The sequence below is a fragment of the Winogradskyella haliclonae genome, from assembly GCF_014635865.1.
Classification (GTDB): Bacteria; Bacteroidota; Bacteroidia; order Flavobacteriales; family Flavobacteriaceae; genus Winogradskyella; species Winogradskyella haliclonae.
The window spans coordinates 57672-115342 of the sequence record NZ_BMDQ01000001.1 but is presented as its reverse complement, the minus strand read 5'-3'; the positions used below and the strand labels follow the sequence as shown (position 1 = coordinate 115342).

Here is a 57671-nt window from a genome sequence, read left to right as displayed (position 1 = left end):
CAAATAGAAGTCGAAGGTAATGTGGTGCAAAAAGTCACCGTTAATGGAAAAGACTTTTTTGATGGCGACTCTAAATTAGCTACAGAAAATATACCTTCTAACGCAGTAGATAAAATAGAGGTTTTACGTAATTTCTCTGAAGTTGGACAATTAAGAAGCGTACAAAACAATCAAAATAGTGTAGCTATAAATATTAAGCTTAAAGAAGGCAAAGAAAACTTCTGGTTTGGAGATATCACTGCAGGTGTAGGTTCTGCACCTTCACCAAACGATGAGTTGTATTTGGTCCAGCCTAAGTTGTTTTATTACAGCCCAAAATATAGTGTTAATGTTATTGGTGACATTAATAATATTGGTGAGCCAGCATTGTCTAACAGAGATGTTAGAAACTTTGGTGGTGGTTTTAGAGCACCAAGTCGAGATAGTGGCACAAACCTTAATTTGGGCAATAATGGTTTGGGCGGATTAACGACTGCAGCACGAGCCCAGGAAGTGGAGTCAAAATTATTGGCAACCAACTTCAGTTATTCACCAAATAAAGCTTTAGACTTAAGTGGATTTTTAATTTACAATACCACAAGACTAAGAACAAGACAAGAGAGTTTTATACGTTATACAGATCCAGATTTAGGTATCCCTGACGAAGAGACAATCAATACAGGTAAGGAGGCCTCTGATCAAGGCTTAGTCAAGTTAAGTGCATCCTATAAACCCAATGCTAATAACCAGTTAGATTATGATGTGCTTGCGAGTTTGTCTAAAGATGAAGAACGCCAAACTGAGATTTCATCAGTAATAGGTACTACTAATCAATTAGATGAAGTAACTCCGTTTAGCATTAATCAAAACTTAAACTATTATTATACACTTAATGAGAATAATATTTTTGCTTTTGAGGCTCAACATTTAATTAAAGACGAAGACCCATTTTATGATGCGTTTTTAAATAATGATCCGACAAATAATGATAATGGTTTTGGTAATATTCCACCGGCAGTAGACGAAGATGCTTATGATGAAACAGCAGAACAATTAGGATTAGATAGAAGTTTGAATTTTTATAATCTTGGTCAAAATCAACGTGTAAAATCTAATCAGCTAGACGCAAAATTAGATTATTACAATATTTTAAACCCTAAGAGTAATATCAGTTTTACCTTAGGAACAATAGTAAGTCGTCAAGATTTTAATTCTAATATTTTTCAATTTTTAGATCAAAATGACCCTACTAATATACAAGATGCAAACCCTACAATTGATGACTTAGATGGTAATTCACTAGCCGCAGTAAATGATACTCAATACAATTTTAGTGATGTGTATCTAGCAACGCGTTACAATGTGAGAACAGGTAAATTTACATTTAGACCCGGAGTATCTGTGCATGCTTATGGAAATCAAAACACACAATTTGGAACTAGATTTAAAGATAATTTTTTTAGGGTATTGCCAGAGTTTGAAGCTCGAGTGCAGTTCAAAAAATCAGAAAGTCTTCAATTCAACTATAGAATGAGTAATCAATTTACGGATGTGACTAACCTTGCCGAAGGATTGGTGCTTAATAATTTTGACGCCTTAGCCTATGGTAATTCTGAATTACAAAATGGACTCTCTCATAACTTATCTTTAAATTATAGAAGCTTTAACCTGTTCAATAATACTAATGTGTTTGCTGTAGTTAATTATAATAAGAATATAGATCAAATTAGGTCCATAGCTAATTTTGATAACGTAATTACTACTAGTACATTTTTTAATTCACAGTTTGCAGATGAAACCCTGACGGCTTTTGGTTCTTGGAATAAGAGATTTGGTAAAATAAGAACAGGAATATTTGCTCGATTTAATTATAGTTTACGTAATCAGTTTGTAGGAGGAAGACAATCAGAAAATGAAAGTTTTGTTCAATCGTACAGACCAGAAATACGTACAAATTTCAGAGAAGCACCCAATGTAAGACTTAGGTATCAATATAGCATTAGTAATAATAATCAAGGTTCAAGAAACACGAAAATTATAACTAATGCGCCATCTATTCGTTTTGATGCGTATATATGGGACTCGGTTACTTTTGTTACTGATTATGCATATAATAATCAAAATGTTGAGGGAGAATCGGAATCTTTCACGACTTGGAGTGCTCGATTAGGGTACAGAAAAAATAGAGATGCTAAATGGGAATATGAGATTAGAGCAAACAACATACTAAATATTGATGCTAATATCAATAACAATGTTGGTAATTTTTCTGTATCTAATTCAGCTACATTTTTACAACCACGTTTTATAACGTTTAGAGCTATTTATACTTTATAATATTTGCTCTTGATATAATAAACAAAAGCTCATAATACATTATGCATTGTGAGCTTTTAACTTTTATAGATTTTAGATGTGATACAAATATTGTAATTTGTTGGTCTAACTTTTCAAACCAAAATTATGAAACGATTTTTAGGACTATTCTTATTAGCTTTTCTTTTTAACCTAAGTGTTACTTATGCTCAAGACAAAGATTCAGTTATTAAAGGTATAGTAAAAGAAGCTAATGAAAATTCTCAATTAAAGAGTATCGGACATGAGCTAATGGATGTGGTAGGTCCGCGATTAGTAGGTACACCACAGATGCTCAATGCACATAATTGGGCGATAGAAAAATATAAGTCATGGGGTATCGATGCAAAAAAAGAAAAATGGGGAGAATGGCGTGGTTGGGAACGTGGTATCACGCATATTGATATGCTAGAGCCGCGCGTACAATCTTTAAAAGGTACTCAATTAGCATGGAATCCAAGTACAGGTTCAGAGGGAGTTACCGCAGAAGTTATTACGTTGCCTAAGAATATTAAAGATTCTATTTCATTTCAGAAATGGTTACCTAATGTAAAAGGAAAGCTGGTCTTAATATCAATGAAACAACCAACAGGTCGACCAGATTATAATTGGGAAGAGTTTGCTACAGAAGAATCTTTTCAAAAAATGAAAGATGAAAGAGATACACAAACTAAAGAGTGGCGAGCCAATATTGGACGTTCAGGATATAATACAAGGTCAATTATTGTTGCATTAGAAGATGCTGGTGCTTCTGGAATAGTAGCTAGTAGATGGTCTAGAGGTTTTGGAGTTAATAAAATATTTAGCGCACGTACAAAGAAAATTCCAACAGTAGATTTAGAATTAGAGGATTATACAATGCTTTACCGCCTCGCTGAATCTGGGCATACGCCAAAACTAAAAATTGTTGCCGAATCAAAGGAATTAGGACGTGTGCCAACATTTAATACCATTGCAGAAATCAAAGGCTCTGAAAAACCAGATGAATACATAATATTATCAGCTCATTTCGATTCTTGGGATGGCGGAACAGGAGCTACAGATAACGGTACAGGTACTTTAGTGATGATGGAAGCTATGCGTTTATTAAAAAAACATTATCCAAATCCAAAGCGTACAATTATTGCAGGGCATTGGGGAAGTGAAGAACAAGGACTTAATGGGTCTAGAGCATTTGTAGAAGATCATCCTGATGTTGTCGATGGATTACAAGCATTATTTAATCAAGATAATGGTACTGGTCGTGTAGTTAGAATTTCAGGTGGTGGATTTCTAAACTCATACGATTATTTATCACGTTGGTTATACGCAGTCCCAAAGGATATTACAGAGCACATAGAAACAACGTTTCCTGGTTTACCAGGTGGAGGTGGCTCAGACTATGCGTCGTTTTTAGCTAAAGGTGCACCTGCGTTTAATTTAAGTGCTTTAAATTGGTCTTATTGGAATTATACTTGGCATACTAACAGGGATACTTACGATAAGATTATTTTTGATGATGTAAGAAATAATGCCATATTAACAGCAGTTTTAGCTTATATGGCATCTGAAGATGCTGAGAAAACATCCAGAGATCAGATAGTGTTACCAATAAACCCAAGAACAGGTAAACAACGGACTTGGCCTTCGCCTCGTTCACCAAACCGTGATGGTGGTAGAAATTAAAATAAAAGCCTTCTCAATTGAGAAGGCTTTTTATATATCTATATCAGCAGATTTCAATTACAAATCAAAAGCAGCTTTTACTTTATCGACATAGTCTAATTTTTCCCATGTAAATGTCTCGACAATTTCGGTAACTTCTTGTCCCATTGGGTTTTTAAATGTTAATGTCTTTATCTCTGGTGTACGTCCCATATGTCCGTATGCAGCAGTTTCAGAATAAATTGGCGTTCTTAATTTTAAGCGTTGCTCAATAAAATATGGACGCATATCAAATATAGACTCTACAATTTTACTAATTTCACCATCGGTTTTATCAACCGTTGCTGTACCGTAAGTTTCAACATTAATACTTGTTGGCTTTGCAACACCAATAGCATAACTTACTTGTACTAATACTTCTTTACACAATCCAGCAGCGACTAAGTTTTTAGCAATGTGTCTTGTGGCATATGCACCTGATCGATCAACTTTACTTGGGTCTTTTCCTGAGAAAGCACCACCACCGTGCGCACCTTTTCCGCCATAAGTGTCTACAATAATTTTACGACCAGTTAAGCCTGTATCACCATGTGGACCTCCAATAACAAAAATACCAGTTGGGTTAATGTGGTAGGTAATATCGTCTGTAAATAATTTTTGAATATGTGCAGGTAATTTAGCAACCACTCTAGGAATTAAAATAGTGACTATATCTTTTTTAATTTGAGCCAACATTATATCGTCACTAGCATCAAAATCATCATGTTGTGTTGATAATACAATGGCGTCAATACGCTGCGGTATATTATCATCACTATACTCAATAGTCACCTGAGATTTAGCATCCGGTCGCAAATAGGTAATGTCTTTATTTTCGCGTCTTAATTCAGCCAATTCAGTTAGCAATCTATGAGACAGCTCTAAAGCTAAGGGCATATAGTTTTCGGTTTCGTCAGTGGCATAACCAAACATCATACCTTGGTCACCAGCACCCTGGTCTTCGGGATTAGCTCTTTCAACACCTTGATTAATGTCTGGGGATTGTTCATGGATTGCAGATAAAACACCGCAAGAACTCCCATCAAACATATACTCGCTTTTAGTGTAACCAATTTTATTAATCACATCTCTTGCAATTTGCTGTACATCTAAATAAGTGTCAGATTTTACTTCTCCGGCTAATACAACTTGTCCAGTCGTAACCAAGGTTTCACAAGCGACTTTAGAGTTTTTGTCAAACGCTAAAAAGTTATCAATTAAAGCATCACTAATCTGATCTGCTACTTTGTCTGGGTGTCCTTCAGAAACACTTTCCGAAGTAAATAAATACGCCATATATTTTAATTTTGCTCGATTATCGAGATTCTATTTTATGAAGATTTGACGCAATAGTATGGAAAGCATAACACTGTCTTTAGCAATTTTTTCCAGAGGTTGCAATCAGTCAAATCATTCCTCTTAATTATTTCGGTGCAAAAGTACACATTTATATCAAATTAAGAAGCGTAATCTTCTTAAGTAATTATTAAAATGCAAAATGTTAAAAAATGATAAAGTCAAAAAAAGATTTGGATTTTAAATTTTTATAATTGAATCTTTGTACAGAAAGTTCAATCAACTTTTTGAAATGTTATCAAGAAAGGTGAAGGGAATAGACCCGTTGAAGCCTTAGCAACCCTTAGACTTACTAAGAAGGTGCTAAATTCTACTTTGAAGACGAATCATTTCTCGTTTTCGAGATAGATAACCAAAAAATCAATTGCTCATTAGCAATTGCGTATAATTTCTTTATAACATTTTTCTATTTGCTAGCCTCGAAAGAAGCTATATATCTCGTTTGTTTTCGAGATGATTTTAAGTATTGTTTAAACTCAAAAAAATTAGAAAAATGAGTAACCAAAAATTTGCAACTAAAGCGTTGCACGCAGGACATGATGTCAACTTAAATGGCGGAACAAGAGCAGTTCCAATTTACCAATCAACAGCTTATGTATTTAATGATTCTGACCATGCTGCTAATTTATTTTCCTTAGCAGAAACAGGAAATATTTATACAAGAATTAATAACCCTACTACGGATGTTTTAGAACAACGTTTAGCTGCGCTAGAAGGTGGTATTGCTGCAGTTGCTACAGCTTCTGGAACTTCGGCAGTTTCTACGGCATTACTCACTTTGCTTAAAGCTGGTGATCATGTAGTTGCATCAAGTAGTTTGTATGGAGGTACCTACAATCTTTTGAAGGTGACACTCCCAAGACATGGGATTACAACAACATTTGTAGATCCATCAAATCCTGAGAATTTTAAAAATGCAGCTCAAGAAAATACACGTGTATTTTTTGTAGAATCATTAGGTAATCCAAAACTAGATGTCTTAGATATTGCTGCAATCTCCAACGAAGCTAAAGAATTTAAGGTACCACTTATTGTTGATAACACAGTTGCTACACCATTTTTACTCAATCCTATCGAGTATGGTGCAAATATTGTTGTTCATTCTTTAACAAAGTATATTAATGGAAATGGTACAGCATTAGGAGGAATAATCATTGATGCTGGTACTTTTGATTGGTCTAACGGAAAATTTCCAGAATTTACGGAGCCATCTGAAGGTTATCACGGACTAATTTATTCTGAAGCTTTAGAAGCAGCCGCATTTATAGCTAAAGTGCGTATTGAAGGTTTAAGAGATTATGGAGGTGCTTTAAGTCCTTTTAATGCATTCCAGATTATCCAAGGTTTAGAAACTTTAGAGTTAAGGATTAAAAAACATAGTGAAAATGCATTGAATTTGGCAAAATGGCTACAGCAACAAGAAGAAGTAGCTTGGGTTAATTATCCAGGTTTAGAAACTAGTAAATACAAAACTCTTGCGGATAAATACCTGCCAAATGGTCAAAGTGGAATTGTAACATTTGGTCTCAAAGGAGGTTTTGATGCGGCCAAGCATGTAGCAGATACTTCTAAGCTGTTTTCGCTATTGGCTAATATTGGAGATACAAAATCTTTAATTATTCATCCAGCTAGTACAACGCATCAACAACTTACAGATGCAGAGCAAGAAAGTACTGGTGTAACAAAAGATTTAGTGAGGCTTTCAGTAGGTATTGAGGATGTTGAGGATTTAAAAGCAGATTTAAAGGCAGCTTTTATTTCCGTTGGAACCCCAAAAGCATGTAGTCTTAATTTATAGTTGATTAGTGTTTAGTATATCAGGTTGTGTGTTTCAATGCACACAACTTGATACAATTTTTTCTAAAACTATTTTATGAATTCACTTAAATATATAGAGATAGACCATTTTGAGTTAAACTCAGGACGTAGTATAAGTCTAAAGTTAAGCTATCAGGATTTTGGAAGACCTTTACATAAGGCGCCTATTGTCCTTGTTAATCATGCATTGACAGGAAATTCACAAGTAACTGGAGCAAACGGTTGGTGGAATGCTATCGTCGGAAAAGGGAAAATTATCGATACTTCTCAATATACCATACTATCTTTTAATATTCCAGGTAATGGTTTTGGTAAAACTAAGGAGCATTTTGTGGAATATTATAAAGAATTTACAGCGAAAGATATCGCAAGATTGTTTGCTATAGGCTTACAGAGTTTACAAGTTTCAAAATTATTTGCTGTAATTGGAGGTTCGGTTGGAGGAGGTATTGCATGGGAGTTAGCGTCTTTGCGGCCAAAATTAGCAGAGCATATCATTCCTATTGCTTCAGATTGGAAAGCCACGGATTGGCTTATTGCTAATTGTTTTGTTCAAGAACGTATTTTAGAAAACTCACTTGACCCAATAGCTGATGCTCGTTTGCATGCCATGACTTTTTACCGAACTCCTGAGTCTTTATCAGAAAAGTTTAATAGAACAAAAGCAGATAGATTTCTTCATAATGTTGAGACTTGGCTTAACCATCATGGCGAGAAATTATCGAGACGTTTTCAGATTTCTGCCTATAAAATGATGAATCAAATTTTGAAAACTATTAATGTTGCTGATCACATAAATGAGCTCAAGAATGTAGTTCGGAACATTGAAGGAAGTATACATATTATAACTATCAACACAGATTTATTTTTTAAACCTGAAGAAAACTGGAATACGTTTGTAGAGCTTAAATCAATTAAAAAAAATGTAACTATTGGTGAGATTAAATCTGTTCATGGGCATGATGCCTTTTTAATAGAATATCAACAACTTTCAAAATTATTAGTTCCCATTTTTAAACAAAAACTTAGTATAGATGACAGAAGTCAACTTAATTATATTCGGAATAGGTAATGTCGGGTCTACCTTAATCAATCAATTGATTGATTTTAAACCTGATTTGAGATTAAAACATAATATAGATTTAAGGATTCCATTTGTTTGTAATTCAAAAAAAGGACTGTATGCAAAAAGTTTAGGTCATGATTGGCAATCTCTATTTAATAAGGAATCAAGGAGTTATTCGATTAGTTCTATTCAAGAAATTGTATCACAATTTAGATTGGAGAATGTTATTATTGTAGATGCTACAGCTAGTGAGGCATTTGTAAAAGAATATCCATTTTTTATCGACAAGGGTTTTCATATTGTAGCAGCAAATAAAGCTGCAAATACATTAGATTATGAGTTTTATAAAATCCTGAGACAAAAACTAGCAAGATTAAAAAGCAACTTTCTTTACGAAACTAATGTCGGTGCCGGTTTACCGATTATCGAGACAATTAAAAATTTAAATCAATCAGGTGAAAAAGTTAAGAAAATTAGAGGTGTCTTTTCTGGCTCTTTGAGTTATATATTTAACCGTTTTTCTAATGAAGATATTGAGTTTTCTGAAGTTCTGAAAGATGCTTCACAGAAAGGTTATACAGAACCAGATGCAAGAGATGATTTGTCTGGTAAAGACGTCGCTAGAAAATTATTGATATTAGGAAGAGAACTTGGCTTACAGAGTAATCTCTCTGATGTAAAAATCCAATCATTAGTGCCTAAAACGTTAAATGGAAAAACGACTTTAAAACAATTTAATGACCGTATTACTGAGCTAAATCCAATTTTTCATAAAAGTAAATCAGAGCAAAATGGTGATAAGGTTTTACGTTATATCGGTGAATTAGATGTTGAAAACTATATTTTTAATGTTAAATTAGTTTCTGAATCACGTCAAACATCATTAGGACAATTAAAAGGCACAGACACACTTTTTGAAATATATACCGAATCTTACAATGATAGACCATTGGTGATACAAGGCGCTGGAGCAGGAAAAGAAGTAACAGCAAGAGGGTTGTTTTCAGATATTATTAAGATAGCTAATACCTTATGAGTAGGATAAAAGAAGAAATACAAAAAAGAATTCTAGTTCTAGATGGCGCTATGGGTACTATGTTACAAAGACATAGTTTTACTGAAGAAGATTTTAGAGGAGAACGATTTAAAGATTACCCATCTCCTTTACAAGGTAATAATGACTTATTATCAATAACACAACCCGAAGCTATTGCAGATGTGCATAGACAATATTTTGAAGCGGGTGCAGACATTGTGGAGACCAATACATTTTCTGGTACAACAATCGCAATGGCTGATTATAATATGGAAGATTTGGTTTATGAATTAAATTACGAATCAGCTAAAATTGCAAAAACAGTAGCTGAAGAATTTACAAGTCAAAACCCTAGTAAACCTCGATTTGTGGCTGGAAGCATTGGGCCAACAAATCGTACAGCAAGTTTATCACCAGATGTAAATAAGCCCGAATATCGAGCTGTCACTTTTGAAGAGTTAAGAAAAGCCTACAAGCAACAAGTTGAGGCTTTAATTGATGGTGGTGTAGATGTACTTTTAGTCGAAACCATCTTTGATACACTAAATGCAAAAGCAGCGTTATTTGCTATTGAAGAAGTCAAGGAAGAAAAAAATATTGATATTCCAATTATGGTATCAGGTACCATTACTGATGCTTCAGGTAGAACGCTTTCTGGCCAAACGGTTGAAGCATTTTTAACCTCAATATCGCATATTCCGTTATTAAGTGTTGGTTTTAATTGTGCATTGGGTGCAGAACAATTACTGCCTTATTTACAACGACTCTCTAACGAAACAAACTTCTACACTTCAGCACATCCAAACGCGGGCTTACCAAATGCATTTGGTGAGTATGATGAGACTCCAGAAGAAATGCAAGGTTATATTGAAGCTTATTTAAAAGACGATTTAATAAATATTATTGGTGGCTGTTGCGGCACAAATCCAGAGCATATAAAAGCAATTGCTAATGTGGCATCAAAATACAAACCAAGGCAAATACAAGTTGAAGCATAATGGCAGATAGTGACTGTAAAAAATATTTAACCCTATCAGGTCTAGAACCTCTTGTAGTGACTCCAGAATCTAACTTTATTAATGTTGGTGAGCGTACAAATGTTACAGGTTCTCGTAAATTCCTTAGGCTTATTAAAGAAGAGAAGTTTGAAGAAGCCTTAAGTGTAGCTAGAGACCAAGTGGAAGGCGGCGCACAAATCATTGATGTTAATATGGATGAAGGTATGCTCGATGGTGTGCAGGCGATGACAACCTTTTTAAATCTTATTGCTTCAGAGCCAGATATTGCAAAAGTGCCTATTATGATTGATAGTTCTAAATGGGAAATCATAGAGGCAGGTTTGCAAGTTGTGCAAGGTAAAAGCGTAGTAAATTCTATTAGCCTAAAAGAAGGTGAAACACAATTTAAACATCAAGCCAAGTTAATAAAACGTTATGGTGCTGCAGTAATTGTTATGGCTTTTGATGAAAAAGGACAAGCGGATACTTACGAGAGACGAATTGAAATCTGCAAACGTTCGTATGATATTTTAGTTAATGATGTTGGTTTTCCAGCTCAGGATATCATCTTTGACCCTAACATTTTTCCTGTAGCAACAGGAATGGAAGAACATCGAAAAAATGCATTAGATTTCTTTAACGCTACCAAATGGATTCGAGAAAACTTGCCATATGCTAATGTTTCTGGAGGTGTGAGTAATGTGTCATTTAGTTTCCGCGGAAATAATGCCGTGCGAGAGGCCATGCATTCTTCATTTTTGTATCATGCTATAAAAAATGGAATGAATTTAGGCATTGTAAACCCAACAATGCTTGAAATTTACGATGAGATTGATGCTGAACTTTTAGAACGAGTTGAGGATGTACTATTTGATAGAAGAGATGATGCTACTGAACGTTTATTAGACTTTGCTGAAACTGTAAAAGGCAATAAGAAAGGAGATGTAGAAACCGTTCAAGAATGGCGAAATGATAAATTGCAAGACAAAATAACTCATGCCTTAGTTAAAGGTATAGATACTTATATAATTGAAGATGTAGAAGAAGCTAGACAATCTGTTTCTAGACCAATTGAAGTAATTGAAGGGCATTTAATGACTGGGATGAATGTTGTAGGCGATTTATTTGGAAGTGGAAAAATGTTCTTGCCACAAGTTGTAAAGTCAGCTCGTGTAATGAAAAAAGCTGTGGCTTACTTGCAGCCATTCATTGAAAAAGAGAAAGATGGAAAAGTAGAAAGCGCAGGTAAGATTTTAATGGCAACTGTAAAAGGTGATGTTCATGACATAGGTAAAAATATAGTTAGTGTGGTGTTGGGTTGCAATAATTATGAGATTATCGATTTAGGAGTTATGGTGCCGCCAGAAAAAATTATTGAAACTGCTATAAAAGAACAGGTCGATGTTATTGGCCTAAGTGGATTAATTACACCGTCTTTAGACGAAATGGTATACGTCTCTAAAGAATTAGAAAAGCAAAAGATTAAAATCCCATTAATAATTGGCGGCGCAACAACTAGCAAAGCTCATACGGCTGTAAAAATAGCACCACATTATCAAAATACGGTTATTCATATCAACGATGCATCTCGTGCTGTTACTGTTGTTGGAGATTTATTACAAGAGAATAATATATTGTATAAGAATCAAATAAGAGAAGAGTATCATAAGTTTCGTGAGCAATTTTTAACTCGTGGAAAGCGAAAAGACTATTTGTCAATTGAAGACGCTCGAAAGAATAAATATAAAATTGATTGGGAAGCCAATGAAATAGTAAAGCCAAAGCACATAGGAATTCAAGTTATCGAAGAATTTGATATTCAAAAACTTGAGGCCTATATCGATTGGTCCCCTTTTTTTAGAAGCTGGGATTTACATGGTAAATACCCAAATATTTTAGAAGATGAAATTGTAGGTAAACAGGCCAAAGAACTATTTGCTGATGCTCAAGAATTATTAAGACGCGTCTTTGATGAAAAACTCCTAAAAGCAAAAGCTGTATTTGGATTATTTCCTGCTAATACGGTAAATGATGATGATATAGAAGTCTATAATGAACAAGGAAAACTTCAGAATATTTTTTTAACGCTTAGACAACAACTCAAAAAGCGAGAGGGTATTCCAAATCATGCATTAGCTGATTTTATTGCGCCAAAAGAAATTGGAATACAAGATTATATAGGTGCATTTTGTGTAACAACAGGGTTTGGTACTAAGGCATTAGCAGAGCAGTTTGAGGCTGATAACGATGATTATAATTCCATTATGATTAAGGCTTTGGCTGATCGTTTGGCAGAGGCCTTTGCCGAATATTTGCATAAAGAAGTAAGAACAAAACATTGGGGATATGCCTCAAGTGAAAACTTGTCTAATCAAGAATTAATAGCTGAAGACTATAAAGGTATAAGACCAGCACCTGGTTATCCAGCTTGTCCTGACCATTTAGAAAAAAATACAATTTGGAAGCTATTGGATGTCGAAAAAAGCATTGGTGTAAAGCTCACAGAGAGCTTAGCAATGTGGCCAGCTGCAAGTGTTAGTGGCTATTATTTTGGAAGCAAAGAAGCCAAGTATTTTGGCTTAGGTAAAATTACCCAAGATCAATTAAAAGATTACGCTAATAGAAGAGAAATAAGTATAGAACAGGCTGAAAAGTGGTTAAACCCAAATCTAGTAGATTAATTATGAAAGTAACTCAACATATAAAAAATGCAAATGGAAACACGCAGTTTTCTTTTGAAATATTACCACCATTAAAAGGTCAAGATATTCAGTCTATTTTTAACAATATAGATCCATTGATGGAATTTAATCCTCCATTTATAGACGTCACTTATCATCGAGAGGAGTATACCTTTAAAGATGTCGGAAATGGTTTGCTTAAAAAACAGATTGTAAAAAAACGCCCAGGTACAGTAGGTATTTGCGCTGCGATACAAAATAAATATAGTGTAGATGCAATACCTCATATACTATGTGGAGGTTTTACGAAAGAAGATACTGAGAACTTCTTAATTGATCTTGATTTTTTGGGTATTGATAATGTTGTAGCACTTCGAGGAGATGCGGTAAAAAATGAAACTTATTTTAAACCCGAAAAGGATGGCCATTCTTACGCAAGCGAGTTGGTGAGTCAAATTTCAGATTTAAATAATGGTATTTATTTAGATGATGAATTAGAAAATTGTAGTAAAACCAACTTTTGTATTGGTGTAGGCGGCTATCCAGAAAAACATGCTGAAGCTCCTAGTTTAGATAGTGATATTCATTTTTTAAAGAAAAAAATTAAGAAAGGCGCCGAATATATTGTAACACAAATGTTTTTTGACAATCAGAAGTATTTCGATTTTGTAGAAAAATGTAGAAATGCAGGTATCGAAGTGCCAATAATTCCTGGCTTAAAGCCCATAGCCACAAAGAAGCAATTAAATTTAATCCCACACAGATTTCATGTAGACTTACCTCAAGATTTAATTCTTGAAATTATTAAGTGCAAAGACAATAGCCAGGTGAGGCAAGTAGGTGTCGAATGGTGTATTGAACAATCAAAAGAGTTGCAAAAGGCTGGTATACCTGTTTTACATTATTATTCTATGGGAAAAAGTAGCAATGTAAAAAAAGTAGCAGAAGCTGTTTTTTAATCTTAACGTATGCTTCTGATTAGCTTAACATTTAAGACAACTTATATCTAGACTTTTGTAAAAAATATAAGCAATGAAAACAATTAAGAAATATAAATCTGAGCTTAGATTTGGTGTTCAAATTTTACTTTTAACGATTATCTCTCTAATGGCAGCTTACTTTTTGTTTTAATAGAGAAGGTTATTTAATGTAGTGAATCATTTTTGCTTACATTTGCGACTTTAAAATGTAAAAATGCAAAAAGGGTTAGTAAGTTTGTTTTGTTTGGTGTCGGTACTTTTATCCGCTCAAAATAAAACTTCAGATTCTTTTTTTGATGTCAACTATTTCAAAGGTTACATTACACTCCATAATAACGATATATTAGGGTTGATTTCTGGGCATCCAGAAGGCGTAATTTTAAGTTGGAATAAGAAAACATTCGGTAAAGAAGCATGGGAGCAGCGTTATAACTATCCAGACTATGGAGCTTCTTTTATCTATCAAAATTTAAAGAGTGAAGCTTTAGGTAATAATTTTGGGGTATACGCTCATTATAATTTCTATTTTTTCAATAGAAATCTAATGTTGCGAATTGGTCAAGGTGTTGCGCATACATCAAACCCTTATGATCGCATCGATAACCCAAAAAATATTGCTTTTGGATCTAGAATACTAAGCAGTACATACTTAATGCTTAATTATAAGAAAGAGCGAATTTTTAATCGTTTTGGACTTCAAACAGGGCTATCATTTATACATTATTCTAACGCTAATGTGAAGGCCCCAAATACAAGCATTAATACTGTTGCTCTTAATGTTGGTGTTACTTATAATCTAGATGAAAATGATACAGAGTATATTAATGATTTAACGGATGAGAAATTTACTGAGTCTGTAAAATATAATTTTGTATTTAGAAGTGGTATTAATCAAAGCGATATCGTTGGTAGTGCACAATACCCGTTTTATATCCTATCTGCTTATGCGGATAAGCGATTAACACATACAAATGCAATTCAATTTGGTGTGGATGTGTTTTTCTCTAATTTTTTAAAAGAGTTGATTAGGTTTGAAAGTACTGCCCAATTAAATAATGGTGTTACTGGGGATGAGGATTATAAGCGTGTAGGTGTATTTGCAGGGCATGAACTGTTTGTGAATAAATTTTCGATAGAGACTCAAGTAGGATATTATGTTTATTATCCATTTGATTTTGAGAGTCGCGTGTATTTTAGAGCTGGATTAAAACGCTATTTTGGTGAAAAATGGTTTGGTACCTTGACACTAAAATCTCATGGTGCAAGAGCTGAAGCAGTAGAACTAGGAATTGGTATTAGATTATGAAAAAAAGACTGATATACTTAGTGTGTACATTTCTGATTTTAAGCTGTGATAGCGACAGTGCTTTAGATTGTTTTCAAACAGCTGGAAGCATTGTGCAACAAGAGTTTTTGGTTACTAATTTTGAAAAAATACTTGTAAATCGCGATATAGAATTAATCATAAAGCAAGGTCCTTCGCAAAGTGTGGTAGTTGAGACTGGCGAAAATTTGCTTAACGATATTACGGTAGAAGTTGTGTCAAATCAGTTGGTATTAACGGATAGTAATAATTGTAATTTTGTTCGTGATTTTGGTATAACTAAAGTGTATGTAACCACTCCAAGTTTAATAGAAATAAGATGTTCTACACAATTTGAAATAAAATCTGATGGTATTTTAAATTTTGAGAATCTAGATTTAATATCTGAAGATTTCTCATTGCCAAATAGTTTTCCTATCGGTGATTTTAGGCTACAATTAGATGTAGAAAATCTAAAGATTGTATCTAATAATTTGTCATTTTTCTACCTTTCAGGAGAGGCAGAAAATATGTCCGTAAGTTTTCCTGCTGGTAATGGTCGTTTAGAATCAGAAATGTTGATAGCTCAAAATATTTCTATATTTCATCGTGGTTCTAATGATATGGTGATAAATCCGCAACAATCTATTACGGGTTCAATTTTGTCAACAGGTAATGTGATTTCGGTTAATCAACCACCAATTGTGGATGTCGAAGAAACCTTTAATGGGCGATTGATTTTTAATTAGTCAATTCTCTAAACAGACTTTCTAAACTTGTATTTTTTTGATTAAGCTGGAGTATTTTTAGTTCATTGTCATGAGCAAAATCAAAAACATAAGAACGCATATCATCAGTTGAAGAAAACGTTATTTCATAAATAAATCCATGTGTGTTTTTTACCAACTTTACTTTAGGTAATTTTAATAAAAAAGCTTCTTCAACCCTATAATCAAACTCTACGATAACAGTTTGTTCTTGTCCTTTTCTTAATTCATTTAGGTATTTGTCTGCGACAATCTCACCCTTATTAATAATGATAACTCGATCACACATAGCTTCAACTTCTTGCATAATATGTGTAGATAAAAAAACAGTCTTTTCTTGGCCAATAGTAGTAATTAGATTTCTGACATCTACCAATTGGTTAGGGTCCAAGCCAGTTGTTGGTTCGTCTAAAATTAAGACATCAGGATTGTGCAATAATGCATTAGCCAAACCTACACGCTGACGATATCCTTTTGAGAGTTGTCCTATTTTTTTATGAGCTTCGGGCGTTAATCCAGTAAGTTCTATAACCTCTTCAATGCGCTGTTTACTTACGTTATAGACATCTGCATTAAATTTTAAATATTCTCGAACATAAAGTTCTGAGTAGAGTGGGTTATGCTCAGGCAAATAACCTACAGAGCTTTGCACCTCTTTTTTATTAGTATCAATTTTATGCCCGTTGACTTTTGCCTCGCCTTCAGTAGGGTTGATATAAGTCGTCAATATTTTCATCATGGTAGACTTCCCTGCACCATTAGGGCCTAAGAAGCCTACAATTTCAGCTGGTTTAACAGAAAAAGAAATGTTATTAAGTGCTTTTTGTGTTCCGTAAGTTTTAGTAATAGCGTTTACTTCTATTGACATGTAAAAAAGGTTTTTTCAAAAATAAGTATTAAAACAGAAAACGTAAGTTGTAAAAAAGTATTTCAACAATTTTTATTTTTCAATTTATTGGTTACATTAGCGAACGATATAATTAACAATGCAAATAAATACAACATATTATAACTGGTTCTACTTCTTTTTTAGTAAAAGATGCGAGGCTTAGTATATAGTATTTAAAACATATAAATTAAAAGTCTCGATGAAAATCGAGACTTTTTTTTTGCATACAAATTATCTCTCTTAGGAAATGAATAAAATAAACAACATAGCTATTCAAGGCATAAAAGGATCTTTTCATCACAGTGTTGCAGAGCAATATTTTGAGGATGTGGATTCTTTTAAAGAGTGCATGACTTTTGATGAACTTGTAAATAGTTTATTAGAAGGCAAAACCGATGTTGCCGTCATGGCGATTGAAAATTCTATAGCGGGCTCAATTATTCCAAATTATGCCTTAATTGATACAAACGATTTACAAATTATAGGAGAGTATTATTTAGATATTCAGCATAACTTAATGGTGTTCCCAGGGCAAAGCATTGAAGAAATTACAGAGGTGCATTCGCATCCTATGGCGTTATTACAATGTAAGGAGTTTTTTAAATCATACCCTAATATCAAGTTAATAGAAACAAGAGATACTGCAGATGTTGCCAAAATGATTTCAGAAGATAAAGTATCGAGAATTGCTGCAATTGCTAGTGAAAGGGCTTCTAGATTATATAATTTAGAAATTTTAGAAAGAAGTATTCAGACCATAAAGCATAACGAAACTCGTTTTGTGATTGTCAAAAAAAATAAAAACGAAATAGTTAATACAGAAATCAATAAGGCATCTTTAAAGTTTGAGTTAGACCACAAGCGTGGAAGCCTAGCCGCAATACTTAATGTGCTGAGCGATTGTAAACTCAATCTTACTAAAATTCAATCTTTACCAAAAATTAATACCCCATGGAAATATGCTTTTTTTATAGATGTTACTTTTGATGTATATTCAGATTATAATAAAGCAAAATCTATAGTAAGTATTATGGCAGAAAATTTCAAGATTTTAGGCGAATATAAAAACGGAAAATCATGATAGAAGTAGCAGACCGACTTAAACAGGTAAAAGAGTACTACTTCTCAATAAAACTTAAAGAAGTAGCTTTTTTAAAGTCACAAGGCAAGCCAATAATTAATTTAGGAATTGGTAGTCCAGATTTAGACCCGCCTTTAAAAGCTGTTATGGCTTTAGAAGAGAGTCTAAATCATGCCGGTGCTCATAAATATCAGAGTTATCAGGGTATTCCAGAGTTTAGAGATGCAGTTGCAGATTTCTATAAAGCACATTATAATGTGCATTTAAGTGCTAAGACAGAAATACTACCGTTAATGGGAAGTAAAGAAGGTGTTATGCACATTTCCATGGCATTTTTAAATAAAGGTGATGCGGTTTTAATTCCAAATCCAGGTTATCCAACCTATACTAGTGTTACCAAATTATTAGAAGCAGAACCTGTTTTTTATGATTTAAAAGAGAATAATAATTGGCTGCCAGATTTTATAGCACTTGAGCGCATGGATTTGAGTAAAGTAAAAATCATGTGGATTAACTATCCAAATATGCCAACAGGAACTAATGCACCGCATAAGTTTTATGACGATATAATAGCCTTTGGTAAACGCCATAATATTCTTATTGTTAATGATAATCCTTATAGTTTTATACTCAATAACAAGCCTAAAAGTATACTGCAATATAGGCAAGCTAAAGATGTCTGTTTAGAACTTAACTCTATTAGCAAAACCTTTAATATGGCTGGTTGGCGTGCAGGAATGGTTGTTGGTAATTATGATTATGTTAATGCGGTTTTAAAAGTAAAAAGCAACATGGATTCTGGGATGTTTTATGGCATCCAAAAAGGAGCTATAGAAGCATTGACTAGCTCGAAGATGTGGTTCGAAAGTTTAAATAGTATATACCGAAAGCGTCGTCAGTTGGTATGGGAATTAGCTGAGGCACTAAACTGCACATATAATGAGGATGCAACCGGGTTATTTGTTTGGGCAAAACTACCGCCACATCTTAAGAGTGAAGAGTTTACGGATTTAGTACTCAAAGAACATAGTATTTTCATTGCTCCGGGAACTGTTTTTGGTAGTAAAGGTGAGGGTTATGTACGATTCTCTATATGCGAAGAGGAAGGAGTAATTAAAGAAGCTATAGCAAGAGTAAAATAAGATGAAGAATGTTACTATAATTGGTGTTGGATTAATTGGAGGGAGTTTTGCTTTAGATATTAAGACTAAATACCCAAATACCACAATTTATGGTATAGATAATAATGAAGCTCATCTAGAGGAAGCCATCGCTCTTGGAGTGATTGATAAATCTACGTCTTTAAATGAGTTGTCTAAATCTGATTTGGTTATTGTGGCTATTCCTGTTGATGTAACTTTAGACCTTCTGCCAAAAATCTTAGATAACATTTCAGAAAACACAATTGTTTTTGATGTGGGTTCTACAAAAGAAAATATTTGTCTTAGGGTTAAAAATCACCCTAATCGACGAAATTATCTTGCAGCGCATCCTATTGCAGGTACAGAATTTTCAGGACCAAGAGCGGCTATTAAAGGGCTCTTTCAAAATAAGACAAATATCATTTGTGAGGTTGAAGAAACAGCTTTTAAACTTCAAGAGAAAGCTTTGGCTCTTTTTTCAGATATAGGGATGCGTATTCGATATATGAATCCCAAGGCACATGACAAGCACATTGCTTATGTGTCGCACTTATCACATATTAGCTCATTCATGCTAGGCAAAACTGTGATTGAAAAAGAAAAAAATGAACGTGATATTTTTGATATGGCCGGTAGTGGTTTTGAGAGTACAGTACGCTTGGCAAAAAGTTCTCCAGCTATGTGGACACCAATATTTAAACAAAATAAAACTAATGTTATTGAAACATTAGATAAATACATAAATAACTTAAAACATTTTAAGAGGCTAATGGAGAAGGATGACTTTCAATCAGTCTATCAAGAAATGGAATCAACAAATTATATAAAACAAATTCTTAACGGAATTAAATAGAGAATAAGAAAGTATGGAAAATAAAAAAGAACTAAGAAATTGGTTGGATGCCTTTGGGTTAGAACATCCATTAGTTATTGCTGGACCATGTAGCGCAGAGACTGAAGAACAAGTGTTAAAGATTGCACACCAATTAAAAGATAGTGATGCGACTGTTTTTAGGGCGGGTATTTGGAAACCTAGAACACGACCAGGAAATTTTGAGGGTGTTGGTGCGTTAGGACTCAAGTGGATGCAACGCGCAAAAGAAGAAACAGGCTTATTAACAACAACTGAAGTTGCTAACGCAAATCATGTAGATTTAGCTCTAAAACATGATATAGATATCCTTTGGATTGGTGCCCGTACGACTGTAAGTCCATTTATTGTTCAAGATATTGCAGATGCCTTAAAAGGAACAGATAAAACAGTTTTAATAAAAAATCCAGTAAATCCAGATTTAGCGTTGTGGTTAGGTGCAGTAGAACGTTTTTATACGGCTGATGTAAAGAATTTAGGTGTAATCCATAGAGGATTTTCTACGTACGAAAAAACGAGATATCGTAATAATCCAGAATGGCAGATTGCTGTAGATTTACAGAACCGTTTTCCAGATTTACCATTAATATTAGACCCGTCGCATATTGCTGGGCGACGTGATATTATTTTCGAACTAAGTCAGACAGCATTAGACTTAAATTATGATGGTTTAATGATTGAAACACATCATAATCCGGATAGAGCATGGAGTGATGCTGCTCAACAGATTACGCCAGAAACGTTAATAAAGTACACTGAAGATTTACGCATCCGTAAAGAGGTTGGTGAAGCAGCTGAGTTTAGAAATAATATTAATACCTTAAGAACACAAATCGATGTAGTAGATCATCAATTGATTGAAATGCTTGGTAAACGTATGAATGTTGCTGATGCTATTGGTCAACTTAAAAAAGACCATAACGTAGCGGTATTACAGTCTAAACGTTGGAACGAGATTTTAGGAAAAATGATTCTTCAAGGAGAAGAGAAGAACCTAAGTGAAGAGTTTATACTTCGTGTATTTAAAGCGATTCATCAAGAATCTATAAATCATCAAGAAAAGATTATTAATAATTAAAAAAAGGCTCGCAATTTGCGAGCCTTTTTTATAGATATAAATAAAATTAAAGACTTCTCTTAAATGTATAACGAGTAATAAAAATACCCTTATTGTCTCCTTTTCCACCGACACTCTCAACACCAGTGTTTATAAAAGCTATTTCCCAACCTTCAGCTATCATAGTGTTAATTTTAGAAGTCATAATTGCATCATTTGCAGCAATATTTTGAAAGCGAATTCCTCCTAAATTATAAAAGTTTAATAGTTTGGTTTCTTCATAGTCCTTTATACGTATATCACCTCTTTTAGATTTGTTTTTTTCGTCTTTATCCTTGTCTCCAGATCTGGTCGTGGTGTATTCTTTATAATCTTTTATTTCGTTAGCTGAAATCATTCTTGATCGTCCCAAACCATTTGGAACAATAGATTCTACAACTGTAACAACTTTGTACTCTACTTGTGCTACTGTTTTTTCTTCATTAGAATTCTCCTTATTAATAAAAGAAAATGAAACGAGTCCTACAGCTATAGCTGCAATAAATAAAAAATTTTTTTTCATGTTTGTTGGTTTTTGTTTTATGGTATTAAAGTAAACTCTTTTTAGTTAAAAGTTGTTACTTTGTTACTATTAATTTATTTAATGACAGGAACAGTATACAAATCAACAGGAAGCTGGTACAGCGTAAAAACACCGAATGGGAAGTTTTATGAATGCCGTATTAAGGGTAAATTCCGAATACAAGGTATAAAAAGTACCAACCCAATTGCTGTTGGAGATAGTGTTGAATTTGATGTTGAAACTAAGAATAATACAGAAACAGGTGTTATTAAGCGTATCGAAGAACGAAAAAATTATATCGTTAGAAAATCTGTAAACCTTTCAAAACAAACACACATCATAGCTTCTAATGTAGATCAAGTGTTTTTGTTGATTACCATAAATAATCCGCCAACATTTACCAGTTTTATAGATCGTTTTTTAGTCACTGCTGAAGCTTATAGCATAAAAACTGTTTTACTTTTTAATAAGATTGATGCTTATGATGAAGAGACCATTTTAGAAGTGAAATATTTAGCAAGCATATATAGAAAGATAGGCTACGAATGTATAGGTATATCTGCTGCTGCAGGAAAGAATGTAGATAAAGTAAAAGCACTTATGGAAGGTAAAGTAAGTATGTTTGCCGGACATTCAGGAGTTGGTAAGTCTACTTTGGTTAATACCATTGAGCCTTCTTTAGACCTAAGGACAAAAGAGATATCAAACCAGCATATGCAAGGACAACATACAACTACTTTTGCAGAGATGTTTGATTTAAGTTTCGATGCCAAAATTATTGATACACCTGGTATAAAAGGCTTTGGCGTTGTAGATATGGAAAAAGAAGAAATAGGAGATTATTTTCCAGAGTTTTTTGCTCTTAAGCAAGACTGTAAATTTAATAATTGCCTTCACCTTAAAGAGCCAAAATGTGCAGTTAAAGAAGCTTTAGAAAATGATGAGATTTCATATTCGCGTTATAGAAGTTATCTTCAAATTTTAGAAGGAGAGGATGAGCATTACAGAACAGATAATTGGGAAGAAAATTAAATTATGAAGGTAGTTGTTCAACGTGTTTCGGAAGCCTCAGTGACGATAAATAAAAAAATAGTGGCTTCCATAGGTAATGGTTTGTTGGTGCTTTTGGGTATTGTTGAGGAAGATACACAAGAAGATATTGATTGGTTATGTCGTAAACTTGTTGGACTTCGTGTTTTTCCTGATGAAAATATGGTGATGAATAAGTCTATTCATGACACTAAAGGAGATGTAATAGTAGTGAGTCAATTTACACTGCATGCAAGCACAAGAAAAGGCAATCGCCCTAGTTATATAAAAGCGGCAAAACCTGATATAGCAATTCCGTTATATGAAAATTTCATAGCAACATTGCAAAGCAATCTTGGTAGATCTGTCCAGTCTGGAGAATTTGGTGCAGATATGAAGGTGAAACTGCTTAATGACGGACCTGTTACCATTATAATAGATAGTAAAGAAAAAGTGTAAGAATAAATTTACATTGGGCTATTGATTTATTACTTTTCTATTGGTATATTGTTCTCTAATATTATGTTTTACATGAAGTATATAAAAGCACTTTTAGCTTGTGTCTTTTCTCTTTTGTTTGCAGTTTCCTCCTCCCAGTCAGACATAGATTATAGAGCGAGTACAATACCAATAAACCTAAAAATTAAAGCCAATGCAGTTGTGAGGTTTGATAAGCAGATTGTAGAAATCAATGATTTTGACGATATGTATATTACTACAAAACGTATTGTAACAGTGTTTAATGAATATGGTAATCGCCATCAAAATGCCTTTGAAGGCTATGATAGTAATACTAAGATTAAGAAAATGGAAGCTCGGATTTATAACGAATCTGGTGAAGAGATTAAAAAAATTAAGCTTAGAGATTTTTCAGACCAAAGTGCGGTTAGTGGTGGTACTTTATATTCAGACAGTCGTGTAAAATATTTGAGCTATACACCTGTAAAGTACCCTTATACTATTGAATATTCTTCAGAAGTGCAAATGAAGAGTACAGCTTTTGTTCCGCAATGGCATCCTATAGATGATTATTATGTGTCTGTTGAAAATTCGGAATACAAAATCATTAATAATTCTAATGTAAAAGTCAGGACAAAATCAGAGAATTTTGATACTTACAATATAGAAGTCTTATCTGATACTCATGTAAAAGCCAAAAATCTAAGTGGTATTAAGTACGAAGCATACAACCCTGGGATTTCTAATATTGTGCCTAGTTTAAAATCTGCATTAAGCATTTTTAATATGGAAGGCGTTAAAGGCGAAAACAACAATTGGGGAGACTTTGGGAAATGGATGTATAACAAATTAATTACTGGTACAGATGCAATACCACAATCTGCTATTGATGAGGTGAAAGCTTTGACAGCAAATACAACTGATAATCTAGAAAAAGCGAAGCTAGTATACCAATACATGCAAGACAAAACAAGGTATATTAGTGTACAAGTCGGAATTGGTGGGTGGAAACCCATGGATGCTATGGACGTTGATAAATTAGGATATTCTGATTGTAAAGGATTAACTAATTATACAAAAGCACTTTTAGAAGCGGTTGGAGTACCGTCATATTATACTGTAGTTTGGGGAGATGACGATATAAAAAGTATAGATAGTGAGTTTTCGGTAACTGAAGGAAATCACGTTATTTTATGTGTGCCAAATAATGAAGAAAATATCTTCTTGGAATGCACAAGTCAAACCAATCCTTTTGGTTTTACTGCAGGTTTTACAGATGATAGAGATGTGCTTTTGGTAACACCTGAAGGCGGAAAAATAGCGCACACTAAAGTTTATAACGCTGAGGATAGTCAACAAATAACAACTGCAAATGTAAACATAACCGCAACTGGCGATATATCTGCTCAAGTTGAAGTAAAGACTACTGGGTATCAATATGGTTTGCACGGGCATGTTGTTAATCAATCTATGAGAGATCAAAAATTAAACTACAAAGAGTATTGGGACAATATTAATAACCTAGAAGTATTGTCAATTAATATTAATAATGATAAGAATGCGGTGGTTCTTAAAGAAACAATTGATTTAAAAGCTACAAATTATGCATCAAAAAGTGGTAATCGATTAATCTTAATGCCCAATATGTTTAATAGAATGACAAATATTCCGCCAAGATACGATAAGCGTAATCTTGATTTTAAATTACAACGGGCATACAAAGATGTAGATGAGTTTATTATTAATTTACCAGAAGGTGTTGTCGTTGAAGCTATGAGTGAAGGAGAAAAAACAGAATCTAAATTTGGTTCCTATGAATATAGAATAGAACAAATTGACGGCAATAAATTAAAATATTCAAGAACTTATATAATGAATAAGGGCAATTATAGTAAAGAAGATTACAGCACTTTTAGAGATTTTAAAAAGCGTATTGTAAAACTCGATAAAAATAAAATTGTACTTAAAGTTAATTAAACACCAACCAACTAAACACCAACCAACGCAATCTTTCAAAAATGAAAAAACTACTAACACTAATCACATTAATGGCGTTTGTAACAATAACAAAAGCCCAGGATTATAAATTTGGCAAAGTTTCTAAGGAAGAGTTACAAGAAAAAGTACATCCAATTGATTCATCGGCCAATGCAGCAGTATTATTTAAAGATGAGAAAGTTTCTTTTTTGTTTACTCAAAATCAAGGATTCATGCAGCAACGAGAAGTACACGAGCGAATAAAAATATATAACAAAGAAGGTTATGAATGGGCTACGCATAAGATAAATCTTTACAAAGGTAGTTCAGGGGCTTCTTCAGAAAAACTATTAAATTTAAAAGGCCATACTTTTAATCTTAAAGGCAGTAAGGTTGAAAAAGACAAATTAAAAAATGATGGTATTTTTGAAGAAAAACTCAATGATTTTGTTGAGATAAATACACTAACGATGCCCAATATTCAAGATGGCTGTGTTATTGAATATACTTATAAGATTTCATCTCCATATTTAGAGATAGACGATGTGTATTTTCAAAAAAGAATACCTATAAATGAGTTGAGAGTCAAAGTTTCTACTCCACAATATTTTAATTATAATAAGAAGTCAAATTTAAAGGCGTTTTTTTCTCCAAATTTTAAAGAAAGTAAGGAAGCTAGAAGTGTAAATATGGCAACTAATACTCGTAAACTTCATTTAGGTGTTAATCAAAATGCATTTCAAACCTCAAAGAGTGAGTATTTTGATAATGTTGTAAAAATTTCAGAAAGTAATATTCCTGCTATTAAGTCTGAAGCATTTGCTGGAAGTATGGATAATTACTTATCTAAAATGAGTTTTGAGTTGGCAGCTATATTAGATGACAATGGTATTCCAGAAAAGACTTTTGCGTCTAGTTGGGAAAAAGTATCAAAATCTATTTATGATAGAGATGATTTTGGTAAGCAATTGGAGCTTACAAAATTTTATAGAGATGACATTTCTTCAATACTTCAAGATATAACAGAGCCTTTTGAAAAAGCATTTTTATTACAGAACTATGTGAAGTCTAAAGTAAAGTGGAATGGATATTATGGTTATTCAACTTACAGAGGTGTAAAGAAAGCTTATAATGAAGGTGAAGGCAATGTAGGGGATGTAAATTTATTACTAACCGCAATGCTTAGATCACAGGGTGTTAATGCAAATCCTGTATTAGTGAGTACAAAAAACAATGGAATTCCTCTATACCCTACACGAAAAGGATTTAATTATGTTATTTGTATGGTAGAAAATCAAGGGCAATATGTGTTAATTGATGCTACTGAGCCTTACGGTTTTTTAAATGTACTTCCAGAACGTGCACTTAACTGGCAGGGAAGATTAATTAAGAGAGATGGTTCCTCTAATTGGGTATCTTTAATGCCTAATAAACAGTCTCTAGAATCAACATCTCTAAATATTAAATTAGAAGACGATTTAAGTTTTACTGGTAAAGTAAGGCAGATGATAACCTCAAACTTAGCGCTTCGCTACAAGAAAAGATATGTTGGAATGAGTCAAGATGACCAAACAAAGATGTTGGAAAAAAACAAAGGTGCAATAGAAATTTCTGAAACAAAAATGGATGCAAAGGATAATGGAGCTTTCTCAATTTCATACAATTACCGTCTTAATGATGCAATTGATGATATTGGTGGTAAACTATATTTTAATCCATTGTTATTTATGGCTGAAAAAGAAAATCCTTTTAAGTTGGATGTAAGGCAATATCCCATAGACTTTACAATGCCATTCAAAGATAAATTTAAAGTAAATATTATGTTGCCTAAGGGTTACAAAGTTGAGGCACTACCAAAAAGTGAAGTAATGGAGTTTAAAGAAGGTGCCGTAAAGTATACATTTATTGCAAAGCAAAATGGGAGCTATGTACAATTAAGCACTGAGCTTGACTTAAAGTCTCCAATTATAGATTCTTCAGATTATTCTGTGTTCAAAGAGTTTTATGGAAAAGTAGTAGAGAAGCAAGCTGAACAAATAGTGCTTTCAAAAATATAGATTATGAATATTCAAGATGCTCAAAGAGCAGTAGATAGTTGGATAAAAGAACATGGTGTTCGATATTTTAATGAACTTACTAATATGGCTCAGCTTACCGAGGAAGTTGGCGAGGTAGCACGCATTATAGCAAGACGCTATGGAGAGCAGAGTGAAAAAGAAAGTGATAAAGATAAAGATCTTGGAGAAGAGCTGGCCGATGTGGTTTTTGTTGTACTTTGCTTGGCTAACCAGACCGGTATCGATTTGCAATCTGCTTTTGATAAAAAGATGGATAAAAAAGCTAAACGAGATCATAATAGGCATCACAATAACGAGAAATTAAAATAGAATTCTAAGCAAATAAAAAATTGAGATTATCAATAAATATTGTGGTTTAATTTCTATTATCGAGTAAATTTGTTCCCGCTTCGGCGGGAGTTTATTTTCTATGACATTACATCTGCAAAAATCGTATACAAAAGCATCATCAAAGATTGCAATTACTGGCTCAAAGAGTGAGGCCAATAGATTGCTGATTCTTCAAGCACTTTACCCTAATATTAAGATTGAGAATTCGTCCAATTCTGATGATTCTAGTTTAATGCAAAAAGCCTTAGCGTCAGATGAACAGTTAATAGATATTCATCATGCAGGTACTGCCATGCGTTTTTTAACAGCGTATTTTTCAATTCAAGAAGGAAGAGATACTATTTTAACTGGCTCACCAAGAATGAAAGAGCGACCAATAGGCATTTTGGTTGATGCATTAATTGCTTTAGGAGCGGATATTTCTTATTTAGAGAATGATGGCTTTCCACCATTAAAAATTAGAGGTAGGAAGTTAGCTAAACATAAAGTGAGACTTGAAGCTAATGTAAGTAGTCAGTATATTTCGGCATTGTTGTTAATTGCCTCAAGTCTAGAAAATGGACTAGAACTAACTTTAGATGGGAAAATTACATCGGTTCCATACATAAAAATGACACTAGGTTTATTAGACCAAATTGGTGTAGAAAATTCATTTGAAGGAAATGTCATCACTATAGACCCAAAGCAAGAAGAACTAAAGCCGCAAACCCTAGTCGTAGAATCGGATTGGTCTTCAGCATCATATTTTTATAGCATTGTTGCGTTAAGTGAAGTTGGTACCAAAATAGAATTATCGTCTTATAAAAAAGACTCACTTCAAGGTGATTCTGCTCTGGCTAAAATTTATAAGCAGTTTGGAGTTGAGACGTCTTACTCAGAAAATAATATCACGCTTAGCAAATCATCAATTGTCAGTCAAGACTCCAAAATCAGTCTTGATTTAAGCAACGCTCCAGATATTGCACAAACCATTTCAGTAACAGCTTTTGGTTTAGGCATAAGTTGTCACTTAACAGGATTACATACACTAAAAATTAAAGAAACGGATAGACTAGTCGCGCTTCAAAATGAATTGTCTAAGCTTGGTGCAAATATCTCGGTGACTAACGATGCTTTGGTTTTGGATGTTGCTGATGCCATTAATTCTGAAATCGAAATAGAAACTTACAAGGATCACCGTATGGCAATGGCATTTGCGCCATTGGCTTTAAAGACTTCAATCTTAATTAAAGAGGCTGATGTAGTCTCTAAATCTTATCCTGATTTTTGGAAGGATTTGGTACATGTTGGTTTTCAGATTAAATAATTGCCAGTTTACTTGACAACCCCTATCTCGAGATTGTATATTTGCCAATTCAAAAAAATAATAGTTATACATGAAATTATCACACTTCAACTTTGAGCTTCCTGAAGAATTACTAGCCGAGCATCCTGCAGAACATAGAGATGAGTCACGTTTAATGGTTTTAGACAGAGCAAACCAGACCATCGAGCATAAAATGTTTAAAGATGTTATCGATTATTTTGATGAAGGCGATGTGATGATCTTAAATAATACTAAAGTGTTTCCTGCGCGACTTTATGGCAATAAAGAAAAAACAGGAGCACGAATTGAGGTGTTCTTATTAAGAGAATTAAATCAAGATCAACGTCTTTGGGATGTATTGGTTGATCCGGCACGTAAAATTAGAATTGGAAACAAATTATACTTTGGAGACGATGAAACATTAGTAGCTGAGGTTATTGATAATACAACATCTAGAGGGCGAACATTACGTTTCCTTTATGACGGGTCTTATAGTGATTTTAGAGCAAAATTGACAGAGCTTGGTGAAACACCTTTGCCAAAATATATCAAGAGAGATGTTGAGCCAGAAGATGAAGAGCGTTATCAAACTATTTTTGCTAGTAGAGAAGGTGCAGTTGCTGCACCTACTGCAGGTCTACACTTTTCAAAGCATTTATTAAAGCGTTTAGAGATTAAAGGTGTAGAGCGTGCAGAAGTAACATTACATGTTGGTTTAGGGACATTTAATCCAGTTGAGGTTGAAGATTTATCTAAGCATAAAATGGATAGTGAAGAAATCGAAATCAAACAAGCTGCAGCTGATATTATTAATAATGGTCAAGCAAAGAAGAAACGTATTTGTGCAGTAGGTACGACATCAATGCGAACTATTGAGAGCTCTGTGTCTTCAAGCGGAACATTAAATCCTTATATGGGTTGGACTAATAAGTTTATTTTCCCGCCATATGATTTTAGTATTGCTAACTGTATGATTACAAACTTTCATACACCAAAATCAACCTTACTGATGATGGTTTCTGCATTTGCAGGTCATGATTTTATGAAAGAAGCTTATGCAGAAGCAGTAAAAGAAAAATACAAATTCTATTCTTATGGTGATGCGATGTTAATCATCTAGTAATAATCATATAAATTAGAAAGCCTCTTAAACGTTTAAGTTAATGTTTAAGAGGCTTTTTTTAATGAAAACGCTTATTTGCTTTTCATTACTTTTGCATTTAATGGAAATTAAGAAAAAAGACATACGCGCATTAACCAAAGACCAACTTCGTGAGTTTTTTGTAAATAATGGTGATAAGGCCTTTCGTGGTAATCAAGTGTATGAATGGTTGTGGCAAAAATCTGCGCATAGTTTTGAGGACATGACTAATATCTCTTTGAAAACTAGGCAGATACTCGAAGATAATTTTGTCATTAACCATATCCGTGTAGATCAAATGCAACGAAGTGAAGATGGTACTATTAAAAATGCCGTAAGGCTTCATGACGATTTAGTTGTAGAGTCTGTTCTTATTCCTACAGCTACTCGGACAACAGCTTGTGTATCTTCTCAAGTGGGTTGTAGTTTAGATTGTAAGTTTTGTGCTACAGCCCGCCTAAAACGTATGCGTAACCTTAATCCCGATGAAATCTACGATCAAGTTGTAGCTATTGATAACGAAAGTCGTTTATACCATAATCGTCCGTTGAGTAATATTGTATTTATGGGCATGGGAGAACCTTTGATGAATTATAAAAACGTCATCAAGGCCATAGATAAAATTACTTCTGATGAAGGTTTAGGCATGTCGCCAAAACGAATAGTAGTTTCCACATCTGGAGTGCCAAAGATGATTAAGAAGATGGCAGATGACGAAGTAAAGTTTAAGTTGGCTGTATCCTTACATTCTGCAATTGATGAGGTTCGTACTTCTATTATGCCTTTTAATGCTACGTTTCCTTTAAATGACTTACGAGAAGCTTTAGAATATTGGTATTCAAAAACGAAGAATAGAATAACGTATGAGTATGTAGTGTGGGATGGTATTAACGATCAGCGAAAAGATGTAGATGCCTTAGTGCAATTCTGCAAATTTGCACCAAGTAAAGTCAACCTTATAGAATATAACCCAATAGACGACGGCATGTTTCAACAAGCCAGTTCAAAAGCCATAGATATGTATGTGTCAGTTTTAGAAACTAATAATATCACGGTGACTGTTCGTCGTAGTCGCGGTAAAGATATAGACGCTGCTTGTGGGCAATTGGCAAATAAGACGTAAATACTAGTCCAAAAATAGATTAGGTCGTATCTTTGTATTACAGTGAAAATTACCGAACAAATAAAACAACCCATTGCTTACGAAATGGAGCTTTTCGAACAAAAGTTTCAACTCGCTATGTCAAGCAAGGTGCCGCTTCTTAATAGAATTACCCATTATATTGTAAACCGAAAAGGAAAACAAATGCGACCTATGTTTGTCTTTCTAGTGGCAAAGATGATGAATAATGGTCAGGTCAGTGAACGCACCTATCGTGGGGCATCTGTAATCGAGCTTATTCATACTGCAACACTTGTCCATGATGATGTTGTAGATGATAGTAATCGTCGTCGAGGATTTTTCTCCATAAATGCACTTTGGAAAAATAAAATCGCTGTTCTTATAGGTGATTACTTATTGTCAAAAGGATTACTATTATCAATAGATAATAACGATTTTGACTTACTCAAAATCATCTCTGTAGCTGTTAGAGAAATGAGTGAAGGCGAATTGCTTCAGATAGAAAAAGCTCGTCAACTAGATATTACTGAAGCTATATATTACGAAATCATCCGTCAGAAAACAGCAACGTTAGTTGCTGCTTGTTGTAGCCTTGGAGCAGCTTCAGTAAAACCAAATTCACCAGAGGTTGAAAACATGCGGAAGTTTGGTGAACTCATAGGTATGGCATTTCAGATTAAAGACGATTTATTTGATTATGGCGAAACCAAAATAGGAAAGCCAACAGGTATCGATATTAAAGAACAAAAGATGACTTTGCCTTTAATATATGCACTGAACCATGCTTCAAAAAAGGAAAAGTCTTGGCTGATTAATTCTGTAAAGAATCATAATAAAGACAAGAAGCGTGTTAAAGAGGTTATTGATTTTGTAATCGAAAAAGGCGGATTGGATTATGCCGAAAAGAAAATGATAGCATTTCAAAAAGAAGCCTTAGACTTATTGACGGGCTATCCAGAATCAGAATTTAAGGCTTCATTAATCTTGATGGTCAATTACGTTATAGAACGTAAAAAATAATTTTCAACTATAATGTATTGATTTTATTGGTATTTCACCAATTCAAATAAATAATTTTTAGCTTCAGGCAACCAAAATAAAACGATTTGCGTCTTTATAAATAGAAGTGCAAATCATCACAACTAGAACGCAGAATGAAAGTCATTCAACTTCATAACAACGAAAAGAAACTCATAGCAAAAGCAGCGAAGAACAATCGCGAAGCACAGTATATATTGTATGAGTTGCATGCGCCCAAAATGCTAAGTGTATGCCGTTATTATGTTAAGGATGTGTATCAAGCCGAAGAGGTAATGCTTAATGGTTTTTTTAAAGTTTTTAAGCATTTAAAAAGCTTTAAAAGTGAAGGTAGCTTCGAAGGTTGGATACGCCGCATTATGGTTAGAGAATCGATCTCGTTTTTACGAAGCAAAAAGCAGTTAGAGTTTCCTGTAGAAGAAGTCGATTTTAAGCAAAATTCAACAGATAGTATTAATTCTAACATTGAAGTTGCAGAAATTCAACGTTTGATAGATAGTTTGCCAGAAGGTTACAAAATGGTGTTTGTTATGTACGCCATTGAGGGATATAAACATTATGAAATTGCTGAGATGCTTCAGATTTCTGAAGGTACATCAAAATCGCAATTATACAAAGCAAGACAATTGCTTCAGCAAAAAATAAAAGACTTAAATAAGACCAGTTATGGCACCAATTAAATTTGAAGAACAAATAAAAGACAAGCTAGAGCAGCGCACGGTTACACCGTCTGCAGAAGCATGGTCTAAGCTATCTGAGCAGTTAGATGCTGATCATAAGCGTAGCAAAAAAGCATCCTTTTGGTGGTTTGGTATTGCGGCAAGTATTGCAGCATTGATTTTTGTGTCCATTTCATATTTTGGACAACAAGATGAAACCTCAATAGACAACAGCATAGTTAAAGATGAGATTAAGAACATCATACAACCAAAAGCAGAAGAGAAGGTTATAGATATTAATAAAACTGTGACAGAAGATATTGTTGCTATAGAAAAAGATGACGCGATTAAAGAAGTAGAAACCCAAACTGAAGCACCAAAAACTGTTATTAAGAAGAACGTGAATCAAGTTAAAACGATTAATAAGGTTATTCTTAAATCGGTAACGAATGATGTGGCCAAAGTTGAAAAACAAGTGCCGCAAAGAACAGATAATTTAGAGCTTAAAAAGACACCTCAAGAGTTGATGACACCAAAATTAGAGGTAGAATTAAACTCTGTAGCTAGCGTGATGCAAGAGGTGAAATCAAAAAATAAGAATACAGTCACAGATCAACAAATAGACTCACTTTTAAAGGTTGCAAATAGAGAATTGCTTATTGACAAAGCGGTGAAGAAAAGTTCTAATATCGTTAATGCAGATGCGTTACTTCAAGACGTTGAAGAGGCAATGGGAGAATCTTTTAGAACTCGTATTTATGAAACGTTAAAAGACAATTACAAAAAGGTAAAAACTGCAGTTGCCCAGCGTAATAATTAGAGTATAATCAATCAAAAAAGGAACAAAAAACCTAAATCATTAATTTTAAAAAAACGAACAATGACAACAATTACAAAATATGTTGTAGCACTAGCCCTATGCTTATTTGTATGCAATATTAGTGCTCAAGAAAAGCAAAAAGAAACTAAAAAAGATTCTATTATAAGTACTACGGAAGCTTATAAAATGGCGCAGATAAGTAATTTAAAAGCAGAAAAGAAACGTATTGAAACTCAAGAGCGGGATTTTCTAAAAGCTGACATCGAAGGGATAAACAGACAGCTTGATGAGGGGAAAATTACTGCAGGAGAAGCAGAAAGATTAAAAAAAGAAGCTGCAAAAAAGAGAGCTGCAAACATTGAAGACCGCTTAGCAATTATCGATAAAAAAATAGCATTGGTAGAAAGAAATCCTTATGCGGAGAATTTAGATAGCGAAAACTCATCTTACATAGGTTTTGTAGCAGATAGAGAAGATGGAAGCAGAATAGGGTTTTCTATAAAATCAGGAAAAAGAAAACCACCTAAATACGATATTCGTACTACGAATAGAATGGTTTTTGCAATAGGGTTTAATAATGCTATTGGTGATGGTCAAGGTTTAGATGACTCACCTTATAAACTAGGAGGCTCTGGGTTTGTAGAACTTGGATGGGCATGGCGTACACGCTTATTTAAGAATTCTAACTTTGTAAGACTTAACTACGGGTTTTCATTTCAATGGAATAAGTTTGACATCAAAAACAATAGATATTTTGTGCAGAATGGAGATGTAACCACATTACAAGATTTTTCTTTAAACCTTAAAAGCGCCAAATTTAGAGTTACCAATTTAGTATTGCCAGTACATTTCGAATTTGGACCATCAACTAAAAGAGAGTACAGTAATCGCGTACGTTATTTTACAGACAATAAGTTAAGAGTTGGCATTGGAGGTTATGGAGGAGTAAGACTAGGTTCTATGCAAAAATTAGTTTACGATGACGCTGATGGTAACCGAGTAAAAAGCAAAGAGAAGCGTAATTTTAATGCTTCAAACTTTGTTTATGGTCTTAGTGGATATATTGGATGGGGAGACTTAGCAGTATATGCTAAATACGATTTAAGCCCATTGTTTAAAGACCAAGCATTTGACCAGAATAATATATCATTAGGACTTCGTTGGGACTTAGACTAAATCAATCAATATTTTGAGTCAAAAAGCCATAATCTAATTTTAGGTTATGGCTTTTGTATTTTCTAGATGAAAATTATACGTTACTGTACGTTTTTTTACACTCTATCTTTAACCGGAATAACAAATTTTAATCCAGACCAAACATCATTTATAGCACAAACCTTGATGTCTACAAGTCCATTTTTTAATCCAATTTCTCTTACGATATTTCCATTAAGGTCAGTTTCAACTTTTGAAGCCTTTTTTGGCCATGAAATCCATAGCATTCCATTCTGTTCCATTTCTTGTTTTAACTCTTTAATAGCGTTATCAAGTTGAGAAGCATTTTTAGTAAAAAAATGTATAAAATCCTTTTTCGTTTTTATATCTGCTATTTTTTTTAAATCTTCAGGAAGATCAAGAAACAATTCAAAATAGCCTTCAGGTTCATTAACTATTTTAATTTTAAACCCATTCTTAATACCGAGTTTTTTTGCTAGTGGCGTGCCAGAGTAACCTGATGTTTTCATTTTTTATTTTAAGTTCAATTGCCATGAAACACCAAATTTATCAATGACCCATCCAAACTTTTGACTAAAGCCATAATTGTTTAATGGCATGGTCACATTACCGTTTTCGGATAATTTTGAAAATAATTGCTCAAGTTCATTTTCATCTTCGCATTCTATGTAATTAGAAACCGCTGGTGAAAAATCCCAATCGTGAATAGGCGGACTATCACTACACATAAACAAATTTCCGTCTATAATAAAAGTGGCATGCATGATCTTACCTTCTTCAATAGGAGCGTCTTTCCCCCATCTCTTTACGTTGACAATCTCTGAATTATTAAACAATTCTACATAAAAATTCATTGCCTTCTCTGCATTATTATCTTGGAATGTTAAGAACGTAGCAATTTGCTCAGTTATTTCAGATGGCTTATTTACCTTTAATCTTTTTAAGCTATCAATCTCAGATTGCAATGCCTTTAATTCTCTTTCAGAGGTATTGTCACGTTTAACATCATTGCAGCTTAATATGCTGAGCGCTATGATTAGTAAGGAAATAATTTTTTTCATCTTGTAAGTTTTATTTTTATAGCATTTCAACAATTTGGATATTGTTACCACAAGTGTCATTAAATACAGCAAACTTTGCAGTTCCCATTTCTGTAGGTTTCACACTAAATTCTACACCTAGTTTTATCAGTCTATCATATTCTGCGTCAACATTTTCAACATCAAATTGCGTATAAGGAAACCCTGCTTCCATCAATGCATCTTGAAACACTTTGCAAGGCTCAAAATGATTTGGAGCTGGCTCTAATAAAAGTTCTGGGCCATCTTGCCATTCTGGAGATACTAAAGTTAACCACCTATTGCCTCCGCCTAATGGCGCATCCTTCTTCTTTAAGAAGCCTAATTTTTCGGTATAAAATTTTAAAGCTTTTTCTTGGTCTCGAACCGGAATGCTAATTAATGTTACTTTCATCTTTGATGTTTTTAATTAGAGCTTCGAAGTTCAGAACTTTAATCGTATCTCACTTCTTGAAAGTTGCTCTTTTTTTAAAATCTATAGGTGATTTCCCCGTTTTAGTTTTAAATAATGTGCTAAACGAGCCTAAGCTTTCAAACCCAACTGCAAAGCAAGTTTCTGTCACAGATGCACCGTTTGTGAGTAGCTCTTTAGATTTGTAAATACGTTTATCAATTAAATACTGTCTTGGTGTTAGCCCGTAATATTTTTTGAAAAGTCGCAACATATGAAACTTAGAAACAAACTTGGCGTGTGATAGTAACTCTAAATTTAAATCAGACTCGTAATTGTTATCAATATAGTTCTTTATACCTATTACGGTTTGTATCTGTTTGTCATTAGAAAAACAGCTGTTTTTTATATGTTTAATTTTTGATTCGTAGAATGTCACTTACATATTTTGATAGTACCTCTAAAATGGGCAGATAGACATTGGTTAAGACAAGTATGAATACTTTGTGCCTTAAAGATACTAAAATGTAACTAGGTAAATTATGAATAATTGTGTTTTGATTGGTGATTTCCTCAATTTTATGTAAAATGTTTTGCTGTCATCGATTGGTATAATGCGTCTTGTAAATCATCATCATTTTATGATGATAATAGGAGTTGTCAATTTTTAAAAAATTCTTTTGCAACCCAAATTCCTCAAAACCAATCTTTTTGTATAATTTCTCGGCATTTTCATTGATAGATATAACACCAATTTCTATTTGTTCAATTTCGTTGATTTTGAATGCCTCATCTATTGTAGATATTATGATATTAGAACCTACATTTTTGCCTTGATATTTTGGACTTACATAGACTTGAATGATTACGCCGCCATGATTAATTTTTTTCTTTCATGTCTTTTAAATCCAGAAATCCCTACTAAAGTTTTGTTATGAAATGCTCTAATAACAAAATTATTTTTATCAGATTGTTCAATATATGGCTGAAAAAATAATTTTTCTTTTGTTTTTTCGTCGTCGTAGTTTGTGGTGAAATGCTTAGGATTATTCTTCAAACATTACAGTCTTACTTCTCTATAAGAAGTGGATTCATTAGGTAGAAGTTTTCGAATTAAAATTTCCATTTTAATAATTAGTCACCACGTGGATTTTTTAATTAGTTGCTTATTTGGTGAACGACTGTTATAGAGTCGCTGCTTAGTATTGTAACAGGATAAAAGTTATCTTTAGTAAGTTCAGTCATTTAAATATAGCGCTATTATTTAAACTTAAAAATTGCTAGCAAGTATAACTTTCTAATCATAAATTTTTTAAACCTAGACTTTGTCTTAAATTTACAATCTGTTTATATTTCAATCTTGATTTCACAAAATTCCATAGCACAAGTTTTTGAGACTGCCAGAGTAGAAGAGGTTATTGGTGATTTTGTACAACTCAAAAAATCTGGAAGCAATTTTAAAGGTTTAAGTCCTTTTAGTGAGGAGCGTACACCAAGCTTTATGGTGTCTCCTGTAAAACAAATATGGAAAGACTTCTCAACAGGCAAAGGTGGTAATGCTGTGACTTTTCTTATGGAACACGAGCACTTTACATACCCTGAAGCTATAAAGTACCTCGCCAAGAAATATAACATAGAAATTGAAGAAACCGAGCGTACAGATGAGGAGAAGGAAAAAGCGAATACCCGTGAGAGCTTATATTTAGTCAGCGAGTATGCCAATGACTATTTCCAGAAGATCATGCATAAAACTGATAAAGGCAAAGCCATAGGTTTAAGTTATTTTAAAGAGCGTGGTTTCACAGACGAGACGATTAAGAAATTTCAATTGGGTTATGCCTTAGATGAGTGGCAAGCCTTTACAGACGATGCATTAAAAAATGGCTACAAGATAGAATTCCTTGAAGGTACTGGACTAACTATTGTAAAGCCAGAAAAGCATTTTGACAGATTTAAAGGTCGTGTGATATTTCCAATACATAGCATGAGTGGTCGTGTACTCGGATTTGGTGGTCGTATTTTGGGTAATGACAAAAAAGCGGCAAAGTATCTTAACTCTCCTGAGAGTGAGATATATCATAAAAGCAAAGTGTTGTATGGGCTTTACTTTGCAAAACAAACCATTGCTAAAGAAGATAATTGCTATTTGGTAGAAGGTTACACAGATGTGATTCAGTTTTATCAACGTGGAATTACAAATGTTGTATCATCTTCTGGTACGGCACTAACACCTGAGCAGATTCGTTTAATAAAACGATTAACAAATAACATTACCGTACTTTTTGATGGAGATGCAGCTGGTATGCGCGCTTCTATTCGAGGTATAGATTTAATTTTGGAACAAGGTATGAATGTTCGGGTTTGTACTTTTCCTGATGGCGAAGATCCAGATAGTTTTTCTAAAAATAATACACTTCAAGACGTTACAGATTATCTCTCGGATAATTCTAAAGATTTCATACAGTTTAAGGCCTCATTATTATTTGAAGATACTAAGAACGATCCTATTAAAAAGGCAGAGACTATTAGAGATATTGTAAACAGTATCGCTAAGATTCCTGATCAGATAAAAAAAGAAGTTTATATTCAAGAATGTGCTCGTATTATGGATATAAGCGAGTCAGTATTATTTAGTACTCTTGCTCAGATTAATAAGAAAGAATCTCAAGATGCTAACAAAAAGTATAAGCAAGAACGTAAAGCTTTTAATGTTGTTAAGACTGAACCAAAGCCTACTCGCAAAATTGATATTCAGTATGAGTTAGAGCGAAAGATTATAGAAATTTTATTAATCTACGGCAATAAAACCGAAAAGTTTGAAGATTTAGTACTTAAAGAAGATGACGTTTCTGGTGATTTAATTTTAGAACCCGTAGTCCATGAAGCACGAGTTTTCGAAAAAATATACTTGGACTTACAAGAAGACGAAATGCAGTTTAGTGATGCCAATTTTAAAATGCTTTACTACTCCATTATAGATAAATTAAACCAGGATGTAGACTTTTCTACTAAAACTTTTATGCAGGAACTTAAGCCAGAAATTGCACCTATGGTTACCGGAATTTTAATGGATGATGAAAAGTATGCCTTGCATGATTGGGAGCGTAATAATATTATCCCAAAAGAAAAAGAACATACAATACCTCAATTGGTTAGTCAGACTATTTTGAGTTTGCGATGTTTTTTAATTGACCAAAAGGTGGCAGCTTTTAAAGATGAAACCTTAAAAGAAAACTCAGATAGTAAAAGTATAATGGAAGATGTTAAAGACTATCTAGGCCTTAAAATGTTATTATCAAGAAAATTAGGCAAAGTAGTTGGCGGTTAAGTCAAATCGTGATGTTTAGCTTGGTGAACTAAGTCTATAATGTTATCTACATTCAGTTTTTTGAATAATCGTGCCTTATATGTGCTAACTGTTTTTTCGTTAATGTCTAATTCTGCAGCTATATGCTTATTCTTTTTTCCAATAGATAGTAGTTTAAGAACTTCTGTTTCACGAGTAGATAATCGCTTAAATAAACGTGCCCTACTTTTTGCAGTATCTGTGTACCTATAATGTTTGTCCATTTTCTCGCTTAGATAAACTTTTCCTTGATTTATAGCGTCGACAGCTTCAACTATTTTTGCGGTATTTGCATTTTTAGATAGATAACCGGATGCACCAGCTTTAAGTGTACTGATGGCGTAGATTTCTTCTGGTTGATGACTAAACATTAGTATTTTAATGGTTTTGTGCTCTTTTTTAATAGCACGTAAGGCGGTAATGCCGTTGAGTTCTGGTAAATCAATTTCAGAAATAATGATATCTACATCATTTTCTCTAATGAATTCAAAAATTTCAACGCCGCTACATAAGTCTCCAACAACTTGGTATTCATGGTTTTTATTTAGCGTTTGTTTTAGTCCTTCTCGAACAACAGGATGACTATCAACCAATAGTATCTTTGCCATAATCGGTGATTTTAGTAATAACTAATTAAAAATGTGCTCTTAAGGGGATTGTGTGTATTAACTAAACAAAAGTACGAAAACAGAAAGTCAAAACAATTGAAAATGTAAGTATTTTTGCAAAAAATTATGAATTTAACATTTTTTTCATCAATTTTCTAGGAATTTCACAAATTGGTATAGGGATCATCTTGTGTTTGTTTGATCTGTTGTAGCGCATAAAAATATCAAAAACTTCCTTTTGGCGTCCTTCAAAATCTTCAGAAGTTTGTCCTTCGTCTTTCATTTTCATAGCCCATTCCAGTTCTGGATAAGAAGCCCCAATTTGATCTTCGTCACTACGAGCGTCTCCAAATAGGCCATCACTTGGCGCAGCTTTCATTATAGAAATTGGTACTTTGAGCACTTCGCCAATAGCATAAACTTCAGATTTTAATAAGTCCGCTATTGGGCTTAAATCTACGCCACCATCACCATACTTGGTATAGAAACCTACTCCAAAGTCTTCAACTTTATTTCCTGTACCAGCTACTAACAACCCTAATAAGCCTGCATGATAATATAATGTAGTCATGCGTAATCGGGCTCTAGTATTGGCAAGCGCCATATCTACCGTGGTTTGTTTTCCATCAAGGCTAACTTCTGTTTTAAATTCTTCAAAAACTGGAGTTAAGTCTACTCGAGTTTCGCTTACATTAGAAAATCGTTTTTTAAGTTGAGCAATATGCTCTTCTGCTCTAGATACATGACTGGCCGCTTGATGAATAGGCATTTCTATGCATAGAACATTTAGACCTGTTTTTGCGCAAAGCGTTGAGGTTACAGCAGAATCTATTCCACCAGAAATCCCAACAACAAAACCATTAACTTTAGCGTTTGTAGCATAATCTTTAAGCCAATTAACAATGTAATCTATAACTTTTTCTGTTTGCATAATTTTCGAATTTTTATGGTAAGAAGTGTACCTTTGCAAACAAAAATAGCTTAAAGGATTTAGCTTTAAAAATATTTCTGAAATGAAAGTAAAACTTAAACATGTAGTATTTAATCTACTGTTACTTCTTTTTTGGACTTGCCAAAATGAGAATGTTTTGGAGAAAGAAATAGCCCAAGTAGATGTAGATTTTACAGTAGAGCGGTTTGATGAGGTGCTTTTAAATACTGATGCCGAAAAGTTGCCAAAAGTTAAAGAGACGTTTCCTTTTTTGTTCCCTAAATATATAGCGGATTCTTCTTGGATTGAGAGAATTAAAGACGATTTACAACAACAAATGTTTTCTGAAGGAAAGCACGTATTTGGGGATTTTAAAATTCAGAGAAAAGAGATTGAACGTTTTTTTCAGCATATAAAATATTATGATAAAACGTTTAAGCTACCTCGAGTAATTACTGTAGCAGATTATGTAGATTATAGAAACAAATTAGTGCTACAAAATGATTTGCTTATTATAAACATGATGAATTACCTAGGTCAAGATCATGAGTTCTATCAAAATACACCTATGTATTTTGCTGAAAGAATGAGACCTGACCAAATCTTACCAGAAATAGCAGAAAAATATGCAAACCGTTATCAGTACCAGTCTCAAAGAAAGACGTTTCTTGATGAAATTATTTACCACGGTAAATTACTTTACTTTAAGGATGTTATGATTCCTGAGTTTACGGATGCAGATAAAATAGGATATACTATTGAGGATATGAAATGGGCTAATGAAAACGAATCTCAAATATGGAGTTATTTTGTGGAGAAAGAGTTACTTTTTAGTACGGACCCTAAATTATTTACACGATTTACGGTTCCTGCACCGTTCTCAAAGTTTTATTTAGAATTGGATAATGAATCTCCAGGACGAATAGGGCAATATATTGGTTGGCAAATAGTTCGTGCTTATGCTGAGCGGACGGATACTGATATTATGACGCTTATGCGAACAGATAGTGAGGAAATTTTTAAAAAATCAAAATACAAACCTAAACGATAATTAATATAAAGATGAATTCTAAAATTGAATTAAATGTAGAGCTTGATGAAAATCGAGTGCCAGAGAAATTAAGTTGGTCAGCGCAAGATGGAGGTATACAAGATGAAGAGGCAAAAGCGATGATGTTATCTGTTTGGGACGGTAACACTCAAGAAACGTTGCGCATCGATTTATGGACAAAAGATATGCCAATAGATGAAATGAAACAATTCTTCCATCAAACATTAGTTACTATGAGTGATACTTTTATGCGCGCTACTCAAGATGAAAAAATGACGGCGACTATGAAAGATTTTTGCGATTATTTTGCCGAAAAATTAGAGTTGAAAAAAAACTAATTTGCCTCAGGTTTTGCATTAAAACCATAACTGTCAGTAGTGTAAAAGGGTATCTCGTTAAAATATGGAGATTTTGTATTAATAAAATCTTTATCTAATTCTTTATGCTTTAAAAATAAAGTGGCATTATAAACTTCCCATATTTTTAATATGTTAGATTGACCTTTTAAGGTTTTTATATCCAATTGGTTTCTTCTTATCATACGCTCAATCTCTTTTTTTGTGGCCATTTTTCTTATGGTTTTTGAATAGTGTCCACTATTAACCTTACTATATACCCAGTAATTATATTTGCGTTTTCTTTCTTTTTTCTTTTTAAATGTTTTTTTAACAATAGGTCGCTTGTAGTTAAGTAAGTCACTTATGTTTTTAGAGTCAGAGTTTGTGTCTTCTTTTGTTTTTTCTGTTTCTATTTCACTGTACTCAGAATTGTCTACAAGAGCTATAGGTTTTTCTTCTTCAAAAACACTAATAGTGTCTTTTTCTAGAGAAGTTATTTCTGTTGTATATGGATTAACCAATGGTTCATTACGAAATAATACAATAATGATACGCTTGTCAAGAAGGATAGCCTCTATCACATACCTACCTATATCTAGGTCATAAAGAGGTATTCTTATTTTTTTGTCTTTTACTTCTATAGTTTCATCATAATCCTTATTAAAAATGTTTACCTTGTAGATGGTACGTTCAGCCTCGAGAGTAAGGCTGTCTTCAGCTTTGTTTAAGTAATGTTTAAGTTCTTTTGCTCTAAAATTGACGTTTTGTATCAATGTAGATTTTTGACCATAAACTATGGTTGATAAGAATAGTAAAGGCAGTATAATTTTTAAATTAAACAAGAGGTTTTTTAATTATTAGCTCAATATTATATTACTTTCGTAAAAGCGCATAAAATTAGATTCTTTTAATTTAAATGATAAATTTTTATGCCATATAGTATTGTTTTTCAGTTAATCTGCTTTAATTTACCGTTTAAATAAATATTAACTGAAAAAGTGATACTTCTGATTAATTATTGAAATTTTTATATGAGAAAATTTTTATTTGGCGTATTACTAACCGTAACAATTTTACTTGTTTATAGAGAATGTACACATGAATCTACTGTGGTTATCAATAATTCATCAGATATACTTCAAGAGCAGCTTAAAAATGTAAGTAAACTTGTGGTTACTGAGGGTCATTTTTCTGAAGTATTCAACTATGAAAACTCTAAAGAAATATTAGGGGACTACCTTACTGCTGAGAAAAAAGCCATAGTGGTAGTTAATGCTAAAGTGTCAATTGCTTATGATTTAAGTTTGTTGCAATACAAAATGGATGAGGATACTAAAACTCTCAAAATATTATCAATACCAGAACACGAAATTTCTATAAACCCAGATTTAGAATATTATGATATTCAAGATGATTTTTTAAATCAATTTGAAGCTGAAGATTACAATAGTATCAAGGAAAGTGTAAATAAATCTTTGTTGGATAAGATTGAAAAATCTAATTTGGTTTCTAATGCAAAAAACAGATTAATTAGCGAACTAGCCAAGTTTTACATTCTTACAAATTCCTTAGGTTGGAAGTTGGAATATAATGGTGAGCAATTAGATGCCGAAGCTGATTTTGAAAAACTTTTACTGTAGTAAAAAAGGATTAAGGTCTTTTTTCTACTTCTGCTAGATACGAGTAGTAAGGCTTGTGGTTAAAATACGGAGAGTCTGTTACTTTTATGTAATTACGGTTTTTAGAATGTGCTTCTTTAAACGCATCTAAATTATACACCTCCCATATATTAAGGGTATTATATCTACCCGAAAGGGTGTTTTGTTCTAATTTTATTTTAGATATTAAATTTTCAAGGTCTTGAGCAGTAGCAAAATGACGTGTAATTTTTGTGCCTATATGACCTTGAGATGTTTTTACAACCCAATACCCTTGAATTATCTTAGAATTCCTTTTTGCGGAATTTTCTTTGGTATTATGTATAGAGTTTGCAGAATTTGACCTTTCCTCTACATGTGTTAATACTTTAGCTTTTGTATTAATGCTGAAATTAAAATCTTTAGGTTTTGCTTTATAAAAGGGCTCTTTACGTATTAAATTTATAGCAATTAGCTTGTCATGTAATCTAACCAAAACTGTATATCTGCCAACAGGTAGGTCGTCAATAGGAACTTTTACAGACTTAGACTTATAGTGTATTTCTTTACTAAATTCAGGGTTAAATATTTCTACCCTATAAATTTGACGCTCTCCGTTTAGCATTAAACTATCACATGAAGCATTAAGTTCATGTTTTAATTCTTCGGCTAGTACGTTGACATTTTTGAATATTACAGATTTTTGACAAACAGAAAAAAGGGGGGACAATAAAAAAAATGATACGCATAAAAATTTTATGGTATTACCTTTCAAAACAAAATTATTTATTAATAGCTAATTCAAAGATAGAAAAATTAACTCAATAAAACATGCTAAATATCTGATTTTTAATATGATAAATATAAATTCCTACGTAAAAACACCTAGATATATTTTTGAAAAACGTCTACTTTAATGCAGTTTTCATTGTAGAAATACCGCCACCATTAATAGCTTCTATACCATTAGAATTTAAAATTTGAGAAGCTTGCGCAGAACGAATGCCACTTCTGCAATGAGCAATAACGGGTTTATTTAAATCCTTCACTTCTTTTAATCTAGATTTTAATTCTGAAATAGGAATAAGGACTGCACCTTCAATGTGGTCAGCGTCGTATTCTTTTTTTGTGCGAACATCAAGAATTACAGCATCTTTTTCTAGATATTCTTTAATTTGATTTGACTTCTTTCCAAATAAAAAACTAAATAGTCCCATGTTTAATGCATTTCGTTTATAATCTCTAACCCATCATCAATTAAGTGCGCAATGTCGGGTTGACTACTCTTTTGTTCGTTTAAGTAGTCATGAGCTTTCACTTTCAAGTCCGAAAAATTATACTTGTCTGCCAATTCTAAAAGTTCTAGAGACAATAACCAATCTTGAGAATGATTCGTCTTAAGTGTTTCTAACACAGATTCTATATCCGAAAAAGTAGCAGAATTGTTATGCCTTAAATCTCTGATTTTTTGGTACAACGCTTTAAGTTTAATCTTTGTTTCATCCGTTTCTGGTTGAATCGTTGTATTCTCAGAAACATGATATAAGTTTTCAAAAGAATGATAATCAGCACTGCCAGCATAGGCAGAAACTATAGAAGAGCCTACAGCCAAATCAAAAGTACCGTCTTTAGGAGAGAATAAAATCTCATCATTGTATTTGACAGTACAATCTTCAAACTGAATTAAAATTAGTTTCCCTTGCAGGTTTCTAATACCAGTAATATTTAAACCTTCAACGGTAATACCACTTTCGTACTCAAATGCGATGCGTTTATTGTCATAAAAGTTATAGGCTTTTAGGTCTCTAGGTCCCATATCTTCAATAGCCAAATTTATACCTTTTAATCGTCCAATCGGTGAGCTAAATCCTTTGGTATGAGTTTCTATGCCATGACCAATAAGTTCTTTTTCACGATTCGCTAAAGCTGTTGGTCCTTCGGTTTTAAAGAATACCACTTGATTATCTTCGTCACGAATCATTCTTGTAAATACCCCAGAAATTTGCAATCCAGTATTTAGTTCAATTGTACCTACTTTTTTAGATTCAATTAATTTGCTCAAACCACGCCATCCACCTTTTCTTAGTGCCATGGTGTTTGCAAACTCATCAAGAACTTGCATTAAATAGGAGAAATCTGGCGTTACAAAAAGCTGAGGTTGCGGTTTAGTAATATCAAACTCAGTTTCTGCAGCTTTTATAGAATACGGAATTTTTTTCACCTCTTCAGACAAACACCATTTGCTTTCACCTATTGAAGATAGTAGTCCAGCACCATAAAGTCTTGGTTTATCAGTATGGCCAATTAATCCATACTCAACTGTCCACCAATGAAGATTTCGTATTTGAGCCATTTCAGATAGCGGTACTTTTTTATTTTGAAGTTTGTAGACTTCTGCTTCAGCTTTGTCAATATCCTCTTGCTTAGAATTTTTAGCTTCTTTCAATATAGAAAGCCTTCGCACTGCTTCGTACATGTCATTATCATGTGACGATAAAATGGCTTTGGCACCTATTTCGCCAAAACGCCTCAGATATTCAGCATAGTCTGGATTGGCTATAATTGGTGCATGACCTGCAGCTTCATGAATGATATCTGGAGCAGGTGTGTATTCTATATTTTCGAGCTGACGAATATCTGAAGCAATCACTAGGACTTTATAAGCTTGAAATTCCATAAAAGCGTTAGGTGGTATAAAACCATCTACAGCTACAGCAGCCCATCCTATTTCTTTTAGAATGCGGTTCATGCCATACATACTAGGAATTTCATCTATAGAAATTCCAGTTAAGTCTAGACCTTTGAGATAAGATTTATGCGCAACTTTGCCTAAGTACGAAATATTTTTGCGCATCACAAAACGCCATACAGCTTGGTTTATTGGCGAATAGTTGTCGTAATTTTGAGGTTTAATGAATTGCTTCAAATGTGGAGGCAATAGGTCAATTAAAGGGTTGGTTTCAAAATTCTTGTTCATGCGTATATTTGTACTAAACGTAAAATTATTGTTTTAGAGTCAAGTTTTAAAGTAATAACTTACCAAATAACATATTTATTCTCGATTGTTAATGCAAAAAGAAACCCGAAAAGAAGAAATACTTAGAGTCGCGGCTCGATTATTTAAAAATAAAGGGTATAGTGCTGTAACCATGCGGGATTTGGCAACTGAAATGGGCATAAAAGCTGCCAGTCTCTATAATCATATTTCATCCAAGCAAGCCATCTTACAAGATATTGTTTTAGCTATTGCAGAAGATTTTACTGCAGGGATGCATAAAATCATCGAAGACGATTCTAATAGCATTAAAAAGTTAGAGCAAATTATAGATTTGCATGTAAAAATTGCTATCGAAAACACAGATGGTTTAGCAGCATTAAATTCTGATTGGATGCATTTAGAAGAAAAGAGAGCTCATTATTTAGAACTTAGACAGCAATATGAAGATCATTTTAGAGACATTCTAAACCAAGGAATGAAAGAAGGAGAGCTGCAGAGAGTAGACGTAGAAGTGACCTTATTTTCAATTTTATCCACACTTAGATCTTTGTATTTATGGATTCCAAAAAAAGAAGACATTAATAAAGAGGCTCTTGCCACAAGTTTAAGTCAAATTCTACTCAACGGAATTAACAAATAGTTTAGATTATATTTTATAACTTTGTATCTTAAACTAACAATTGTTAGTTTTGAGATATTATAAAAAAACCATGGCTCAATTTCACAACTTAAAAGTTGCAGATATATACAAAGAAACGGAGGACACATCAGTAATAACTTTTGATGTTCCTAATGAATTACATGAAGAATTTCATTTTCGCCAAGGACAGCATTTAACCTTAAAGGCAGATATTAATGGTGAAGATGTTCGTCGATCGTACTCATTATGTTCGAGTCCAAATCAAGAAATATGGCAAGTAGCAGTAAAACAAATACCTGGCGGTAAATTTTCAACATATGTAAATGAAGAGTTAACTGCTGGTAGTGTTCTAGAAGTTATGGAGCCAAGTGGGGTGTTTGGCGTTGATGTTAACCCAGATGCATCTAAAAACTATTTGTTCTTTGCGGCAGGTAGCGGGATTACACCTGTGTTGTCAATGATAAAAGCACATTTGGAGGCAGAACCTAATTCGACCTGCAAATTATTTTATGTCAATAAAACGGCGAAATCTATTATCTTTAAAGAAGAGTTAGAACAGCTGCGTAATACGTATTTTGGAAGATTAGAGATTTATTATTTTCTCACTAAAGAACGACGTGATATTGAGCTATTTAACGGTCGTTTTGATGATGAAAAAATGAAAATACTCACAGGTACTTTTATAGATATACCAGATACTAACGAAGTGTTTTTATGCGGGCCAGAGCAGATGGTGAAGTATGTGAGTCAGTATCTAATTGATGCAGGATTGCCAAAAGAACTCGTGCATTACGAATTGTTTGTTACTGGACTTTCAGAAGAAGATATTAAACGTGCGGAGCGCTTAGCGCAACAAAATGTTGAAGGTACTGAAGTGACCATCGTTGATGGTGGAAAAGAATTCTTATTCACTATGACAAAAGAGTACGACAATATTCTGGACGCCGCCCTTGGTGCCGGTGCAGATTTACCTTTTGCATGTAAAGGTGGTGTGTGCAGTACATGCAAGTGTGAAGTAAAAGAAGGCTCTGTTGAAATGAAAATTAATTATGCTTTAGATGACAAAGAAGTATCGCAAAACTTAGTATTAAGTTGTCAAGCAGTACCGACATCAGATAAAGTGGTAGTCGATTTTGATGTTTAAAATATATTGAAAAAGAAAATTAACTCGCTTGTGGCCTAAAGCCAACAGCTAAAAGCTAAAACTATGAGTGAAGAGCAGATTAAAAGTTTAGAGAAGCATTTCGAAGAACGAATCGCAAGAGACGAAAAGATTGAACCTAAAGACTGGATGCCTGAGAAGTACCGAAAAACCCATATCCGGCAAATGTCTCAACATGCGCATTCTGAAATTGTTGGGATGCTTCCTGAAGGCAACTGGATTACTAGAGCACCTTCCCTAAGAAGAAAAGTAGCCCTGTTGGCTAAAGTACAGGACGAAGCTGGGCACGGATTATATCTATATTCTGCAACAGAGACATTAGGTATTTCTAGGGATGAAATGTACGAACAATTGCATACGGGTAAAGCGAAATACTCAAGTATATTTAACTATCCAACAATTACCTGGGCAGACATGGGAGCCATTGGATGGTTAGTGGATGGCGCAGCCATTATCAATCAAGTGCCACTCTGTAATACCTCTTATGGACCATATGCTCGCGCAATGATTCGCGTGTGTAAAGAAGAAAGCTTTCATCAACGTCAAGGTTTTGAGATTATGATGAAGTTGGCTAATGGGACACCAGAACAAAAGGACATGGCTCAAGATGCCTTAAACAGATGGTGGTGGCCAAGTTTAATGATGTTAGGTCCTACTGATGATGTGTCTGTTCACACTGAGCAATCTATGAAATGGAAACTGAAGCGTAAGTCTAATGACGATTTGCGTCAGCAATTTATTGACCAAACAGTTCCTCAGGCAGATTTAATTGGACTTACAATTCCAGATCCAGATTTAAAATGGAATGAAGAACGTGGTAGCTACGACTTTGGAGAAATCGATTGGGACGAGTTTTGGCAGGTGGTAAAAGGTCACGGACCAATGAATAAACAACGTATGAAGGCAAGAGTTGGTGCATGGGAACGTGGCGAATGGGTCCGAGATGCAGCAATGGCACATGCTGAGAAGAAACAAGCAAGAAAAGAAAAACAAGTAGTTTAATTAGATATGAGAGTTGAGTAGTAAGATTTTAATTTTCTCAATACTCAATACTAGATATCTCAATACTAGAATTTATGTCAACTAAAAATTGGCCCCTTTGGGAAATCTTCGTAAGAAGTAAAAACGGATTAGAACACAGGCATTGTGGTAGTTTGCATGCTGCAGATTCTGATATGGCACTAGAGAATGCGCGTGATGTATATACAAGACGAAATGAAGGTGTGAGTATTTGGGTTGTGGAATCCAAACACATTACTGCTTCAAACCCTGAAAATAATGGGGAGTTATTTGAGCCTGCCCAAGATAAAGTATATCGTCATCCTACATTTTATGATTTACCGGATGAAGTAAAGCACATGTAATGAAAAACGAAAACTTATATAATTACATTCTTGGTATTGCAGATAATAGCCTAATTCTAGGACAGCGAATGGGTGAACTTTGTGGACATGGCCCAACGCTAGAAACTGATATCGCTTGTACAAATATCTCACTGGATTTATTTGGTCAGGTACGTAGCTACTTTCAATATGCAGCTAAAATTGCTGGAGATGGCAGAACAGAAGACGATATTGCAATGCTTCGTAAAGAGCGAGACTATAAAAATGTCCTATTATCAGAACAGCCTAATACAAATTTTGCGTATACCATAGGAAGACAATTTTTATTCGATGTATATCATTTAGCTTTTCTTACTGAGCTTCAAAAAAGTTCTGACTTAACATTGTCCGCTATAGCCAATAAATGTGTCAAAGAAGTGAGTTATCATGAACGTTTTTCTTTAGATTGGGTAAAGCGATTAGGTGACGGAACTGAGGAAAGCAATCAGAAAATGCAAGAAGCTATTAATGATTTATGGACGTACACAGATGAATTATTTCATCAAACAGGTGCAGATAAAGCTATGGTTGCGGAAGGTGTCGGTGTTGATGTTACAAAACTAAAGGAGAACTATTATAAATCAGTTAGCGAACTTCTTGAAGAAGCAAGATTAAAAACACCAGAATCTAAATGGTTTCAAAAAGGTGGAAAACAAGGCATTCATACTGAGCATTTAGGTTATTTATTAGCCGATTTACAATACATGCAAAGAACCTACCCAAATATGGAATGGTAGCAATAGACCAAAATATCGATAAGAGATTAATACCAATATTAGAGCAGGTGTCAGACCCTGAAATTCCGGTTCTGTCTATTATGGATATGGGCGTTGTTCGTTCCGCAATTATTGAAGCGAGTGTTGTTAAAGTTGAAATTACGCCAACTTATAGTGGCTGTCCAGCAATGGATGTTATAGGTGATGATATAAAAAAAGCTCTAAAAGATGCAGGTTACGAATCTGAAATTGAGCTAATTCTATATCCAGCTTGGACTACGGATTGGATTACACCAAGAGGCCGTAAAGCATTAGAAGATTATGGTATTGCAGCACCCCTAGAAACAGAAGCAGATAAGGCGGTACTGCTTGAAGGAAAAAAACTAGTGAAATGTACCAATTGCGGTTCTAAAAACACCCGATTAGTAAGTCAATTTGGTTCAACGGCTTGTAAAGCACAATTTCAGTGTGAATACTGCCAAGAACCATTCGATTATTTTAAATGTCTTAAGTAGGCAATAGAGAATAGACCGCTTCGCTTTTAGATATGATAAATGCGAAGCATTGAAATAACTGTTGAAATGCAGAATATGAAAATCAAATCGTTAAGAATTCAGGAAACCTTGGGCTGAATTTAGATTTTATTTTTGGTTTTCAATTTGTGAAACATGATTGAAAAATTCCTCATTTCAACTTGACTTTTTTGATTCGTTTTTGTGTCAAGACAAAAATGAATAGAAAGAAATAAAAATATATGAATTCTATAGAAATAAAAATAGAAAATAAAGTAGCTTATATAGCACTTAACAGACCCGAAGTATTTAATAGCTTTAATCGTGAGATGGCTTTAAGATTGCAGTCAATATTAGATGATTGTGAATCTAACGATGATATAAGAGCAATTGTACTAAGAGGAAATGGCAAAGCATTTTGTGCGGGTCAAGATTTAAAAGAAGTGACATCTCCAGAATTGAATCCAGGATTTAAAAAGATATTAGAAGAACACTACAATCCAATAATAATGAGATTACGTTCAATAAAAAAACCAATTATTGGAGCTGTAAATGGTGTCGCTGCTGGTGCTGGAGCTAATATTGCACTGGCCTGTGATATTGTCTTGGCACATGAAAAGGTAAGTTTTATTCAAGCATTTAGTTTAATTGGTTTAGTGCCAGATAGTGCAGGAACATTCTTTTTACCACGTCTAATAGGCTTTCAGAAAGCTCAGGCTTTGGCCATGCTAGGCGATAAAATTTCGGCTGAAGAAGCTGAAAAAATGGGTATGATTTACAGATGTGTGTCATTAGATAGTTTTGAAGAGACAGTAAGCCAATTAGCCGAAAAGTTGGCCAATATGCCGACTAAGGCATTAGGTTTTATTAAAGAATTGTTCAATAAGTCAATGACAAATACTTTAGAAGATCAGTTGGCTTTAGAGTCTAAATTACAAATCAAAGCAGCAAGTAGTAATGATTATGTAGAAGGTGTCGCTGCATTTATAGAAAAACGTAAGCCAAATTTCAAAGGAAACTAATTTGGATAAAGCAACCCTCATAGAAGTCCATAATAGAATAAAACCTTTTATTCATAAAACACCAGTGTTAAGTTCTAGCTTAATTGATGAAATGGTTGGTACTAATATCGTATTTAAATGTGAGAACTTTCAGAAGATGGGTGCGTTTAAAATGCGTGGAGCAGCAAATGCTATATTATCTCTATCTGAGGAAGAAAGGAGCCGTGGTGTGGTAACACACTCATCAGGAAATTTTGCTCAAGCAGTATCGCTAGCAGCTCAGAAATTAGATGTAAAAGCATATATCGTAATGCCTGAGAATGCACCTCAAGTAAAAAAGAATGGTGTAAAGACGTATAATGGAGAAATCATTGAATGTGAGTCCACACCTCAGGCGAGAGAAGCAACAGCCAACAAAATAAAAGAAGAAAAAGGCGCTTCTTTTATGCACCCATCTAATCAAGATGAGGTTATTTATGGTAATAGCACAGCTGCCATGGAGTTGTTAGAGGAATATCCTGAATTAGACGTAATTTTAACGCCAGTTGGCGGTGGTGGACTAATTGCAGGTACCGCTTTAGCAGCACATAATTTTTCAAAAAACTGTAAAGTTATGGGAGGCGAGCCAATGGAGGCAGATGATGCTTACCGTTCTTTAATTTCTGGAAAGATAGAAACCAATGATAGTTTCCACACAGTTGCAGATGGCTTAAGAACGCATTTAGGTGACCGTAATTTTCCGATTATAAAAGAACATGTAGAGAAAATTATTCGTGTTGAAGAAGACGAAATTATAGAAGCTATGCAAATCATTTGGGAACGTATGAAAATAATCGTTGAGCCTTCATGTGCTGTTCCTTTTGCTGCTGTATTAAAGAATAAAGAAGAATTCAAAAATAAAAACGTCGGTATTATTTTATCTGGCGGAAATGTAGATGTAAAAAATCTACCATTTTAATATATAAGTATGAACGTAGGAATTATAGGTTCTGGAACAATGGGAAGCGGTATTGCTCAAGTGGCTGCTACTGCTGGTTGTAAGGTTAAATTATACGATACCAATCAAGCTGCTTTGGATAAAGCAAAGGCAAGCCTTGAAAAAATACTGAATCGACTTGTTGAAAAAGGCCGAATAGATACTGAAGAGAAAACTAGAATTCAATCTAATATATCTTATGTTGATAGCTTAAAAGATTTGGACGATTCAAATCTGACCATAGAAGCCATTATCGAAAATCTTGAGATTAAACAAAACGTGTTTTCAGAGCTTGAAGCTTATGTCTCTGACGATTGTATCATCGCATCTAATACGTCAAGTTTATCTATAGCGTCTATTGCAGCATCATTACAAAAACCAGAACGCTGTATTGGGATTCATTTTTTCAATCCAGCACCTTTGATGAAATTGGTTGAGGTAATTCCAGCGATTCAGACTGCTAATGATGTGTTAGAGACTTCAGTCAAAACCATTTCAGATTGGAAGAAAGTGGTAGCTGTAGCTAAAGACACTCCAGGTTTTATTGTCAATAGAGTAGCCAGACCTTTTTATGGCGAATCACTGCGTATTTACGAAGAAGGCATTGCAGATTTTGCAACCATAGATTGGAGTTTAAAAACACTAGGTGGTTTTAGAATGGGGCCTTTTGAACTCATGGACTTTATAGGGAATGATGTTAACTATACAGTTACCGAAACTGTGTTTACGGCATTTTATTTCGACCCAAGATATAAACCAGCGTTTACTCAAAAACGCTTTGCCGAAGCTGGTTATCTAGGTAGAAAGTCTGGGAAAGGTTACTATGACTACTCTGAAGGCGCTGTTAAACCTGAACCAAAAGAAGACAAGGTTTTAGCAGCTCAGATTTTTAATCGGGTTTTAGTAATGTTAATTAATGAAGCGGCTGATGCCCTATTCTTAAACATTGCTTCTGCTAAAGATATTGATAATGCTATGACTAAGGGTGTAAATTATCCAAAAGGCTTATTGGCTTGGGCAGATGAAAAAGGGATTGGTTGGTGTGTAAATATGCTTGATGATTTATACAATGAATACCATGAAGACAGATATCGTTGTAGTCCTTTGTTACGTAAAATGAATAAAGAAAATAATACGTTTTTTTAATGGAAGGTGCTAAAATTCCATATAAAATGTTGAGCCAAGATGCATTTAGCACTTGGATGGGAATTGAGATATTAGAGTCTCAAGTGGGACGTGTTAAAATAGGAATGACCATTCGTAAAGAAATGCTTAATAGTATGAATTATGCACATGGCGGTATTAGTTATACTTTAGCTGATACAGCATTTGGATTTACATCAAACACGCATGGTAAGTATGCGGTGTCTATAGAAACGAGTATAAATCATATTGAAGCATTAAATGAAGGTGATTATTTAGTAGCAGAATGTATTATTGAAAAAGTAAATAACAAACTCGGTTTTAATATCGTAGAAGTAAAACGAGGCGATGAATTAGTAGCGCTTTTTAAAGGTGTAGTCTATAGAACTCAAAAAGACTGGGAAGAATAAAATATCAAATGAAAGAAGCATATATCATAGATGGTGTTCGTACACCAATAGGAAATTATAAAGGCACATTATCCGCTATTCGTACAGACGATTTAGGAGCATTGGTGATTTCAGAAGTTGTAAAACGAAATCCAAACATTCCAAAAGAAGCCTATGATGATGTTATTATGGGTTGTGCCAATCAAGCTGGTGAAGATAACCGAAATGTGGCCCGAATGTCATCGTTATTAGCAGGGTTGCCATTCACAGTTCCAGGAGAAACTGTAAATAGATTGTGTAGCTCAGGATTATCAGCAATCATACATGCCAATCGTGCCATCAAAGCTGGTGATGGAGACTTATTCATTTCTGGTGGTGTAGAGAATATGACTCGTGGGCCATACGTTATGGCGAAACCATCAAGTGCTTTTGGTGGTGATTCTAAAATGTATGACTCAACCTTTGGATGGCGATTTGTCAATCCAAAAATGCATGAGATGTATGGTACAGATGGTATGGGAATGACTGCAGAAAACTTAGTAGAGAAATATAATATATCCCGAGAAGACCAAGATAAGTTTGCCTATTGGAGTCAAATGAAAGCGACTAAAGCGCAAGAAAAGGGTCGCTTAGCTAAAGAGATAGTCACAGTTGAAATTCCACAACGAAAAAAAGACCCAATTCAATTTTCTAAAGATGAATTTATAAAACCAAATACGTCATTAGAAGTTTTAGGAAAATTAAGGACTGCATTTAAAAAAGAAAGTGGAAGTGTTACCGCAGGAAATGCTTCAGGCTTAAATGACGGCGCGGCTGCGACAATTATTGCTTCAGAGGATGCTGTTAAGAAGTACAACCTAAAACCTTTGGCCCGAATTGTGAGTTCAGCAGTAGTAGGTGTTGAGCCAAGAATTATGGGGATTGGTCCGGTGCAAGCATCAAATAAGGCATTAGAAAAAGCAGGTTTAACCATGGATGATATGGATGTTATAGAGCTCAATGAGGCATTCGCAGCGCAGGCTTTAGCATGCACTAGAGCATGGGGATTGGCAGATGATGACCCAAGATTAAATCCCAATGGAGGTTCCATAGCTATTGGGCATCCATTAGGAGTGACAGGTGCAAGAATAGCGTATTCTGCAGCCTTAGAATTACATGAACAAAACAAAAAATATGCTTTGGTAACAATGTGTGTAGGTGTTGGTCAAGGTTATGCTGCAATTATAGAACGTGTATAGATGAAGATTTTAGTTATAGGAGGAAACGGTACTATTGGTAAAAAAGTTAGTGAACGGCTAACTCAAAAACATGAGGTGCTAGTTGCTGGTCGAAATTCTGGAGACGTAACTGTTGACTTTTCAGATTCAAGCTCCATTACATCGATGTTCGAATCCGTTGGAAAACTAGACGCAATTGTTGCTATTGCTGGTGATGCCAAATGGGATAAATTAGATAACCTATCTGAAGAGGATTTTTACATTGGTATAAAGAGTAAAATGATGGGCCAAGTCAATGTGGTCAGAATAGGAAAAGAATATTTAAACTCTGGAGGTTCAATAACCTTATCTACCGGAATATTAGCAGATGACCCAGTGGATATGACAACGAGTGCTGCAATGGTTAATGGAGCGATTAATAGTTTTGTAAAAGCGGTAGCTCTAGAATTAGAAGATAGAAAACGCATTAATGTCGTATGCTCAGATTTGGTAGAAGACTCTTTTGAAAAATATAAAGACTATTTTCCTGGAAATACACCAGTACCAATGTATAAAATTGTTGATGGCTATGTAAAGTCCATTGAAGGGAAAATCACAGGAAGAATTTTAAGAATAATGGCTTAAGTTATTATGGAAAAAATACAACATTACGTCCAAGGCAGTTGGACAACAGGAACCGAAGATGGAATACCAGTTCATGATGCAATTACAGGTGAAGCTTTTACTAGTATTGCTATCGAGGGATTAGACATCCCTGAAATATTAAACTACGGAAGAACTAAAGGTGGCGAACAGCTTCGTAAAATGACCTTTCAAGAGCGCGGTAATATGCTTAAGAAATTGGCCTTATACCTTACCAAAAGAAAAGATGCTTTTTACGACTTAAGTTACAGAACCGGAGCCACAAAAGTTGATAGTTGGATAGATATTGAAGGCGGTTTTGGTAACTTATTCGCAAATGCATCTTTAAGAAAATTATTTCCAAATCAACCGTTTCATGTAGAAGGTGATCCAGTAGATTTATCTCGTGGTGGACGTTTTATGGCACATCATATTATGGTGCCGAAGAAAGGTGTTGCAGTACATATTAATGCCTTTAATTTCCCTGTTTGGGGTATGCTCGAAAAGTGCGCGGTGAATTGGATGGCAGGAATGCCTGCAGTGGTTTTGCCTGCGCCTTCATCATCATATTTAGCTGAAGCTGTGGCAAGAACTATTATCGATTCAGGGATTCTTCCTGAAGGCGCATTGCAGATTATTAACGGAACTGTAAAAACAATTTTAGACACTGTTGAATCTCAAGATGTCGTAACATTTACTGGTTCTGCGCAAACCGGTAGATTATTAAAAGCGCACCCTAGATTAATACAAGAATCTGTACCATTTACTATGGA

General features: G+C 33.9%; 58 protein-coding genes and 1 riboswitch (2 of these 59 cut by a window edge). Of the genes, 43 read left to right on the top strand and 15 right to left on the bottom strand.

From position 1 onward, the window contains the following. On the top strand, positions 1–2316 hold the 3' portion of the coding sequence (locus IEV10_RS00535) for a TonB-dependent receptor (protein WP_188372741.1). Its footprint begins 465 nt before the window's first position; 2316 of the gene's 2781 nt are visible here — the last part of the coding sequence; the start codon falls outside the window, past its left edge; its stop codon occupies positions 2314–2316. A gap of 126 nt (positions 2317–2442) precedes the next feature. Further along, entirely contained in the window at positions 2443–3999 is a 1557-nt protein-coding gene (locus tag IEV10_RS00530; protein ID WP_188372740.1) for a M20/M25/M40 family metallo-hydrolase, read from the top strand. Between the two features lie 57 nt (positions 4000–4056). On the opposite strand, the gene metK is transcribed toward IEV10_RS00530, so the two are convergent. After that, entirely contained in the window at positions 4057–5313 is a 1257-nt protein-coding gene (gene metK, locus IEV10_RS00525; protein WP_188372739.1) for a methionine adenosyltransferase, read from the bottom strand. A 292-nt stretch (positions 5314–5605) separates the two neighbouring features. Further along, positions 5606–5728, top strand: a riboswitch (SAM riboswitch). Between the two features lie 138 nt (positions 5729–5866). Here metK and IEV10_RS00520 point away from each other — a divergent pair. From IEV10_RS00520 to IEV10_RS00490, 8 genes are all read left to right on the top strand, one after another. Then, positions 5867–7171 carry an O-acetylhomoserine aminocarboxypropyltransferase/cysteine synthase family protein gene (locus tag IEV10_RS00520; protein WP_188372738.1) on the top strand — a complete coding sequence of 435 codons (1305 nt, stop codon included), beginning with the start codon at positions 5867–5869 and terminating at the stop codon, positions 7169–7171. A 75-nt stretch (positions 7172–7246) separates the two neighbouring features. Next, on the top strand, positions 7247–8263 hold the full coding sequence (locus IEV10_RS14305) for an alpha/beta fold hydrolase (protein ID WP_229719552.1): 1017 nt from the start codon (positions 7247–7249) through the stop codon (positions 8261–8263). Next, positions 8226–9293 (top strand): homoserine dehydrogenase family protein, encoded by a 1068-nt coding sequence (locus IEV10_RS14300; protein WP_229719551.1) that lies wholly within the window; start codon positions 8226–8228, stop codon positions 9291–9293. The genes IEV10_RS14305 and IEV10_RS14300 overlap by 38 nt, the downstream gene beginning before the upstream one ends. Beyond that, on the top strand, positions 9290–10291 hold the full coding sequence (locus IEV10_RS00510; protein ID WP_188372737.1) for a homocysteine S-methyltransferase family protein: 1002 nt from the start codon (positions 9290–9292) through the stop codon (positions 10289–10291). The genes IEV10_RS14300 and IEV10_RS00510 overlap by 4 nt, the downstream gene beginning before the upstream one ends. Then, positions 10291–12972: a methionine synthase gene (gene metH / locus IEV10_RS00505; protein WP_188372736.1), complete on the top strand. Its 2682-nt coding sequence runs from the start codon at positions 10291–10293 to the stop codon at positions 12970–12972. Before IEV10_RS00510 ends, metH begins: the two co-directional genes overlap by 1 nt. A 2-nt stretch (positions 12973–12974) precedes the next feature. Continuing rightward, the gene (gene metF, locus IEV10_RS00500; RefSeq protein WP_188372735.1) at positions 12975–13931 is read left to right on the top strand and encodes a methylenetetrahydrofolate reductase [NAD(P)H]; all 957 of its coding nucleotides are present in this window, start codon (positions 12975–12977) and stop codon (positions 13929–13931) included. A 235-nt stretch (positions 13932–14166) separates the two neighbouring features. Beyond that, positions 14167–15258, top strand: coding sequence for an acyloxyacyl hydrolase (locus tag IEV10_RS00495; RefSeq protein WP_188372734.1), 1092 nt, complete (start codon positions 14167–14169; stop codon positions 15256–15258). Then, a complete protein-coding gene (locus IEV10_RS00490; RefSeq protein ID WP_188372733.1) occupies positions 15255–16004 on the top strand; it encodes a head GIN domain-containing protein in 750 nt (249 codons plus the stop codon). Before IEV10_RS00495 ends, IEV10_RS00490 begins: the two co-directional genes overlap by 4 nt. Here IEV10_RS00490 and gldA read toward each other — a convergent pair. Further along, on the bottom strand, positions 15997–16890 hold the full coding sequence (gldA, locus tag IEV10_RS00485; protein ID WP_188372732.1) for a gliding motility-associated ABC transporter ATP-binding subunit GldA: 894 nt from the start codon (positions 16888–16890) through the stop codon (positions 15997–15999). The genes IEV10_RS00490 and gldA overlap by 8 nt on opposite strands. Positions 16891–17158: 268 nt before the next feature. Here gldA and IEV10_RS00480 point away from each other — a divergent pair, with 268 nt between their 5' ends. The 4 genes from IEV10_RS00480 to IEV10_RS00465 are packed head-to-tail and all read left to right on the top strand — an operon-like array spanning position 17159 to position 21083. After that, positions 17159–17992 (top strand): prephenate dehydratase, encoded by an 834-nt coding sequence (locus tag IEV10_RS00480; protein WP_188372731.1) that lies wholly within the window; start codon positions 17159–17161, stop codon positions 17990–17992. Next, on the top strand, positions 17989–19134 hold the full coding sequence (locus IEV10_RS00475; protein WP_188372730.1) for a pyridoxal phosphate-dependent aminotransferase: 1146 nt from the start codon (positions 17989–17991) through the stop codon (positions 19132–19134). Before IEV10_RS00480 ends, IEV10_RS00475 begins: the two co-directional genes overlap by 4 nt. Position 19135: 1 nt before the next feature. After that, entirely contained in the window at positions 19136–19987 is an 852-nt protein-coding gene (locus IEV10_RS00470) for a prephenate dehydrogenase (RefSeq protein ID WP_188372729.1), read from the top strand. 13 nt (positions 19988–20000) lie between these two features. Beyond that, a complete protein-coding gene (locus IEV10_RS00465; RefSeq protein ID WP_188372728.1) occupies positions 20001–21083 on the top strand; it encodes a bifunctional 3-deoxy-7-phosphoheptulonate synthase/chorismate mutase type II in 1083 nt (360 codons plus the stop codon). Between the two features lie 46 nt (positions 21084–21129). Here the strand turns inward: IEV10_RS00465 and IEV10_RS00460 are convergent, their stop codons facing one another. Next, positions 21130–21624, bottom strand: coding sequence for a hypothetical protein (locus IEV10_RS00460; RefSeq protein WP_229719549.1), 495 nt, complete (start codon positions 21622–21624; stop codon positions 21130–21132). A gap of 81 nt (positions 21625–21705) precedes the next feature. Here IEV10_RS00460 and rsgA point away from each other — a divergent pair, with 81 nt between their 5' ends. The 12 genes from rsgA to IEV10_RS00400 all read left to right on the top strand — a co-directional run bounded on the left by rsgA (position 21706) and on the right by IEV10_RS00400 (position 34760). Then, positions 21706–22656 carry a ribosome small subunit-dependent GTPase A gene (gene rsgA / locus IEV10_RS00455; protein WP_188372727.1) on the top strand — a complete coding sequence of 317 codons (951 nt, stop codon included), beginning with the start codon at positions 21706–21708 and terminating at the stop codon, positions 22654–22656. A 3-nt stretch (positions 22657–22659) separates the two neighbouring features. Then, positions 22660–23112: a D-aminoacyl-tRNA deacylase gene (dtd, locus tag IEV10_RS00450; RefSeq protein WP_188372726.1), complete on the top strand. Its 453-nt coding sequence runs from the start codon at positions 22660–22662 to the stop codon at positions 23110–23112. A 72-nt stretch (positions 23113–23184) separates the two neighbouring features. After that, a complete protein-coding gene (locus IEV10_RS00445; RefSeq protein WP_188372725.1) occupies positions 23185–25089 on the top strand; it encodes a DUF3858 domain-containing protein in 1905 nt (634 codons plus the stop codon). 41 nt (positions 25090–25130) lie between these two features. Then, entirely contained in the window at positions 25131–27146 is a 2016-nt protein-coding gene (locus IEV10_RS00440) for a transglutaminase family protein (RefSeq protein ID WP_188372724.1), read from the top strand. A gap of 3 nt (positions 27147–27149) precedes the next feature. Next, complete coding sequence (locus tag IEV10_RS00435) at positions 27150–27476, top strand: nucleotide pyrophosphohydrolase (protein WP_188372723.1); 327 nt, start codon at positions 27150–27152, stop codon at positions 27474–27476. Positions 27477–27576: 100 nt separating this feature from the next. Then, on the top strand, positions 27577–28803 hold the full coding sequence (locus tag IEV10_RS00430) for a 3-phosphoshikimate 1-carboxyvinyltransferase (RefSeq protein WP_188372722.1): 1227 nt from the start codon (positions 27577–27579) through the stop codon (positions 28801–28803). Positions 28804–28873: 70 nt separating this feature from the next. Further along, the gene (gene queA / locus IEV10_RS00425) at positions 28874–29923 is read left to right on the top strand and encodes a tRNA preQ1(34) S-adenosylmethionine ribosyltransferase-isomerase QueA (protein WP_188372721.1); all 1050 of its coding nucleotides are present in this window, start codon (positions 28874–28876) and stop codon (positions 29921–29923) included. A 103-nt stretch (positions 29924–30026) separates the two neighbouring features. After that, positions 30027–31067: a dual-specificity RNA methyltransferase RlmN gene (gene rlmN, locus IEV10_RS00420; RefSeq protein ID WP_188372720.1), complete on the top strand. Its 1041-nt coding sequence runs from the start codon at positions 30027–30029 to the stop codon at positions 31065–31067. 42 nt (positions 31068–31109) lie between these two features. Next, positions 31110–32087 (top strand): polyprenyl synthetase family protein, encoded by a 978-nt coding sequence (locus tag IEV10_RS00415; RefSeq protein ID WP_188372719.1) that lies wholly within the window; start codon positions 31110–31112, stop codon positions 32085–32087. Positions 32088–32221: 134 nt separating this feature from the next. Continuing rightward, positions 32222–32785, top strand: coding sequence for an RNA polymerase sigma factor (locus IEV10_RS00410; protein WP_188372718.1), 564 nt, complete (start codon positions 32222–32224; stop codon positions 32783–32785). Continuing rightward, complete coding sequence (locus IEV10_RS00405) at positions 32772–33584, top strand: hypothetical protein (RefSeq protein WP_188372717.1); 813 nt, start codon at positions 32772–32774, stop codon at positions 33582–33584. The genes IEV10_RS00410 and IEV10_RS00405 overlap by 14 nt, the downstream gene beginning before the upstream one ends. 60 nt (positions 33585–33644) lie before the next feature. Continuing rightward, positions 33645–34760, top strand: coding sequence for a hypothetical protein (locus IEV10_RS00400; RefSeq protein WP_188372716.1), 1116 nt, complete (start codon positions 33645–33647; stop codon positions 34758–34760). A 95-nt stretch (positions 34761–34855) separates the two neighbouring features. On the opposite strand, the gene IEV10_RS00395 is transcribed toward IEV10_RS00400, so the two are convergent. From IEV10_RS00395 to IEV10_RS00370, 6 genes are all read right to left on the bottom strand, one after another. Further along, positions 34856–35269, bottom strand: coding sequence for a DUF3052 domain-containing protein (locus IEV10_RS00395; protein WP_188372715.1), 414 nt, complete (start codon positions 35267–35269; stop codon positions 34856–34858). A 3-nt stretch (positions 35270–35272) separates the two neighbouring features. Next, entirely contained in the window at positions 35273–35821 is a 549-nt protein-coding gene (locus IEV10_RS00390; protein WP_188372714.1) for a VOC family protein, read from the bottom strand. A 16-nt stretch (positions 35822–35837) separates the two neighbouring features. Continuing rightward, positions 35838–36233 carry a VOC family protein gene (locus IEV10_RS00385; protein ID WP_188372713.1) on the bottom strand — a complete coding sequence of 132 codons (396 nt, stop codon included), beginning with the start codon at positions 36231–36233 and terminating at the stop codon, positions 35838–35840. Positions 36234–36282: 49 nt separating this feature from the next. Further along, entirely contained in the window at positions 36283–36669 is a 387-nt protein-coding gene (locus IEV10_RS00380; protein WP_188372712.1) for a helix-turn-helix domain-containing protein, read from the bottom strand. Positions 36670–36829: 160 nt separating this feature from the next. Further along, the gene (locus IEV10_RS14435; RefSeq protein ID WP_371862930.1) at positions 36830–37093 is read right to left on the bottom strand and encodes a GNAT family N-acetyltransferase; all 264 of its coding nucleotides are present in this window, start codon (positions 37091–37093) and stop codon (positions 36830–36832) included. A 2-nt stretch (positions 37094–37095) separates the two neighbouring features. Next, positions 37096–37287 (bottom strand): hypothetical protein, encoded by a 192-nt coding sequence (locus IEV10_RS00370; RefSeq protein ID WP_188372711.1) that lies wholly within the window; start codon positions 37285–37287, stop codon positions 37096–37098. Between the two features lie 303 nt (positions 37288–37590). Here IEV10_RS00370 and dnaG point away from each other — a divergent pair, with 303 nt between their 5' ends. Further along, positions 37591–39558 carry a DNA primase gene (dnaG, locus tag IEV10_RS00365; RefSeq protein WP_188372710.1) on the top strand — a complete coding sequence of 656 codons (1968 nt, stop codon included), beginning with the start codon at positions 37591–37593 and terminating at the stop codon, positions 39556–39558. On the opposite strand, the gene IEV10_RS00360 is transcribed toward dnaG, so the two are convergent. Together IEV10_RS00360 and nadE are read right to left on the bottom strand one after the other, a co-directional pair. Then, complete coding sequence (locus IEV10_RS00360; RefSeq protein WP_188372709.1) at positions 39555–40184, bottom strand: response regulator; 630 nt, start codon at positions 40182–40184, stop codon at positions 39555–39557. The genes dnaG and IEV10_RS00360 overlap by 4 nt on opposite strands. A gap of 124 nt (positions 40185–40308) precedes the next feature. Beyond that, positions 40309–41115: an NAD(+) synthase gene (nadE, locus tag IEV10_RS00355; RefSeq protein ID WP_188372708.1), complete on the bottom strand. Its 807-nt coding sequence runs from the start codon at positions 41113–41115 to the stop codon at positions 40309–40311. An 82-nt stretch (positions 41116–41197) separates the two neighbouring features. On the opposite strand from nadE, the gene gldB reads away from it, so the two are divergent. Then, positions 41198–42166 carry a gliding motility lipoprotein GldB gene (gene gldB, locus IEV10_RS00350; protein ID WP_188372707.1) on the top strand — a complete coding sequence of 323 codons (969 nt, stop codon included), beginning with the start codon at positions 41198–41200 and terminating at the stop codon, positions 42164–42166. An 11-nt stretch (positions 42167–42177) separates the two neighbouring features. After that, on the top strand, positions 42178–42504 hold the full coding sequence (gene gldC, locus IEV10_RS00345; RefSeq protein ID WP_188372706.1) for a gliding motility protein GldC: 327 nt from the start codon (positions 42178–42180) through the stop codon (positions 42502–42504). Here the strand turns inward: gldC and IEV10_RS00340 are convergent. After that, the gene (locus IEV10_RS00340; protein WP_229719548.1) at positions 42501–43277 is read right to left on the bottom strand and encodes a hypothetical protein; all 777 of its coding nucleotides are present in this window, start codon (positions 43275–43277) and stop codon (positions 42501–42503) included. The two genes, gldC and IEV10_RS00340, sit on opposite strands and share 4 nt — an antisense overlap. Before the next feature lie 258 nt (positions 43278–43535). Here IEV10_RS00340 and IEV10_RS00335 point away from each other — a divergent pair, with 258 nt between their 5' ends. Beyond that, a complete protein-coding gene (locus IEV10_RS00335; RefSeq protein ID WP_188372704.1) occupies positions 43536–44144 on the top strand; it encodes a DUF4230 domain-containing protein in 609 nt (202 codons plus the stop codon). Positions 44145–44154: 10 nt separating this feature from the next. Here the strand turns inward: IEV10_RS00335 and IEV10_RS00330 are convergent, their stop codons facing one another. From IEV10_RS00330 to IEV10_RS00320, 3 genes are all read right to left on the bottom strand, one after another. Next, the gene (locus IEV10_RS00330) at positions 44155–44871 is read right to left on the bottom strand and encodes a hypothetical protein (RefSeq protein WP_188372703.1); all 717 of its coding nucleotides are present in this window, start codon (positions 44869–44871) and stop codon (positions 44155–44157) included. A 178-nt stretch (positions 44872–45049) separates the two neighbouring features. Continuing rightward, positions 45050–45358 carry a rhodanese-like domain-containing protein gene (locus IEV10_RS00325; protein WP_188372702.1) on the bottom strand — a complete coding sequence of 103 codons (309 nt, stop codon included), beginning with the start codon at positions 45356–45358 and terminating at the stop codon, positions 45050–45052. Between the two features lie 2 nt (positions 45359–45360). Then, on the bottom strand, positions 45361–47118 hold the full coding sequence (locus IEV10_RS00320; RefSeq protein WP_188372701.1) for an aromatic amino acid hydroxylase: 1758 nt from the start codon (positions 47116–47118) through the stop codon (positions 45361–45363). 91 nt (positions 47119–47209) lie between these two features. Between IEV10_RS00320 and IEV10_RS00315 the strand changes: the two genes are divergently transcribed. The 13 genes from IEV10_RS00315 to paaZ form a co-directional block, all read left to right on the top strand. Beyond that, positions 47210–47779, top strand: a complete 570-nt coding sequence (locus IEV10_RS00315) for a TetR/AcrR family transcriptional regulator (protein WP_188372700.1) — start codon at positions 47210–47212, stop codon at positions 47777–47779. A gap of 70 nt (positions 47780–47849) precedes the next feature. Further along, positions 47850–48923 (top strand): 2Fe-2S iron-sulfur cluster-binding protein, encoded by a 1074-nt coding sequence (locus IEV10_RS00310; RefSeq protein WP_188372699.1) that lies wholly within the window; start codon positions 47850–47852, stop codon positions 48921–48923. A gap of 63 nt (positions 48924–48986) precedes the next feature. Further along, a complete protein-coding gene (paaA, locus tag IEV10_RS00305) occupies positions 48987–49943 on the top strand; it encodes a 1,2-phenylacetyl-CoA epoxidase subunit PaaA (protein ID WP_188372698.1) in 957 nt (318 codons plus the stop codon). Positions 49944–50017: 74 nt separating this feature from the next. Beyond that, the gene (paaB, locus tag IEV10_RS00300) at positions 50018–50305 is read left to right on the top strand and encodes a 1,2-phenylacetyl-CoA epoxidase subunit PaaB (RefSeq protein ID WP_188372697.1); all 288 of its coding nucleotides are present in this window, start codon (positions 50018–50020) and stop codon (positions 50303–50305) included. After that, complete coding sequence (paaC, locus tag IEV10_RS00295; protein ID WP_188372696.1) at positions 50305–51060, top strand: 1,2-phenylacetyl-CoA epoxidase subunit PaaC; 756 nt, start codon at positions 50305–50307, stop codon at positions 51058–51060. Before paaB ends, paaC begins: the two co-directional genes overlap by 1 nt. Continuing rightward, complete coding sequence (gene paaD / locus IEV10_RS00290; protein ID WP_188372695.1) at positions 51054–51554, top strand: 1,2-phenylacetyl-CoA epoxidase subunit PaaD; 501 nt, start codon at positions 51054–51056, stop codon at positions 51552–51554. The genes paaC and paaD overlap by 7 nt, the downstream gene beginning before the upstream one ends. Before the next feature lie 239 nt (positions 51555–51793). Further along, entirely contained in the window at positions 51794–52573 is a 780-nt protein-coding gene (locus tag IEV10_RS00285; protein WP_188372694.1) for an enoyl-CoA hydratase-related protein, read from the top strand. A gap of 1 nt (position 52574) precedes the next feature. Beyond that, complete coding sequence (locus IEV10_RS00280) at positions 52575–53510, top strand: pyridoxal-phosphate dependent enzyme (protein ID WP_188372693.1); 936 nt, start codon at positions 52575–52577, stop codon at positions 53508–53510. A 9-nt stretch (positions 53511–53519) separates the two neighbouring features. After that, positions 53520–54674, top strand: a complete 1155-nt coding sequence (locus IEV10_RS00275; RefSeq protein WP_188372692.1) for a 3-hydroxyacyl-CoA dehydrogenase NAD-binding domain-containing protein — start codon at positions 53520–53522, stop codon at positions 54672–54674. Continuing rightward, positions 54674–55081 (top strand): PaaI family thioesterase, encoded by a 408-nt coding sequence (locus tag IEV10_RS00270; protein ID WP_188372691.1) that lies wholly within the window; start codon positions 54674–54676, stop codon positions 55079–55081. Before IEV10_RS00275 ends, IEV10_RS00270 begins: the two co-directional genes overlap by 1 nt. An 8-nt stretch (positions 55082–55089) precedes the next feature. Next, positions 55090–56298, top strand: coding sequence for a 3-oxoadipyl-CoA thiolase (gene pcaF / locus IEV10_RS00265; protein WP_188372690.1), 1209 nt, complete (start codon positions 55090–55092; stop codon positions 56296–56298). Further along, the gene (locus tag IEV10_RS00260) at positions 56299–56901 is read left to right on the top strand and encodes a short chain dehydrogenase (protein WP_188372689.1); all 603 of its coding nucleotides are present in this window, start codon (positions 56299–56301) and stop codon (positions 56899–56901) included. It begins immediately after the preceding gene. Positions 56902–56907: 6 nt separating this feature from the next. Further along, positions 56908–57671 carry the 5' portion of a phenylacetic acid degradation bifunctional protein PaaZ gene (gene paaZ / locus IEV10_RS00255; protein ID WP_188372688.1) on the top strand. The gene runs 1774 nt beyond the window's last position, so 764 of the gene's 2538 nt are visible here — the first part of the coding sequence; it begins with the start codon at positions 56908–56910; the stop codon falls past the right edge of the window.

Coding starts and splice junctions, on each gene's coding strand:
- metK (WP_188372739.1), bottom strand. CDS start 5,313: ATGGCGTATTTATTTACTTCGGAAAGTGTTTCTGAAGGACACCCAGAC.
- IEV10_RS00440 (WP_188372724.1), top strand. CDS start 25,131: ATGAAAAAACTACTAACACTAATCACATTAATGGCGTTTGTAACAATA.
- IEV10_RS00285 (WP_188372694.1), top strand. CDS start 51,794: ATGAATTCTATAGAAATAAAAATAGAAAATAAAGTAGCTTATATAGCA.
- IEV10_RS00510 (WP_188372737.1), top strand. CDS start 9,290: ATGAGTAGGATAAAAGAAGAAATACAAAAAAGAATTCTAGTTCTAGAT.
- IEV10_RS00480 (WP_188372731.1), top strand. CDS start 17,159: ATGAATAAAATAAACAACATAGCTATTCAAGGCATAAAAGGATCTTTT.
- IEV10_RS00410 (WP_188372718.1), top strand. CDS start 32,222: ATGAAAGTCATTCAACTTCATAACAACGAAAAGAAACTCATAGCAAAA.
- paaD (WP_188372695.1), top strand. CDS start 51,054: ATGGTAGCAATAGACCAAAATATCGATAAGAGATTAATACCAATATTA.
- IEV10_RS14300 (WP_229719551.1), top strand. CDS start 8,226: ATGACAGAAGTCAACTTAATTATATTCGGAATAGGTAATGTCGGGTCT.
- gldB (WP_188372707.1), top strand. CDS start 41,198: ATGAAAGTAAAACTTAAACATGTAGTATTTAATCTACTGTTACTTCTT.
- IEV10_RS00465 (WP_188372728.1), top strand. CDS start 20,001: ATGGAAAATAAAAAAGAACTAAGAAATTGGTTGGATGCCTTTGGGTTA.
- dtd (WP_188372726.1), top strand. CDS start 22,660: ATGAAGGTAGTTGTTCAACGTGTTTCGGAAGCCTCAGTGACGATAAAT.
- IEV10_RS00270 (WP_188372691.1), top strand. CDS start 54,674: ATGGAAGGTGCTAAAATTCCATATAAAATGTTGAGCCAAGATGCATTT.
- IEV10_RS00470 (WP_188372729.1), top strand. CDS start 19,136: ATGAAGAATGTTACTATAATTGGTGTTGGATTAATTGGAGGGAGTTTT.
- gldC (WP_188372706.1), top strand. CDS start 42,178: ATGAATTCTAAAATTGAATTAAATGTAGAGCTTGATGAAAATCGAGTG.
- IEV10_RS00275 (WP_188372692.1), top strand. CDS start 53,520: ATGAACGTAGGAATTATAGGTTCTGGAACAATGGGAAGCGGTATTGCT.
- IEV10_RS00430 (WP_188372722.1), top strand. CDS start 27,577: ATGACATTACATCTGCAAAAATCGTATACAAAAGCATCATCAAAGATT.
- IEV10_RS00390 (WP_188372714.1), bottom strand. CDS start 35,821: ATGAAAAAAATTATTTCCTTACTAATCATAGCGCTCAGCATATTAAGC.
- paaB (WP_188372697.1), top strand. CDS start 50,018: ATGTCAACTAAAAATTGGCCCCTTTGGGAAATCTTCGTAAGAAGTAAA.
- IEV10_RS00395 (WP_188372715.1), bottom strand. CDS start 35,269: ATGAAAACATCAGGTTACTCTGGCACGCCACTAGCAAAAAAACTCGGT.
- IEV10_RS00335 (WP_188372704.1), top strand. CDS start 43,536: ATGAGAAAATTTTTATTTGGCGTATTACTAACCGTAACAATTTTACTT.
- paaC (WP_188372696.1), top strand. CDS start 50,305: ATGAAAAACGAAAACTTATATAATTACATTCTTGGTATTGCAGATAAT.
- IEV10_RS00320 (WP_188372701.1), bottom strand. CDS start 47,118: ATGAACAAGAATTTTGAAACCAACCCTTTAATTGACCTATTGCCTCCA.
- IEV10_RS00385 (WP_188372713.1), bottom strand. CDS start 36,233: ATGAAAGTAACATTAATTAGCATTCCGGTTCGAGACCAAGAAAAAGCT.
- IEV10_RS00460 (WP_229719549.1), bottom strand. CDS start 21,624: ATGAAAAAAAATTTTTTATTTATTGCAGCTATAGCTGTAGGACTCGTT.
- IEV10_RS00490 (WP_188372733.1), top strand. CDS start 15,255: ATGAAAAAAAGACTGATATACTTAGTGTGTACATTTCTGATTTTAAGC.
- metF (WP_188372735.1), top strand. CDS start 12,975: ATGAAAGTAACTCAACATATAAAAAATGCAAATGGAAACACGCAGTTT.
- IEV10_RS00495 (WP_188372734.1), top strand. CDS start 14,167: ATGCAAAAAGGGTTAGTAAGTTTGTTTTGTTTGGTGTCGGTACTTTTA.
- IEV10_RS00520 (WP_188372738.1), top strand. CDS start 5,867: ATGAGTAACCAAAAATTTGCAACTAAAGCGTTGCACGCAGGACATGAT.
- rlmN (WP_188372720.1), top strand. CDS start 30,027: ATGGAAATTAAGAAAAAAGACATACGCGCATTAACCAAAGACCAACTT.
- IEV10_RS00260 (WP_188372689.1), top strand. CDS start 56,299: ATGAAGATTTTAGTTATAGGAGGAAACGGTACTATTGGTAAAAAAGTT.
- IEV10_RS14305 (WP_229719552.1), top strand. CDS start 7,247: ATGAATTCACTTAAATATATAGAGATAGACCATTTTGAGTTAAACTCA.
- IEV10_RS00530 (WP_188372740.1), top strand. CDS start 2,443: ATGAAACGATTTTTAGGACTATTCTTATTAGCTTTTCTTTTTAACCTA.
- metH (WP_188372736.1), top strand. CDS start 10,291: ATGGCAGATAGTGACTGTAAAAAATATTTAACCCTATCAGGTCTAGAA.
- nadE (WP_188372708.1), bottom strand. CDS start 41,115: ATGCAAACAGAAAAAGTTATAGATTACATTGTTAATTGGCTTAAAGAT.
- IEV10_RS00405 (WP_188372717.1), top strand. CDS start 32,772: ATGGCACCAATTAAATTTGAAGAACAAATAAAAGACAAGCTAGAGCAG.
- IEV10_RS00435 (WP_188372723.1), top strand. CDS start 27,150: ATGAATATTCAAGATGCTCAAAGAGCAGTAGATAGTTGGATAAAAGAA.
- rsgA (WP_188372727.1), top strand. CDS start 21,706: ATGACAGGAACAGTATACAAATCAACAGGAAGCTGGTACAGCGTAAAA.
- IEV10_RS00445 (WP_188372725.1), top strand. CDS start 23,185: ATGAAGTATATAAAAGCACTTTTAGCTTGTGTCTTTTCTCTTTTGTTT.
- IEV10_RS00475 (WP_188372730.1), top strand. CDS start 17,989: ATGATAGAAGTAGCAGACCGACTTAAACAGGTAAAAGAGTACTACTTC.
- IEV10_RS00360 (WP_188372709.1), bottom strand. CDS start 40,184: ATGGCAAAGATACTATTGGTTGATAGTCATCCTGTTGTTCGAGAAGGA.
- IEV10_RS00325 (WP_188372702.1), bottom strand. CDS start 45,358: ATGGGACTATTTAGTTTTTTATTTGGAAAGAAGTCAAATCAAATTAAA.
- IEV10_RS00315 (WP_188372700.1), top strand. CDS start 47,210: ATGCAAAAAGAAACCCGAAAAGAAGAAATACTTAGAGTCGCGGCTCGA.
- queA (WP_188372721.1), top strand. CDS start 28,874: ATGAAATTATCACACTTCAACTTTGAGCTTCCTGAAGAATTACTAGCC.
- IEV10_RS00400 (WP_188372716.1), top strand. CDS start 33,645: ATGACAACAATTACAAAATATGTTGTAGCACTAGCCCTATGCTTATTT.
- paaA (WP_188372698.1), top strand. CDS start 48,987: ATGAGTGAAGAGCAGATTAAAAGTTTAGAGAAGCATTTCGAAGAACGA.
- pcaF (WP_188372690.1), top strand. CDS start 55,090: ATGAAAGAAGCATATATCATAGATGGTGTTCGTACACCAATAGGAAAT.
- IEV10_RS00310 (WP_188372699.1), top strand. CDS start 47,850: ATGGCTCAATTTCACAACTTAAAAGTTGCAGATATATACAAAGAAACG.
- gldA (WP_188372732.1), bottom strand. CDS start 16,890: ATGTCAATAGAAGTAAACGCTATTACTAAAACTTACGGAACACAAAAA.